This window comes from Priestia aryabhattai, assembly GCF_023715685.1.
GTDB classification, from domain to species: Bacteria; Bacillota; Bacilli; order Bacillales; family Bacillaceae_H; genus Priestia; species Priestia aryabhattai_B.
Map to the genome: position 1 here is coordinate 972,057 of NZ_JAMBOQ010000002.1, position 55,232 is coordinate 1,027,288.

A 55,232-nucleotide genomic window follows, 5' to 3' on the forward strand; every position below is an offset into this window, starting at 1 on the left:
GAGCGCTTCTTGGTGATACGTAAATTTCATTGATAAGCTGATGTAAATTACATGTAAGGAGATTACCATACTCATGAGAAAACTCATACGATCTTTTTTCAAGGATGTCCATTCGTTTTTGCCATTGATTTGCGGAGATACCTTGAATTTCGAATAGCTTTTGCAGCTTCCAGGCATGTATACGACTTGCTATAATAACCAGCCTCAATTCATTTTCATGCTGATAGGACTTTCGCTTGTAAAATAACGTATCATATACAGAGTGACTGACCATTTCTTTTTGGAAGTCTATGTACTGTACTTTACCGGAGAAGATTTTATAACGTAAATCTTTAATACTGCATAATAAATTTTCATAGGTGGTTTTAATAGCTATACCATCATTCCCTTTTAAATATAGGTCCCACATTCCAGCAGCTTCGTACTCATTGATATGCCAGGATGAAACAGCAGAAAATTCATGAATTTTTCTTATATAGGTTCTAGAGGTGCGGTTATGACGTTCGCCTTTTTCTCTCAACTCTTCTATGTTCCACATCGAAGAGCATCCTTCAAGAGGATCCAAAAATGCACCAGGTTTTGCGAAAAAAAGCGCATTGTTTTCCAATAAACCTTGAAAATCAGACAGCGACATAAATCGCCACACCGTCGGATTATTGTGCACCTTATAGCGTTCATCATAATCGTCATAGCTGGATTCGAATCTTTTGGCATATTCGTACGCTTTCTCTCTATAAGCTAAATCCATTGGTTTTCCTCCTCTGAATGCATATTCATACTTAAATTATAGCACTTAATTGTTGTAATTTTCAAAATCATCCACCTGTATTAAAAGAGTTTTATTATCATAAAAGAAGATAGGCCGCAACATCTGCGGCCTGTCTTCTTATTTAATGAAATGAATGTTTTGCTTAACACTTTCACTTTCTGGCTGGCTTAATTCCAATAAATAAATTTCCTCCGCTCGAAAATCAGTATTCTGCATCTCTTGTTTTAAGGTACGAATAAAGGCGGCTGAACTTTTCCCGTAGGCTTCAAAATAATGAAACGTGTGTACAACAAATAGAATGGATGCTCCACTGTAATCTTTTTTGCTCTTTTTTTGGATGTTTTCTAGTACTTTTTCTATATACTCTTCTACAGAACCTTCCGTCTGGATACGGGGTAGAGCAAGATTTCCTGAATTGACCCTCTGTGCATCTTCAAATTCCAGTTTCCCATCTTTGTAAGAAGTAATTTCAATTCGTTTTTCAGTACCATCCGGCTGAAGAATCAATCCGTCGTATCCTTGACTTCCAATAATAAGCTTCAATTTTGAATTCCTTGGACAATAAGAAGATTGGCTGAAACAATAAAGCGGATAAAACTCTTCAAAAAACTTTTTGAAACGCCCTTTTTTAAGTCTGGCTAATTTTATATACTCTCTGTTTTGATGAATCATTTGCTGCGTATGTTCAAAATACTGCTTCATTTCTTCTTGCGTTCTGTACACATCAAGGTCTTTAAATAATTCATCCATCTTTTCACCTTCAATCCTGCCAACTAAAAAAGTCTTTTTACTTAGTAGATACATATTCATGAATGTGTGTGACAATTTTCTTTTTTTAGAGATATAGCCTTTTTTAAAACAAAACAAGCACACTTTTCTTTTTTTTGCATATTCTGTTATTCGTGCGTTCAATCATGAGCGTACGTTTCAGCCTTTAGTTGTAAAAGATAAACCGTAAAGTTACAGCTGATGGCGGATGATATGCGTCTGATTATTTCATAAACTATAACAAACAGGAAACTTAACAATAATTGAGGTGTTGAAAATGTTTGATAATGATTACGTAGTTAAAACAATTCATGATTTACATGTAAAGCGTACAGAAAGTAAATTAAAAATCTTCTTAACTTATTATTTTTGCCATAAAAGATAAGACGTGTTTATAGACGGTAATATATAGTCAGTTATTACTTGAAATTTTTCATACGAAGAAAACAGGTTGAGACAATTCACAAAGAGTTTGATAGAAGTAAAAAGGAACAGTGGTTAATCCGCTGTTCCCTTTTACTATACTTGCAATTCCCAAATAAGTTCAGCAAGAATTTCAATGCTTCTATCGATATCTGGTAAAGAGGCATAGGCGTAAGAAAGCCGAAGATAACTGCCGGTTTCTTGCGCATAGATACTTCCAGAATTAAGCAATATTCCTTTTTTTAAAGCACGAGAGTATAAAGATTTCATTGAAATAGAAGGTTGGATATGCACCCATATAAAAAAGCCTCCTTCAGGGTTCGTCCATGTTGCTAAATCTCCTACGTATGTTTTTAAAGCATTCAGCATAACTTTTCTTCTTGTTCGCAATTCGGTTCGTACAGTTTCCATATGCTGTTGATATAAGCCATTTTCAAACCATTCTGCTGCCACTCTTTGAGATAATGAGCTAGATCCATAATCTGTTTGCATTTTAATATCTGCCAAACGCTCAATGACTGGTTCTGGGCCGACTATCCATCCGATACGTAACCCCGGGCTTAATGTTTTAGAAAGACTACTAACATATAACACGTGTCCATTTTTATCTAAAGCCTTTAATGGCAAAGGAGGTCGTTCATTTAGCCATAATTCGCGGTATAAATCATCTTCAATAATAGGAAGCTGATGTTCCTCACACTCTTTCAACAAATCGTGACGCCTTTTTTGAGACATTAATGTTCCCGTCGGGTTATGGAAACATGGATTTGTATATAAAATAGCTTGCCCTTCTTGAGGGTCGGCACGTTTTAAAGCTGTTACTTTTATTCCTTCCTCATCCATAGAAAGACCTTTGAGTTTCATTCCGGCTGATTGAAATACATGTAAGGAGTATAGATAAGAAGGTTTTTCTAACAAAACCGAAGAGTTCTTTTGCAACAGTCCAATCGAAATAAGCTGAAGAGCTTGAAGAGCGCCGGAAACAATTAAAATAGAATCTGGAGAAGCTTCAATTCCCATCGTTTTCATGTATATACTTAACTCTTTCCGCAAAGGAAAATACCCCTTTGGTTCTTCGTATCCGAGAACCTCCATATTTTCTGCTACTTTTTTCACGGCATATTTCATTTTGTTTTTAGGAAATATGTCAGGTGAAAGCTCTCCTTTGCTTAATTGAATAAGGTTGGAATTAAATTCGGATTCATTAATATCTTGTACCATTGCTTGACTCGGACGATGCATACCTGATTTCACATGAACATTCCAATCGGGCGGATTCGTAGCCAAAAGTGTCCACGTATTATTTATAACAATTGTTCCCCTTCCCATCTTACCTTCAATTAAACCGTCCGCTGTTAATTCCTCTAATGCCGTGATGACCGTACTTCGATTAACGTCGAACATAGCTGCAAGCTTTCGCTGACTAGGAATTTTACTTCCAATCGGCCATTCTCCACGGGCGATTTTCCCCTTCATAAAATCAATAATTTGCTTGTATTTTGGATAACTTGAACTGTTCTCTTGATTCATACGTTTACTCCTATTTTTAAAGTGGTTGGGTTAATTGCTTTTAAACTGGTTGAAGACATTTTATCAAATGTTTATTAACATGGGAACAACGATAGAAACTGGTTGGGTTCAAAATAAAAAATGGAGATGAATAGGCATGAAATTAACGTTTAGTCTTGTGTTCTTACATATACTGATGATTAGCTTATGGGCTTCTGCATTTCCAGTTATTCAAATAGGACTGGAATCGTTTTCTCCTCAGCACCTCGCTTTTGTTCGGTTAAGTATTGCTTCTGTAGTGCTATTAGTTATTGCAATAGCCACACGCATGCGCTTGCCTGATATAAAAGATATTCCACTTCTTTTAGTGCTCGGTTTTTTAGGTTTCACAGTATATCACACGGCATTAAACATTGGAGAAAAAACAGTGAGTGCGGGTATTGCGAGTTTACTTGTCTCGACTACTCCTATTTTTTCCTCTTTTTTAGCTATTTTCTTTTTTCATGAGGAGTTCGGAAAAAGAAAATGGGTTGGATCGGCAGTAAGCTTTGCAGGTGTAGCGCTTTTAACCTTCAGCAAAGAGAATTTTGTACACTCAGTTAATGGAATCTTACTGATTCTACTAGCTGCTCTTGCAGAAAGCATCTATATAGTATGTCAAAAAAATTTATTAAAAAAGTATGGTTTCCTTTCTTTTGTGACGTACAGTATTTGGGGAGCTACAATTTCTATGCTTGTTTTCTTACCAGGGTTAGAAACAGAACTTGCACATATCTCTGTCAGATCAGCGATAAGCGTGATATATTTAGGATTATTTCCAACCGTTATTCCCTATATGGTACTCGCCTATCTGACATCGCGTATAGGTTCTGCTGAAGCTGCCATTTCTCTTTACTTAACTCCCGCGCTGTCATTTTTCTTAGCGTGGCTACTTTTAAAAGATATTCCGAGTGTAGTGTCCATTGTTGGAAGCATCATTACATTATGCGGCGTGTTGCTTACACATAGTAAAATACGAGTACCGGTAAAAAAGACAAGGTGTACAATACAAAAATAATTTACGTTTTTAAGAAATTCTCTTAGTTGCTATGGTTTTTATTTATATATTTTATTTAGAACATACTTTAATTTCTTCTTTTTGCAGTTTAATTAATGTAAAAAAGCTCCTTTCTTTAAATCTCAAACCAAGATTTAAAGAAAGGAGCTTTTTTATGTAGTTTCTAATTCTGCTTTTATTTTTCCAGCCACTGCTTGAGTCAGTCGCTGAAGATCATAAATATCTTCTCCTGAAAGTACTACATGTCCGTTTAAAACATGATTATGTTTATATAATCGATATGTCACTTCAATACTTTTTATCGCGCGTTCTACTTCATCATTCACCATAATGCTTTCGTAGTGATAGGATAGTGTTTCAATTCGAATCTGCGTATTTTTCATATTTATTCACCCTCCATGAGCTGTTCACTAAAAATATGACTGCTACAGGCGAACTATACATAGAACCTTTCTTGTTAACACCTATTTTGTTATTTGTAGTACCAACCTTTTTTATCTAAAAACTGCTTAACTTTTACAAAATCAAGTCCAGCTGCTGTGAGTTCAGCTGATGGATTACCTATTGCATGTACATTTAATTCACTGTTAATTCCTTCATTTTTTAAGAAAGCACGGAACTCCGCTTCCATGTCTTTACTTAACCCACCTGTTTTAATTGTAACTGAGATAGGTTCCACGTCCTTCATTTGCACAAATCCACCTGGAACAGCCCATGCTGCATACGTATAGCCGTATACGCTAAATACCGTATCTTTTTTTATTGTTCTAAAATTCTCTGTTAGATTCGCATACTTGTAGACCCCAATATCCTTTTTTGCTTTTACTTGGAAATAATATTTATCGCCCAGTGAAGTAACTTTTGGCAATGATTCTTCTTTAAGATTACTTACACCCTTAAGCAATTCCATAATTTTAGCTAATGTTTTTTCATCAGCTTTTCCAGTTGACGTTAATCCATACTTTTCTTGAAAGGCTTTAACAGCTCCAACTGTTTCATCCCCATATTGACCATAGGTTCCTTGTTGAGAAAGTTCAAATCCTAATTTAGTTAAATTTTGCTGCAGTTCTTTTACGACTAGGCCGATATCACCTTGCTGTAATTGTGCTGATGGCTTATTATTTTCCACCACCGTAACACCTGTATTAATACTATTAAAGAAATCCGGATCCATTTCATTGATATCAACATTGCCTTTAATCCCGTTTATTTTTCCTTGATCTGTATATTGGAACATAGCCCATCTATTCCAGATTGCTGTATCACCTGGGTTAGCAAATCCTTTAGAACGGTTACTTCCACTGTAACGGGCTACCCATAACGGATATTTTGCTACAGCGCTTGTAAAATTGGATTTAATAAAACTATATCCCGTGTAAAGAATAGGTGTGATGCTTGTTTTCTTTTCAATATACCCCATCCACCTAACTGCAAAGGCTGTGACCTGCGCTTTTGTTTTCCCTTTATTTTCTTCCAAATCTAAGCAATGAGGCAAATCAACCTTCCTGCTGCCCAATTTATTTAAAAAGAAATTAACTTCTGCAATAGGATCATTATCAGCATGAGCAAAGTGATAAAAGCCTACACGTAAACCTACATTTTTTGCTCCTATATAATTATTGTATGATTTTTTATCTAAGAAGGTTGTGCCTTCTGTTAATTTAATATACGCGCCTTTTACACCATCCGACGCCACTTTTGCCCAATCAATTGTTCCATTGTGATGAGAAACATCAATGACCTTAATATTTTGATTATTACGGTTTTGCATTGCTATCACTCCTTCATACAAACTATGAATAAAAAAAGAAAGGGCAACTGATACAGGCCTAGTAAATAGATTTTAGGCTTTATAAAAACCTTACAATAAGAAGGGGTTTTGGCAGCATTCCCTTATTAAAAGAAATGAATTTGTGGAATTTTATAAAGTTAGGAGAGCTATATTCGTTTATACTAATAAGATAAATCTTATATTTCACATGCTTATGATGTGTATTAAATCATAAGTGTTTGATGTTTAATGACCTTAAAAAGACTAGTTATTTTATACTGGTATGCAATGATTAATTACTAATTTGTGGTCATTTATGTGGTCAGTGGTCAATTTTTATTGGCCACTTTCTTTTATACAACTAGCACCTGTATTATAGATTTTGTTAGCATGTGCAGCAATTAAATAAATACATAAGCTATAATTATTTTTGTCAATCAACTAATACTTTTCTTACGTATATTTTAAATATTTCCTTTCTCATAAAAAGAAAAGCCCCTTATAAATATAAGAAGCTTCTCTTTTATTGTTTTTTCTTATTCATTATGCATGGCTACGATTGCCAGGACGTATTCTTCTCATAATAAAACTTACAATTAACACTAAAATAATGGAACCGATAATAGCAGGTATAATAGCAAATCCACCAATGTCCGGTCCCCAGTCTCCAAGGGTTATTCCGCCTAACCACGCTCCAATAAAACCCGCAATAATATTTCCAATAATACCTCCTGGAATATTACGCCTTGTAATTAAACCTGCTAACCAACCAATAATGCCTCCAACAACTAGCATCCATATGAATGACATAAATTATAACCTCCTTTTTAAAATTACATCCCTTATTTTCCCCAAAAAAAGAGCTAAGTTATTCGCGAAGATTCTGTCTCTCATAGTTTCTACCTACGTTAACTTCTCGTGGATTGAATCAAGAAGAGTTTGTTGCATTTTTATAATTAAATGTCAAAAACCTAAGAATTTCATAAAATATTATAAATTTTGAATTCCTTTATTTGGAGATGGTGTTATGGCACGATCAATTGACATATCAATCCACAAACATCAATTAAGACTTTTTGATGGTAATAGGTTGATGAAAGTTTACTCTATTGGTGTTGGCAAAATGTTAACTCCAACACCTTCAGGAACATATATAATTATTAATAAAGCATACAATCTGGGAGGCTTTATCGGAGCTTTTTGGATGGGTTTATCGAAGCCTCATTACGGAATACATGGAACAAGCAATCCAGCTTCTATTGGTAAGAACGTGTCACATGGCTGCACTAGAATGCATAATCATGATGTTATAAAATTATCACCGATGGTTCCTATTGGAACACATGTCTCTATCCATAAATGAGGTTCTAAATCAGAAGTGTAACGATAATATAGATAAATGTTTATGTAACAAATATTTTGTAAAAGAATTAGACGTAGAAACAAAGAAAGCCCCCACTCAAATGAGTGGAGGGCTCGCCTTTTCTGATGTCAAACAGAAAAGGATTTGCTAAGGGGATTGTTTGTTATCTGGGAGGATAACAAATGTAAATCTACTTGACAATACGGTCAAGAGAGTAAGAATAAGGTAGTAAGTTAACGGCAACTATAAGCTACCATTAATTAAAAGTTTACTCCTCTAAAATACACATGTCCACAATGTTGCTTCAGATGTTCTTCTCCATACCACAATTCGTACATCCCTAATAATAATTTAATACATATTAAATGTATAATTTGGTAATAACTAGAACAAATGCTATAAGGAGAATTTCATGTTGATTTTTGTATATATTTTTTTCATAACCCTTAACTTTGTTTCCTATTTTGTTCCCAAAAGATTATACAAAATCGAACTTTACTCTACCACCCTTTTTGGTATTATTGCAGATCTTATACTTGATTTACATTACAAGCTGTATGTTTATTTTGATGGAGGATTCCAATGGATGGGTTTGTTAGGAGAATTCTTGTGCTTTATACCAATAAGCATATTATTTTTGAATTATTATCCGTTATATAAACCACATAAGAATCAAATATTTTACAAACTTAGTTGGTCAGTAATCTCAACCTTGTTAGAATGGTTAATATTAAAAACTGATTTTTTTATGAAGACGGATGGAAACTTTGGTATTCAGCGGTAGCCTATCCAATTATATTTTTAATTCTTGTTATTAACCTGAAATTTGTTAAGGAACTCCTTAAGCAAGCCTCCTGTTGAGCTCTACCAAGAAATCATTAACAAACAAGAATTTTATAAAAATAGAAATGGAGAAATGTCATGCGTCTAATTGGATTGTTTTTATGGATCTTTGCGGCTTGGCGTTGGAGTGATTGGAAAAACTGGAGGAAGTATCATTCCACAATTCTATATATGATCATGTTTGCTTTATTGTATGAAGTTCTTACATACAATTATTCATTATGGATATTTAAAGCTACTCTTATACCGACCCATACTTTAAATAGCCTTTTGGTAACCTTCATAACTTTTCCTTGTTTGGTACTCTTATTTCTTTCGAATTTTCCCGAAGATGTTACTACTAAAAAAATTCTACATATCATTTTTTGGATTATTTTATATTCAATAGTTGAGTATTTTTATCATGCTGTTGGTCTATTCAAATATAGCCACGGCTGGAATTTTGGATGTTCCATTTTATTTAATTGTATTATGTTTCCTATGTTGCTACTGCATCATAAAAAACCTTTGTTAGCCTATTTCTTGTCCATTCCAATAGCTATTTTTTATTTAATCATCTTTAACGTACCTATTAGTAGTATGAAATAATAACAAATAAAAAAGCCTCTCTCATATGAGCGAGGTTTTATCTTTTTAGATATTCTTTTTCATCCCACAATTCGTACATTCGCGTAGAAACTTGCCACCACCTACGCTGCTTTTGAATTTAACACTGCCACAGTAATCACATCGGCCAGCGATTTTATCCGGTAAATCTTTGTATTCATAAATTTTGTTCAAATCAATATTCTCGTACTTATCTTCTAATTTTTCCATTATGGATCCCTCACATTCTTATTGCCTTATTTATATTGCCAAAAATACAGTTATGTAGACATTGGTATTAAAAAACAGATAAAAGAAGGTATTTCGTAAAAGAGCAGGAAATAGTAATTTTATATATTAAAGGCTGGAGGGATGGATATGCCATACGTCCGTGTAGATTACGCAAAAATAGTCAATGGAGTTAGCTCTCAAGGAAGTGTTATGCTATTAGCACACGAAGAAGAACTTGTGAAGGAAGCCAAAATGGAAGCGGCTAAAAAAGAGGGCACAGTAAGTGACAATGTTAAAATATTAGGTTTTAAAGAAATTTAATAAAAAAGCCCCTACTCCTAAGAGCAGGGGCTTTAATCAATAACCTTTAGATTTCAATACAGCTTGTAGTTTACTTATTTCTTAGTAAACCTCACATATTTCGGTGCAGCTGTGAGGTATGTGCCACTAATTAACTGGTACATATAAGCGGTATTTACTTTGGTTTTATTAACGACTGTGAATACATTGCCTTTTTTAGTTTTTCTTACTTTTGCATGCCAGTCAGGCTTGTTGTAGTACCACAAATCACCCACTAGTACCTTTACTGTGCCAATAGCTTCTGATTTTGCTGGTGACTGAACAGTTGTTGGTGTTTTTTGGGGGACTGATTTACTTAGTAAATTAAGAAATTTAGCGACACCAATTGCATGTGCCTGCCCTACCGCTTTTAAAAATTGTTCATTTTTTAAATATTGAGAGTCTCAGATGAATCGATATATAAATTTTCTGTTAATACAGCAGGTGCATTTGTATTACGTAAAACCGAGTAATTAGCCCCTCTGGTCATATTCCCATTCAAAAATAAAGAAGAAACCTACTGAAAAGCCAAAGAATATAAATATTCTTTGGCTTTTTAATGGGACTAACTTAATATTATTAGTCTACATTTTATAAAGAATATTCCTGACTTTTAACTAGTTAAAAGTATTTTACCCTTAATTTCATTATTAAGAGCTTTTTTTACATCTGAAAGATGGTACTGAACTTGGGTTTTTGTTAATGTTAACTGTTTCTCATGAACAAATTGTATAAGCTGATAAAATGTTTCGTGCCATTTACGTATAGAGACTTTTCGATTCCAATGACGTAAATGAAATATATTTGTATTTATTTTATTGTTATTCATAATTTCTGCCCAATTGACAGGTATTCCTGACAAAAGACCTATAGTCAAAAATATTCCATTTGGACTGACACAGTAGGCTAAGTTTGTACCAGATGATCCACCAATAGAGTCAATTGCTGCTTTAGCTCCACGACCATTCGTCAACTCCATAACCGTACAGTAGAGTGGAGTCATCTCTGTATTAATTACACATGAAGCACCAAGTTGAGTTAATTCCTTTGTGTAGGTATTATTTCGCGTTACTGCAATCAAACGAAACCCTAAAATACGGGATAATTGAGCAAAAATACGACCAATAGAAGAACCGCAGGCATTTACAATTAGGTCATCTCCTGGTTTTAACGCTAATTACTTCCGTACAAATCACCCATGCTGTGATAGGGTTGATATAAAGCTGTGCTGCTATGTAATCTTCTAGATAATCTGGAACTATAATGGCTAGTTCAGCTGACGTTTTGACAAACTCCTGCCATGTACCTTCACCTCGTAATGGTAATACTCGTTTGCCAAGAAACCATTTAGAAACAGATGGACCTACCTCCTCTACGGTACCAACTCCTTCATATCCTGGAATGGCAGGTAAAGAAATTCGATTTGAATAGGCCCCTCTAATAGGAATTAAATCAGATGGATTGATTGGTCGAGTTTTCATTCGCACTAGCACTTCACCAACCCCAGGATCTTTCACTTGTGTATTTTCTATTTATAGAACTTGTTGAGGTTCTCCGAATTCATAAAACTTAATGCTTGTTGCTTTCAAGATACATAGCCTCCTTTAGTTTGTTCACTTATATAGTTATATTGTACATCCTCTTCATTTCCAGTTCGCATAACAACTATTACGGATAGCTTGAAAAGAATTTCGGTTGGGGTTTTAATTCGTATGATTCGGGTGTATATCTCGTATTTTATTAAACTATAAACAAAAATATATAATTCATTTCGAGTACAAATTATATTTAATTAACAAGCTAACTTATTTTGCACCAAAACCAATATTCATATCTAAAACAAAAAAACAATGACTGTATTTAATAAAGGGGTTTAGATCTCTGAGGAAGCTTATATATCTTTACTTCTATTTATCTTTCAACCAGACCCATGACAAATGGAGTAAGATCACTCAACTTTTCTTTATCGCTAAGAATTTTCAAAAAAACATTGGAGACATGTTCAGGTATAGGTGTTTGACTATCTACAGTTGCCGTCAAAAAATAATATAAAAAATCAAAATGATTTTCTCTTCTCATTGCATCAACTAAATAATAAGCATAAAGATTATTATTTAATAGCTTTCTCCTTAAAACTATTCCAAAATCATACAACTCGTTAACAGTTGTATCCACAAGCTCTTCCTCCTTCTAAGCTTTATACGGATAAAAATTGAATTTCACATAAGATTACTTGTATAAGATCATAAACATAATTGATGCATCTACTATATATATTGAAAAAGGTTTATAACAGCAATAGACGACCTATTCATTCGGATTAGAATCGTGAGGTCGCCTACATTATTTTCATATTCATTTTTTTATCCTTTCAGTTTGCTTTATCAATAGATTTATTCTTCTATATTTTAATTTTCTAACTGCCTTGGACTCTCATCATGACATTGATTAAATAAATAAGTAAGGTACGAATGCAGTTCAAATCGGTCCTTCTGAATAAAATCAGACCATATTTGTTTGTTTTCTTCCATCATTCCTCCTTCTTTTTTATTTCATTTCTTTATCTTTACGGTTTCCTAGCCAGTAACCTTTTACACGTACAAAGTGACCATTTGTAAAAAAAATAGAGAAAACACTTTACTAAATTGAAATCAAACAAAGGAAATCAATAAATATCTTCAATACCGGATAAGCGAATAAAAAAATATTTTGTTTTTCATTTTTTAAAGACAGTGTCTGTTCATGAAGATTAAAATTATAAACACGACCTTTAAACGTTTGTAGTGACCCATTTTCATAATAATTAACCGTAACTGAACCATTTTTGATTAGTTTTTTCAAAAACATAGATTAATCCTCCTTTTAACAAATGAATTGCAATTAGCAAAAATCTAAAAACATAGATCTTGGATTGCTGGATTAACTATTTGATACTCTGTTTCTAACTCATGTAAGGTTAATTTATAAAGCTGTTTGTCTCCTTTTTTATAGATTCCTAAATGGATTAAAGAATCTATAATCGAGTTTTTTTACGTTGTATATCAGAGTAGATTTGTTCACTCATTATTCCACCGTCTAATTTCAGAATGGTCTTTCGTATGATTGTCGAACTATTCTAATTCATTATAAAGCCCGCCAGTTACAAGAAAATGAAAATGAAGTAAAACTGATGTAATAAATAAGTAAATTTGATTAGATAAGTGTCTGTATGTGTCCTATCTATTTACTTTAAAGTCAACGCTTACCGCCTCGCCTCATAATAAAAAATATTCCTATAAATTTCACTTTTAAGCAGTTCTTTTTCACAATTCTTGCATTCTTCTCTCAAGCGATTTGATTCTAAAACACAAAAGACTGTATTCATTATCCACTGTAATAACTCTCTATAAAAACTAAGATTAGGTATATTATGGTATCATTTTTTGATTAATGAAATACTTTCTACAAAACTTCCTTTAAACTTACATAAAATCGCAAAGTAAGACTAAATAATCTCGCAGTAGGTTATGAGTACATTATCATGGAGTATGTACTCTTTTTTTTTATATGTTGGGTATTAACCTAGTCGCTTATATTTTCCATGAAATGGCCGAGAGATCTAAAGATGTCCAAACATCTGAAGTAAAACGTAATGAGAAGCAATGGCAGCGTGAAAGATTGTATAGCTCAGACTCTAAAAAGAAGTAAACAAAGATAAGTTTTGCATTAAAAGACTCGCCGATTGGCTCGTTTTCAATAAATGCTGTAATAAAAAATCTTCTTTGTATTAAAAATATTCTTTAGGGGAAATTAAGAAAAAAAGAAGGTGAAGTATATGCCTGATATTTTGCAAGCCTTGAAAAATGTCGTTCAGTCTTTTATTAAAGATGAGAATAAAACGCCTCTTCATATTGGGGAGGCTATGGGGTGCTGGATATTTTTAGCGTTAGCTGGTGAGACACAAGTACAGACTGAAGCAGGAATTAACAGTACAACGGATCCTGAGTTGAGAAAAGTCCTTCAAGAAGCCGTCAACATGTTCAAATCACAGAAAGAGCGAATTATTACCTTTATGCGGTCAGAAGGAATTCCATCACCACCTCTTAGTGAATCCAAACCAATCTCTGACCCGAATAGTGTTCCATTAGGGGTTAAGCTCACAGATAACGAGCTTGCAAACAGCCTTAAGAAAAAAGTCTCCATGGCGATTACAAACTGTTCGGAAGCAGCATCGCAATCCCTTCGCAGCGATGTTAGCCTGATGTGGGCTGAATTTTTGCAAGAACACATAACCTTTTTAATAACCTTTAAATCATTGATGCGAAAACGGGGATGGCTGAAGGTGCCACCGCCGTATCATCCTGCAGGTCTACCCCAAGCAGAAAAGTGAGGTGAGAAATGTGCCAAATGTCGGAAAAGCTCTTACAAATATTATTCAATCATTTATTGACGAGGAACCCAAATCACCCTTACATGTGGGAGAAGTCATGTCCTGTTGGTCCTATCTTTCCGAATTAGCTGACGAACAAGTTCATTCCGAAGCAGGGATTAACAGTACAACGGACCCTGAATTACGAAAAGCTTTCCATGAAGCAGTTGAGATGTTCAAATCACAGAAAGAGCGAATTATTGCTTTTATGCAGTCAGAAGGAGTTCCTACTCCCCCTTTAAGTGAGTCCAAGCCACAGTCTAATCCAAATGATATTCCATTAGGTGTGAAGTTAACGGATGATGAACTTGCAAACAGCCTTAATATTAAAATGGTTATCTTAATTACCTACTGTGCAAATGCAATCATTCAATCCACACGCAATGACGTTACTTTGATATGGATTGAATATTTGCAGGAATATATGACGTTTGGAGCAACCCTAAAAGAACTCGTGAAAAGACGGGGATGGCTTAAAGTTCCTCCATACTACTATGCGCCAGGAACGCCGATAAAATGATTGTTGAAAAATAAATGGAGGAGGATTTATATACAAAAAAGTAAACCTACTGGAGTAGGGGATGATCAGATGGACATGGAATATGTCCTCTTTTTTTATGCTTTGAATTATCCCAATCACTTATCTATTTTATAAATTGGACGAGAGATAAAAAGATGCCTCATTGACAAAATAGAAAGTATAAGAGTCAGGGGCAATTTATCTGCTGTAAAAATTGGAATAACAAGTTAGATGGGAGAAGTTATTATGAAAATTAAAACATTTTACACATGGGACGACGAACTTTGGCAGAACGTGAGCCCCTTTTATTTGAAGGCATTTGGTGAGAAAGGGGCTAAAACAGTTAGGATCATCAAAAATATGTTTGCACAAGGAATTGCCGAGCTCCATGTGGGATACAAAGATTCAGTAGCAGTTGTTATGTCTATCACAGGAAAGCTTGTATCTGATCAGATGTTAATCATTGATTATTTGGCCGTATCGGAAAAAGAGCGAGGACATGGACTTGGCAAACACTTTGTTGATTACTTGCGACAGAAAGCAGTTGCTGAGGGATATCAGAAATTAATTATTGAGGCTGAGTCAGAGGAAACACTAGATAATAGAAGGCGTATTAGCTTCTGGCAATCCTGTGGCTTCCTTCTTACAGAATATGTTCATCACTACATATGGGTGCCGGAAACCTACTGTGCCATGTACCTTCCCCTCATTGCTGATTCAAGAAAGACAACTGGGGAAGAGCTGTTTGTGTATATCAATACCTTTCACCGGCTGTCGTTTCGTGGAGGTGGGAAGGAAGAAGGTTAGGGATTTATTCTACTTGCTTTTAAAGTTTTAAAGCCTTCTTCAGCACCTAGAATAATTAAATAAATAGATATTCATTAATGAGTGAAGTTGTGATTTCTTAAATACTATGTAGGTAACGCAGCAAGGTCACCTGTCTACGCAAAGTAATACAGTCCAATGTTCAAGGTTGTGTACAAGGTTACTGATGTAATAATTTTTAGACTTCTAGGGGTGGACTATTGGCCTTTATTCTTTATGAGATGGACAATATCCAAAGGTATCTCAACAGCTAAAGTAGAACGTAATGAGGATCAGTGGAAGTATGACAAATTATATGATCCAGATCCTACAGAGAAGTAAATAAAGACAAATAAAAAAGAGAAGTTTTTTTCTTCTCTTTTTACTATATAATTCTCTATACTTAGATACTCTTTTTTATACCACATTCTCTAAATTCAAGTAGGAAAGCGTCACCTTTCATAGAAATTTTGAAGTAAGCTAGAAATTAGACTTTCTCTCCAAAATTCCAGTGAGTGGTCGGTGTATTCTATAATAAATCATAGCCTAACCTTAACTTCAGTACCGTCCTCAGCTTTGATATCTACTAAAACGATTTCCTTATAATTTTTCAGTTCCTTGACGATAGGCTTTAGCATTTTTTTGTCTATTAGTGGAAAGGTAAAGTCCAGTTTTTTTCTTTCGAAGTATTCTTTTGTCCATTTGTTTGTATGTTGCTGAAAAAATTTTGAAGACAAAATGGAAATCGCAATGCTTAAAACAGCATATGGAATTGGGATGGTAAACCGAACGTCTTTTGCTTTCACTTTTACATGCATCATAAGCCAATCACTAATCAATGATGACTGAAACGGTATCCCCGTTTGCTGATTTAATATCAACAATTTGGCCATCTAATTCGTTTTCGATTGCTTCAATAATAAGGTTTATGTCTATATCTTTAACGTATTTTTCCGATTGAGGAATACTCGCTGCGATGCTGTGTCCAGCCATTAATACTAACTTAACAAGTTTTATTGGCAAATTAACCGTTACATTATCATTTTCAGTTGATACCACACGAATTTTTAAAGTTTTATCTAAATATGTAGTCGGTTTCTCAAAAAGCTTATTACTTGTTTCTTCTTTTTCTTTTAATAATTGAATCAGTTCTGCTCCCTTAACTGCATCAATTTTCCCTTCTTGAACCATTGTTAACACTCTTGTAATTTCCTCTTTCATGGTAACTTCCTCCCTATTTCTCTTTTAAGAGCTTAATGGCTTCTTCTGGTGTAATTTCACCATCTTCTAACATAGTGACAACTTTCTTTTCGTCTACTTCATTTTTCTTCCTCTGCACATATCCAAGGGATGAGATAATGTCTGTTAGCTTGCCTCGAACTGTTGGATACGAAATCCCCAGTTCCTTTTCAACTTCTTTGATATTCCCTCTGCATGTTAAAAATACTTCTACAAAATGAAGCTGATCCTTTAATAAAGATGCCAGCTTAGATAATTCAAACTCATTTTCAATCGTCGTGTGACAATGGGTGCACTGCAATTTTGTAATTTTCAATGTTCCACTGCAGACAGGACAATTTGTGATTACTTTATAAGCCATAATGAAATCCCCTTCTTTTAGTTAACTCAATTACATAACGAAAAATCAATAATTTAAATAATAAATTTAAATTTTATATATAAAAAAATAAATAATATTAATTTAATGTTTGATATTATTAATCATCTACTCAAAATAGAGGTTTAAAAAATTAGATGTTATAAATCAAATGACAAAAATTTCTGATAATAAAAACCATCTATAATAATAGATGGTTTGTTTGCTTATTTAGTGTTATATCCTTTAACTTTATAGCCGTAGATTTTGGCTAATTCTTGGAAGCTCTTAGGTGAGTTTGTAATTGCAACAGGAGTTCCCACCTCGACTTTATCATAAAGTTTTTCGATTGAAGCATTATGCATTCTTACGCACCCTTGACTCACATATTTACCGATGCTTGACTCATTTGCGTTACCATGAATCGCGTATGTATCACCTTTTGTTCCATTCGCATTCAATCCTAGCCATCTTTTACCTAGTGGATTACGAGGATCTCCACCTGGAATATGTCCAGTATAGTATGGTCTGTTCTTAATTTTATTTACAATTTTAAAATGCCCTACAGGCGTTTTCTCCCAACTTTTCCCCGTGGCGACTGGTTCAATCATCTCAACGTACCCGTTATGGTAGTAGATAAGTTTGTTGTAGTGCTTGTTAATAATAATGAAATCATCATTTTTAGTTGCGGTTGCTTCAACTGTAGCTCCTAAGCTCCCGAACAAGGTTACAAAAGCAATTGCAAATACCATTAAAGAATTTACTAAGAACTTTTTCATTGACCTATATTCCCCTTTTTTCCTGTTTATTATATACATAGCACTAATCATATTGGTTATATAACCGATATGATTAATATAAGTAATATATACCATTATAACCAACATAAGGCTTATGTTCAATATTTATTATAATGGGTATACTATTCAAAAGGAGGGATTTATTTTGGTAGTTGATAAAAGTAAAAATAAACAAGTCCTTGTTACATTTCCACTTGAACAGCTAGAAGAAATAGAAGATTATTGGCATGAAAAAAGATACAGTAACCGGAATGAAGCGATAAGAGCATTAATTAAAGAAGGGTTAAAACACAGAAATAAAACAGAAGAATCAAGATGATTATTCAATCGATTAGAATATACTTGTAAAAAATTAGTCAAATTAAAAATAGGAAGCCAGCACGTGGACTAGAAAAACACCTAGTAGTTAGGTGCTTTTTCTAATTTATTCAATCTCTGAGGTAGAGGACAAAATATTTTATAAAATAAAGAGAGGATTGCGCATACATACTCTCACACAATTATAGGGCACATCTAAATTATAAATTGCATGCCTCCAAGACGAAAATGTATTAGAAATATGGATAAGTTGTGCTATAGTAGCGCTGGAAGTAATACGTGAATTATCTGATGTATTCAACGTAGCAAAGAGCCACTTGTTTTATACAAGTGGCTTCTTATATGGGCTATGCTTTAAATAATATGCACTAATCATTTAACCCTTTTCCATTGAGAATGTTTTCCATGCATTTTTCAATCCTTGATACTCGAGTCTTAGATTGTTTAGCTGTAGAAAAATAAAGGATATATGCTCTTTGCCTTCCTGGAGTCAATGCTTCAAAAGCTGTTTTCAGAGCAGGGATTTCATCAAACTTATGTTGAAGTTCTTCAGGGATAATTAATTCTTCAGGCCTTTTAACTTTCACTTTCAAACCGGCTTTTTCCACTTCAATGGCCTCATAAATATAAGCTTTCAAGATGGCTTCCTTTTCAATTATTTCTTGCACATTGGTAAACCGAATCTGACGCGCCCCTTGTACATTCTCCGTTTGTTGGATTAAAACGCCATGAGAATCCTGTAACAAAGCACCTTTAGGAAATAAAAGCGCACAATATTCTTTAAATCCATGTATTAAAACAATGTTCTTTTTCTCGAACGTATAACAAGGATTCATCCACTTAAATTCTTCGGTCAACTCACAGTCAAGAACGACGTTTCTCAACGTCTCATATTCTTCTTTCCACTTTTTAGCTTTACTTAAAAATTCATCAACCTTAGGATTCATTCTGCTATTTGCCATCAAAGAACACTCCTGTTCAATTTTTCAATCAGTTGCTCTAACATCTGTGCAGTCAATCATCAAACCATTTGACTGTGATAATATTCTCCAAATTTATGAAATGCCCTTCTTCAATCGACTTGATAGTTATCAAAATTATAAACATTTCAATTTTGTTTGAGTATTACACAAAGCGAACATCAATTAGTTTACTTACTCTCATTTTGTTTTTTAATTCAAATACTTCATCAATAAAGAAGAATAACCCTCCCAGGGAATCAACAAACTGGATGAACCACGTTTCTGTTATACATTAACTTTGTTTGTAGTATGTAAGGCTTCAATCAGTGTAAGGTAAGCTCCTTTTTTAGATTTTATAAATTCACTAGTAGGTAAAAAGTTATTTTACATTGTACACATCTACAAATTTTCACTGAAAAGTTAAAAAATAAGTTCTATAAAGAAAACTGTATAAGATATCTATATATTAACGTTGACGTTAACGTTAAATATGGATATAATTTATTCGTGCAATAAATGGAATCATATATATTGTTTTGTATGAAAATAAGAAGTAAATAAAATGATCGAGGCTTTTCGCTCCTTCTATACTTATTTTTATACTTCTCTTTTAAGGTGAGAGAAGCTTGTAATCCACAAATTACATAAGGAGTTTTTAAGTATGAATGAAGAAAAATTGAAGGCACAAAGTCAGTCAAGTAAACAGCCTCTTGTCGTTTGGGTCATATTTTTTGCAACAATAATTTCCTTCATGGGATTAGGTCTTGTTGACCCAATTTTACCCGCTATTGCAAGTCAGCTTCATGCTACTCCTAGCCAAGTTTCGTTATTATTTTCAAGTTACAATCTAATAACAGGTGTAGCTATGCTAATAACAGGTGTAGTTTCTAGTCGAATAGGAATTAAATGGACGTTATTAACAGGTATCTTATTCACTATTGTTTTCTCTGCACTTGCTGGATCGTCTAATGGAATATGGCAAATTGTAAGTTTCCGGGGTGGTTGGGGGCTTGGTAATTCATTATTTATTGCTACAGCGTTATCTGCTATCGTTGGCCTATCTCTAGGAGGTACAGCCAAGGCTATTATTTTATATGAAGCTGCAATTGGATTAGGTATTTCAGTAGGCCCATTACTTGGCGGCGAATTAGGTTCTATTTCATGGCGTGGACCTTTTTATGGTGTTAGTGTCTTGATGATTGTAGCATTTTTAGCACTTCTACTGAAAATGCCACAAGTAGCAAAGCCAAAAGTTAAAAGCTCTGTATTAGATCCTATTAGAGCATTGAAGTTTCCTGGTTTATTTAGGCTGGGACTTACAGCTTTCCTTTATAACATTGGTTTCTTTACATTAATGGCGTATTCTCCATTTGTTATGAATTTGGACGAACACGGACTAGGTTATGTTTTCCTTGGATGGGGACTTTGTTTGGCCATCACTTCTGTGTTTGTCGCTCCAAAACTACAAGTAAGATTTGGAACGATTAAATCTATGTGTACAATGCTCATTTTATTTGCATTAACTTTACTAGCTATGGGGATCTGGACAGATTCTCCAACAGTCGTCATTATTGCGGTTATTGTTGCTGGTCTTTTCTTAGGTACAAATAATACTTTAATTACAACAGCTGTTATGGAGGTTGCCCCCGTAGAACGAGCAACAGCTTCCGCTGCATATAGTTTTGTTCGTTTTATTGGAGGAGCAATCGGTCCATGGCTAGCTAATAAGCTAGCTGAGACCTATTCTCCACATGTTCCATTTATAACAGGAGCTATTTTCGTTCTTTTAGCTATGCTTGTTGTTGCATTTGGGCGCAAACATCTGTTGCACGTTGATAAAATTACTCATTAAGAAAACTTAACAGGACCAATGAATATAATTCTTCAAATTTAAATGACATCTAAAAATAAATGCTCTTTCTACTAACATTTAAAGGGAAAAGTCCACCTTGAAAGGAGAACTTTATATGTACAAAAAAATTCTAGTAGCATTTGATGGTTCAAAGCCTTCTGTTCATGCTCTAAAACATGGAGCTGATTTAGCTAAAATAGTGGATTCAGAACTGGTAACAGTATTGCATATTAATCAAGATCTTCCTTTACAAGAACCGGTTCTTAATATTGATTTAGAAAAATTAATCGATGAGGAAGACCAGAAACTGCTATCTCCAGCAGTTCAATTTCTTTCTAAATCAAACGTTGGGTATGAAGTTCATACTTTTCATGGAGATCCTTCAAATATAATTACTTCCTATGCAGAAAGAGAATATTACGATGTAATTATAAGAGGTAATACGGGAAAAGGAGTGATAAAGGAGGCTTTATTGGGAAGTGTAAGTCACAAGGTTGCACATTCTGCTGACTGTCCAGTTATCATTGTAAAATAATCTTTCATAAGAACGTAAACGATTTTCTTCGGATTGTACTTTAATAAATAGAAGATAGAATGATTGATTTAACCTTTCCTAATAGAAATAAGCTGAACTATCATGCATTGGCGTTTCTTTCTATCAGAAAAGGGTGACTCAACTAATTTACATGGGGAATGAGAGTGAATGGATAAAGATCTCGTTAAACTAATAAGAAAAAGTTTTAACATGAATCAACGTGATTTTGCTAAAGCAGTTAATTGCAGTTTTTCACTAATTGCTTTAGTTGAAGTCGGAAAAAGAAGAGTAACGAAGGATCTTGAGAATAAAATTAAAGTTGCCTTTAATCTTGATGATCCAATACTAACTACCTCTGCAGATGATTTTTTTGAAAAAACCAGTTAATTTCTACAATTAATATGAGAAATTTGTTTTTTATTAAAAATCCTTTTAATTGAAAAGCCTTTGCCTATAATGGCAAAGGCTTCTTTTTTACGAGTTTCTTCTATTACATTTGTTGACGACAAATAGTATTATATATAAATTTATCAAGACAAGAAGATTTTTGACCTAAAAAAGCCCCTCCCCTGGTTTTATTATTTACTTGTACAGGTGGCAAATATGATGTAATCATTTACTCAAAAGAATAGATAAAAACTATAAAATTGAAGATTTTTTGATGTTAATAAAAAAACGCCCAAATATTAGGCATTTTTTTCTAACGTTACAATATGTGTTTCGTTATCTATTAGCTTAAAATACTGGTTTGGATATGTCCCAACATAAGTAGGTAAATTCCCTTTTTCCTTCTTCCCTTCCCTATCTGCATAAACATTGTAACCAGCTCCATCAACAGTCCCAAATCCGTAATACTCTTGCCCTTTTCTAATATTCAAGCCTTCAACCAAACCATCTATGATACAAACAATTTTTATAAATTCAATTTCTGTTTTTTTTACACTCATACTTCCACTCTCCCACTTCTTTTAAAGGTATTTCATTTCTAAACCCTTAAAAAGTTTTATACAAATAAAAAAGGACATGTCTTTTATGTCCTGGTGCTTAGTACTGTCCCCGCCTACGCCAAATACGATGACAGCCACTCATGCTATCCAACCTATTATCATTATAAACGAAAGCGTTTTCTAAGTAAATGATTTAATTGAATATTCAGATTATATTACTTATTTAACCTTATTATACGAATCCTTTCGTTGAAAAAAGATACCCTTATCGAGTATCTTCTATGATCCTGCATATTTAGATTGATATTCCTTTACGATTTTATCCGTTACATCTTCAAAAGGTTCCTTAATCCGCCCTTTTTCCATCCATTCGGTTCTTTGTACTCGAAATGGTGTCTCTCTTTCGAATAGATAATCAATCGCGGTCGTAAACCGTTCATCTGTTTTTCTTAGCATCAAATATCCCCTCCCATCTGATAAATGAAAGTCAATTAAACCTATTTCATCCTCTATATTTATTCCTGCTACATTTATGTTTCCAATTTCTAAAATATAAAACATGTCTACCCCTCCTATTTACTTTTTTATCAGTGTAGACATTTTATTAACAAGAGAACCTTTCTTTTGACAATCTAACAAGACCTTTTTTATCTCTTTATTCTTCCAGATAGTAGTATCACTAACATTTCGGAAATTTTATATACTAAGCGCATTTCGATATAAATATAGCCAAATATCTGTACGTCAAGGAATTTGGCCTATATTATAGATTAACTTTTATTTAATGGTTTTAGATATATGGAATGTGACTTTAGGAAACATATGATTATTTCAACTTTATAACTTTTTTAAGTTAGTTTTACAAACCTAAAATTCAAAACATATTGTTGCTTTATGTTTATAGCGAATTATTTTTGTACTTGAATCACTTAGTTTCTAAAAATTATTGCTAGATCGACTGCATAATTCGTGCGAGTTCTCTTTCTAAAGCAACGGGCTCGTTTGAGTAATTATAAATTCCTAAAAACTTTTCTATAGCCTGTGGATGGGTACTGATTAGCTTGTTGACAGCATTCTGTTGTTCAGATATGCGTTCATTCTTCGAAATTTGGCATCCCATGTGAAACCGAACCATAAACTCGTCTTCTATTGCTTTTTGATATTCTTCAGATATTTGATTTGATTGATCGGATTGTCCCTTATATTTTGAGAGAATGTTGGATAATATACGTGCTCCACATATAGCATCATGGATACCTTGTGCCATGCCAGGATCTTTAAAACAAACTGCATCTCCAACCAACGCCCATCCTTTTCCCATTCCTTTATACCAGTAATTATCATATCCGATAATGCCTTTAACGGATTCTACTAATTCTGCATTTTTCAAACGCGCCCCTATTGTTGTACTCGGAAAGTTATCTGTTAAGAAATTGCGCAGACAGCTTTCCGGATTTAATTTCAACTGTTCTATCAACTCCTTATTTTCTAATGGGAAAATGCCGACAATAACATATAAATTATCATTCGTCGGAAAGAGAATGGCTGTGTTATCTTTTATCTTGTATACTTCAAATTTAGGGACATTATCATGGCGAAATTTAGAGAAGTACCCGAAATAGATGCCGACTTTTGCCGGAATGCTTATTTTGAGTTCACTTTTTACCAGCTTGCGAATAATTGAGGATCGGCCGTCTGCCCCGACTACGAGACGAGCTAAAAATTCTTGTTTCTCGTTGTTACCATCTAAACCTTTCACGCCTATTACTGTTTCGTCATCATGGATGACATCCGTCACACGAAACCCTTCTAAAACGGTTACATTCATTTGAGATTTGGCTTGTTCAAGTAGGATATGATCGAGATAAGTTCTTCTAATACAGTAACAACTGTCCTCTCCGTCAACCTCAGGGATGAGTCCTTCTATCACGGTATCCTCAAATTGAAATTTAATATCTCGTACCGGTGGTGCTTTTGTTTCCAATAACTTGTCCATGACACCGATTTCTCGAAGAAGAGCGACAGTATTATTGAAAAAGGTATGGGTTGATAATGTGTCCCTTGGAAAGGTCGATTGGTCCACTAACAACACGTGGAAACCTGACTTAGCAAGACAAATAGCCAAGGTAGAGCCGGCACATCCAGCACCGGTAATGAGGACATCATACGTCTTATTCATCGTGTCACTCCATTTCTAAGTACAATTATTAACTTGCGTATCTATTAGAAGAGTTCTAAAGCTAATGCTCCTACGAGTTAAAGCACTGAGGTAATTTGGTAAGGGTACGCTACATACATAAAGTATGGAAGTTAAAACAAATTAAGTACAGAAAATTCCCACCTGCTAAACAATTAAAAAGAATTTGTGGTAAAAATCGAATGATATTTTAGATATTAAATGGTGTCCATAAATCTATACTAACTCCAGTACAGAAGTAAATTATTCTATATAAAAAAGTAAATGAATAAACTCTGTTATAAAAATTATAGTTTTATCTTTTACTCTTACTGACGACAAATACGAACTTTTTCTATTTACTTAACGTTATAGAGTTTCCATATATTTTTCTCTTTATGATCTATATACGTGCTCCATTGTTCTCTTTGACTAATATAATCCTCAAACGTAGCGTTTCTAACTACAATATAACCACCACATTCATCTGCGGTCTGTTTGGCAATGGACTGTTTGTCAAAGGGAAATGCGACCAATTCATCATTTATAAATTCGTAACTGGATATCTCTTTCCTTTTTACGTTTCTACATGATTCATTTACATAATATAGCTTACCTAACTTTATAAAATAGTATGGATATTCTTTGTTAGGCAATTTACTTCCCTCCATTTCTACACCCTTCAATTGCTTTATAAGTAAATATTAGCCTATTATTCTGACTTAAAAACCTAAAATCCTTCTAAAAAAGCCACTCTTTTAGAGTAGCTTCAATTACGCAAATGTTAATGTGTTACGCTACCGAAATAGATACCAATTAGGTAATGGAGTCGGAATTCTTTAGATATTATGTAGCTACTAGAGTAAGGTTGCCTGTCCACTCAAAAAATGACACATAAACCTTACTGCAGTAGGTAAGGTTTATGTGGTGATGCAGGATGCGCTCGTTTTTTATATGTTAGAGGTTGGCCTAGTCGCTTATATTTTTTATGAAACGGACGAGAAATTAGAAGGTGTCCTTATATATAAGTGAAAAACTCTAATTAGGAAAAAAATAACAAGGTTAATGAGTTTTAGTGAGGAGTAAAGTCAACTAAACAATTTAAAAGGAGGGAATTATTAATGGAAATTCTATGGATGCTAATTGTAGGTGGAATTATTGGGTGGCTCGCCGGTTTAATTACAGGATGCGACGTTCCTGAAGGTATTAATGGTAATATTATCGCTGGCTTTATTGGTTCTTGGTTAGGCGGCCTTATCTTGGGAAGTTTGGGGCCAGTCATTGGTGGTTTTGCAATCATCCCAGCAATTATTGGATCAATCATTTTAGTATTAATTGTAAGCTTTCTTTTAAGAAAAATGGGTCAAAAAAAGAATCATGGTCATCATGTATAAAAATTGAAAAAACTTAAATTGGAGTGACTAAAAATGAGAGAAGAAAATAATTCTATGCTACATGATTTTATTGAGGATAACCAATTTGAACTAGATTCTTACCTTACTTATTTGTTCGATCAAATTAATAATGATAGCGAAATTTTGTCAGAAGCTTAATGAGATTACAGATATTTTATTATAAAGAAAAAGACAAAAAAATAATAAATCAGAATATAGTATAAGCGACCTTAGTAACTTTGTTTACAGTATATAGGGTCGCTTATTATTATGGACAATATTTAAAAATAAAGTGCAGATATGCTTCTTTACTGCGGTAGGTAAGGAGTAAATGGTCCTGGAATATGCGCTTTTTTTTATAGGTTGGGGATTGGCCTAGTCGCTTTTGTACTCCAAAATATCACCTGGCTGACAATCTAAAGTCTTACATATCGCTTCTAATGTTGAAAAACGAACTGCTTTTGCTTTCCCATTTTTCAGAATAGAAAGATTCGCCATAGTAATTCCAACCCTCTCCGAAAGCTCCGTTACGCTCATTTTTCGTTTTGCTAACATCACATCAATATTAATAATAATTGTCATATCCTGGACCTCAGACCGTCAAATCATTTTCTAATTTTATGTTAATCGCTTCTTGTAGAAGCCGTTGGAGGATAGCAGCAAAAACGGCGATAACCAACGAAGTAAAAATGATGATGAGTCCCATTAATCCAATAGGAGGGTCAACTTTCTTCGCTATAAAATGAAAGAGTGGCAAACCTAATACATACAAACCACTGATTGTAATCGCACAGTACTTTATGTTCTTTAATGACTTTACAGATAATTCCGAGAACGCTGTGTTCTCGTCAATGTACCGTAAAAGATTGAAAGCCTGATAGAGAGCAAAGTAAAAAGGCACAGCCGCCCCATACATCACGATGAAAACGAGATATTTCATTGGGGCAATATTTGGATACAATTTTGCTGCGAAATTCGCCATATGGGGTACTAAAAATATACATAAAGCAAGAACTGGTAGTCCTATAATAAAAACAGCTATTTTTAAAAACAATGTTGTGACTTCTCTCAAAATAAACACCTCACATTTTTATTTCATTTTTCTCTAGGAAATTTTTAATTGGTTTTTGAAGAACACTTACAAAAGTTGCAACAGTACTTGTCATTAAAATACCCATTAGACTTAGTGATATTGGACCTGCTGCATCGTCACCTGTAACTTTAGCAAGCACCATTAAGCTTACTATCCCTAACATAATGAAGAAAATGACTGCAAAAATACATTTCTTTATAACCTTCAAAGATTTAAGGGATAACTCAGAGAAAGCATTGTTCCTTTCAATATAGGTTAATAGTTTAAATACTTGATACAACACAACAGAAAACGTAATACAGATTCCGTATGCACATACTAAAAAGGGGATTAGGAAGTAAGCCATATCTGTATGTACTCTTGCATCTCTAACGGCTATCTCAGGCAACCAATAGATACACAAAGCAAGCACTGCAATTCCAATTAGAAAAATAATTACCTTTAAGAAAGTGGTTGAACCTAGTTTAACGTTCATTTAAAACACCTCACTTATTTAATAACAACATGATTTTAGCACGTTATTTATCGTTTTACAATAAATTTATGTTGCTATTTATTATATTGTTATTGTTATTAGAATATCCTTTTAATTTCGACAAAAATAAAAAGCATTTCTCATTACAAAGAAATGCTCTTACTTTAAAATGTTAAATTTACAACTTGTTCAACACAACTTCCAAATAGTTTAATAAAGTAAATCAACAACGAAAGATAACAGAACCTACTTAAAATAAATAATATCCTTCATCGTAAATTGTTTATCGGCAACCCAAAATCTTTGAGCTGGTATAGCCTTCACTTTATCCCATGAATTGTAGGCAAACAAAAGTTATAGAAAGTACGAAGGATAGTTAAAGCGTATTGAGCATACATAAATTCATTGTATATGAATGAGGATGATCATAATGATTAACTTACGAAGAACTCATAGAATACTGCGTCCAGAACTATGGTCAAGAACAGATTAATGATCTTCAAACTTCTGTTTTAAAGAATAGAAATGGTAAAGACGATCGTGACTTGACTATTGAGTTTGTTGACCAATTATCTATTTTGTGCAAAGAGTTAGCGCCAATGATTGTTATCTTTTTTGCTCCTCCCTATTATCCAGCTGTTAGCTCGTGTCACAATCTTTTTATTCAAGACGTAGTTTATAATATGGAGAAATATGCTTATGACAACCATAATGTTACTTTTAAGAAACAGAACTATTTTGGGGGAATTTCTGATCTTAGCTACGTAGGCTTACAATATCCAGCAGAATCCATGAAACCACTTACTACTAATATGCCATTATGGAACAACGGTTACTCCGTACCACTTGATGAATTAGAAAGATTTAACGTGCCAGTTCTAAATGTGGGTCCTGTAGGAAGGGATGCTCATCAATGGACAGAACGTTTGGATATAGATTATGCGTTTGAAACGCTATTAGATATGCTTCCTGTATGTATTCATAAATTATTAAATCCGGTATTAGAGCGAAAATAATTTATGTGAAGCTACACGCCCTATTTATTCAATAAAATGTTAGTCGATATGAGATATAGGAATGTTTATAAAGAGTGGTTCCCCTATAAATGGAGAATTGTTCTTTAATAGATTACCTACTGAATTCTTACTTAACATAATAGATCTCATCATCAGAAGTAAAAAAAGAAAGCTACCCCATCGTTGCAGGACGAATAGCTTTTAGGGAATTTGTATGCTTCAATTCATAAAAAAGTCTGAATAATTGTACAACAAATTTATAAATAAGGCAATATAAAACAACCTTGAGCATATATATAAAAGGTGCGCTTTTTATACACCTTTTCATTAATCACCCATCTGAAGAACATTGCTACATCAGGGATGTATAAAAAGCTGCATACTCCGGAAAAGAGTCCTTGGTGGAATCCTACTGCCCCAAGGGTTCTTTTTTGAGTTGTGTTCCGGAAAGAGTGATTATGTTAACTAACTTTGCATACTATATACAATTTAAAAATAGAAAAACCACTGTGCCTAATCAGTTTTTTCTATCTTGAGTACAATACTCAAAGTACTAGATACTATTCAACTCTTTCCTTATGAAATACAAACAGACAAACCATTTAATGATTTGCCTGTTTGAAGAATAACAGTCCCAGTTACTACTTTTTCCTCTAAATTAAGAGATAACCGAAAAACTACAACTGTTTTACTGCATATAAAATCTTATATTAGCTTTTAGCTTTGACTCTTACGAGACCAAACAACTACAGGAATAAGCACTAGTGAAAGAATGGCTCCAGAAAGTGATAATACTGCATAACTAGAATGAGCGACTACCATTCCTGATACCCCCCCACCAGCTGCTCCTGACAGTGCAAATAAGACATCGACTGATCCTTGTGTTTTTGCACGTACAGATGGATGTGTTGAATCTATAATGAGAGCCGTTCCACTTATTAAACCAAAGTTCCAGCCCAAACCTAGTAGTACTAACGCCAGGATAAGTAGTGGCATTGAGCCTACCGGTGCAAAGGCTGCTACCAATCCAGAAGCTAAGAGCGTAGCACCAGAAGCAACGGCCATAGTAGTACGGCCAAGCTTATCTACCAGTATACCTGTCAATGGTGAAGGAAGGTACATAGCTGCTATATGGAAACCTATAACTACCCCTACCTCTTGCAAGCCATGACCATGATGTCCCATATGAATGGGTGTCATGGTCATAATGGCTGCCATGACAAATTGAGTCAAAATCATAATTACAGCTCCTACCACAACACCTTTTTTGTTGATATTAGCACTCTTTAAATTTGTCTCTGTCTCTGTAGTATTCACATTTTTCTGAGCACTCGCAATAGCTGTAGACACAACCAAAGGATCTGGACGAAGAAAAAATAAGATCAATAATCCGGCAATTATGAAAGCAGCTCCTGACAAGATGAAAGGGCCAGCCAAAGTTGGAACACCGATTGAATCCGCAAATTCTCCCATTGTATTGACCAAGTTAGGAGCAACTACAGCACCCAAGGTAGTGGAAACCATGGCCATACTTGCGGCAGTTGCCCTTTGTTTATCTGTTGCAAGATCCGTCCCTGCATATCGCGCTTGTAGATTAGACGCCGTACCAGCTCCATAAATAAGAAGGGAAAGGAATAAAAGTGCAATGTTGTTGGTTAAAGCTGCAATGATAACACCGATAGCGCCTATCCCTCCTGCAAGGAACCCTCCTGCAAGTCCTGCTCTACGTCCAAAACGTTGTGAAGATCGGCCTATAAGTAGGGCAGCTCCTGCAGAACCTAAAGTAAATAGAGCCGTTGGAATCCCTGCTGCATTTTCCGTCCCTAGCATGTCTTGTGCAAGAAGTGCCCCTACTGTTACACCGGCTCCAAGTCCTGCTCCCCCAAAGATTTGTGAAAACATCAAAATTCTTAATGTTTTATTATAAAGTTTTGCTTGTCTTTCTGGTGAATCAATATATTCTTGCAACCATATAGGCTGCTGTGTTGATACATTTGTATCTTTTGCTGTCATTGTCATGAACTCTACCTCCTAATAAAATATTTTGTAGCTTTTCATATTTGTTTTGTCATCCTTAGAATATTTAATTTTTCATTCCACATATTTAGGATTTTCGGTATATTTACAATTCACTATATTCGTCATTGGAAGAAGCTCATAATTAAATTTCTGATAATTATGAGCTCCTTCTATTTCTTATTTTTAAATATGAACACAACAATATTGGTCGGTGTTCATATTAAAATGTGTAGGATTCTCCATCTTCAGGTATTAAAATACTATTTGAGAATCCTTTTCCTTTACTAAAGTTTTTTAGTTCTTCTCTGGATAGTGTCCAATGGTTAACAGCTTCCATATGAACAGAAATAATCTTAGCATTAGGAGCCGCCTTGTGTACTTCATAGATGTCTTCTTTTCCCATAATGAGAGAACCATATTCTATAAATTGATTATCTCCGCCATTGACGACAATAATATCTGGTTCATGAGTATCTAATTCTTCCTGTACACCTTCATACCAGACTGTATCACCAGCTACGTACAATGTTTTTTCACTTGGATGTTTAAAGACGACACCACATACTTCCCCCATAAGCTTTAATAGTTCTTCTCCTCTTCCATGCTCGCCTCTTGTTTTAACTAATTGTATGCCTTCAAAGACAGTGTCCTTTGATAGTACCTCTACATTTTGGAAACCGACATTTTGGACTTCCTTTGCCTCTTCTTCATTTTGAACGAACATTTTAGTATCTTTTGGCAATAGTCTTTGTGCTGCCTCGTCAAAATGGTCTAAATGAAGATGAGTGAGAATAACTGCATCAATTCTACTAATAATATCATCAACTGGGATTGGTAAACTCACTACAGGATTGTTTTGATCTTGCTTAACCGAATCAGTGAAAGGGGGGTACGTACCTTTCTCTGCTAACATAGGATCTATTAAAAACTTTTTGCCAGCATATTCGACTACGATTGTGGCATTTCGGATTTGTTTAATATTCATCTTGATTGCTCCTTTTCTTTAATCTACATATAGCTTATACTATGTCCAGTGCATGATTACATAGATAAAATCAAGTCTTTTACCCGTTTAACTTGATTTTTGAAAGGATTTGAAGAAATGTTAGATCATACGGACATGAGCATCTTGCGTGAGCTGTCTAAAAATAGTCGAATCACAATGAAAGAATTGGGTGAGAAAGTCCATTTAACTGGACAAGCAGCTGCAGCTAGAGTAGCTAAACTTGAGGATAATGGAATAATTGAACGTTATACAATTGAGGTTGATCAACCTCAATTAGGGTGTTTAATACATGCCTGGATTAATATCTATACAAAAAGCACCCATCATCAGCCTTATCTCTCCTTTATCGAAACTCAGGAGAATTATGTATTAAATAACTATAAAATTAGTGGAGATGGTTGTTATCTTCTTGAATGTAGATTTCCATCTAATGAAGTATTAGATCAATTTTTGACGGACTTAAACAAGCACGTTAACTATAAATTATCGATTGTGATTAATAAACTGTAATAAATAGTATTAGAAAACGTCTTATATCTCTATATAAAGTCTTTTTAGTACCGAGAAAGTACACTATGTTAACTTTGTATATTATATTCATCTTAAAAAGAGAAAAAACTACTGGGACTAGCCAGTAGTTGAAGAAGACATCTTATAAAGCCTATCTAATACAAGGTAATAACGTGAACCCCACCCTCTCTTTTTAACATAAAGAAAAGGAGAAAATGGCTATACGTGTCGATAACTTTGTTATATCATTTTGTCAAATTCAATTTTTTACACCCACATGTTCAATTATTCGCTTCATTGCCTGAATCTGTCCCATATGAGTTGCTTCATGCATCAGTGTAACACCCGCAAGCTCTCCAAAGGTTTTACATCCCAGAAATGGCTTTTCTAAGGTATTGTTTAACTGTTCAGCAGGAATTTGCTGAATACGAGCCCATTGGTCTTTTAGCTGTATCATATTGCGTCATACCCATGCTACTTTATTATTAGAAGCTAGTGTAAGTCTAAAAGAAGTTCAAGAACGTCTAGGACACTCTAGTATTAAAATGACTGGAGATATTTATGCGCACGTAACAAATAAAATGAAAAATAATGCTTCTAAGAAATTCAGTGAATACATGCAAGGAAATAGCTAAGCGGCAATTGGTTGCTTCCCAGCTGTTTATCAACTTTCTAACAAATGTGGTCAAAATGTGGTTAATATTTTAAAAATCATCTAAAAAACGTTGTTATTTCAAGATTCTTATTAGTATGTACTCCATACTAATAATATGAAGGTACACTGTATAAAAAGTGGAGGAATATGATGTCTTTAATAAAAGAAGCACGTAGATATGCAGAACACGCTCATAGCGGCCAAATGCGTAAGTTGTCCGATAAACCTTATATTGTTCACCCTGTTAACGTAGGTAATATTTTAGAAAAAGCGGGTTTTAGTGAAGAAGTAATTGCAGCAGCTTATCTGCATGATGCTGTAGAAGATACAAGTGTAACACTTGAAGAAATTGTACAGAAGTTTGGTTTAGAGGTAGCGGGGATTGTTGAAGCTCATACGGAAGACAAATCAAAAAGCTGGGAAGAACGTAAACAGCATACAATTCAAATCGTTAAAACTGGTTCTCTTGAAGTGAAATCCTTAATTGTAGCGGATAAATTAGACAATTTACGGTCTTTAAAAGAAAGCTACGATCAGCAAGGAGATACGATTTGGAATAGCTTTAAAAGAGGATTCGAAAAGCAGAAATGGTACTACCAATCCATCAGTACATACGCTAAAAAAGGGTTAGAATCAAGCCAAATTCCAAGCTTTTTTTATACGTACGAACAAGAAGTAAATGATTTTTTTAGAAGTTAATATTTCTCTAAAGAAATTAGAAAACACTGAAAATAACTATTGCGAACGCACGGCATACGTATTAAAATATAGTAGAGTCGATACACAATAAGGGCTCTACATAACCGGGACTGTAGTTCAGTGGGAGAATACTTGTCTGGCAGACAAGGGGTCGTGGGTTCGAATCCCATCAGTTCCATAAAACTAGTCGTATCGAGAGTTTAAGACATTTTTAATACTCTATAGTGCGAAATGGTCGCGCTACTATTTACCCTAACCTCTTCATGATGTTCATGAGGAGGTTTTTTATTTTCTTTTAAAATTTGCTGTACTAGACTTTATCGATGACCAGACATTCAAGAAGATTTTACAGAGTGCAATTACTCGTTACATAGATATACTCAATCAATTCCTTAAATTTTGCAGCGTTTCATAGGGTTTTTATTAGCTTGGGTTTTAGATTGTAAAGTAGATGACCTATATGAATACGAAGAAGAAATAAATTGAGGTGAATTAAATGGACTTCATGTGTAAATTGGAATTTATTTTAGCGGAGAAAGAAATTAAATATGAAGATTTCGCTAAAATAGTAGGTGTCAGTCCTGCTGGATTGAGTTCTCTTATTAATAACAAAAGCTTACCCTCGTTTGAAAGTGCTTATCAAATTAGCGAAGCATTGGAAATGGATATTAAAGAAATTCGGATTAAGCCTGAGCAGTAGATAATTTATATGCAAAACAAATAAGCCCCCACTCAAATGAGCAGGGGTCTTACCTTTTCTGTCATCAAACAGAAAAGGATTTGCTAAGGGGATCGTTTGCTATCAGGGGAGATAACAAAGGGTCTCGACAACATTACATTGTCAAACAGTAAAGTCATGATAGCTCTACACAACTACCATTAACTAAGATTTTACTCCACCAAAATACATATGTCCAAAATGTTGCTTCAGATGTTCTTCTTCATACCACAATTCGTACATTCACGTAAAAATGGAGATTTGTATATCATATACATCTTCATTTATTACAATATATGAATTAAAATAAACATTCCAATAAACAATAAAGAAAGCTCATTGCTAACGTTACATCTAAAATAGGATATATAATAAAGTAAAGAGTCTATTGGAGGGTGAATAGTGATGATACAACAAGATAAAAGACCAAACTTTAAGATTTCAGGCATTCTTCGGTTTATCTTAAATACAGCATTGATTTTACTAGCTGTTACTTTATCCGTTTTGCTTGCTAAAGAAATCTTTCATTTTATTCATTTTTCTATTTTCAACCGAGGGGTTGAGACTCACTACAAAGTTCTTGAAAGTATCTTAGTTTTCTTTTTGTACTTTGAATTTATTGCAATGATCGTAAAATATTTTCAGGAGAATTATCACTTCCCTCTACGCTACTTTCTTTATATTGGCATTACAGCATTGATCCGTCTGGTTATTGTGGAGCACGATAACCCGGTTACTACACTTTTGCATACTTGCGCTATTCTTGTATTAACTATCAGTTACGCTATTATAAAGTTTTCGTCGAAACAAAAGGAGAAACTATAAGCGCCCCTCTTAACTCAAGCTATTAGGAATTTAAATTCCCCGTCAGTTTCAAAGGAAACGTTTGCTAAGTTAATGTATTTTAGGGAAGATGACAAAGCCTTTATTAATATAACGAACGAATATGACGCAAACGGAAAAAATATACGTACAAAGAAACCTGATACTCCTAAGTGAGTACAGGTTTTTCTAATTAGATATTCTTCTTCACCCCACAATTCGCATATTCGCGTAGAAAATTCCCTCCACCTCCCCGGCGACAGTTGCGATTTTCTCAGGTAGATCGTTGTATTCATAAACTTTTGTTAAACAGATATTTGTGTATTTGTCTTCTTGATTTTCCATTGGTGATACTTCATATACTTATCTATAATACCATTACAGATAAGTAAAAAAGCCTCCACTCCGAAGAGCAGGGACTTTAATTAATAACCTTTAGAGTTCAATACAGCTTATGGTTTACTTATTTCTTAGTAAACCTCACATATTTCGGTGCAGCTGTGATGTATGTGCCACTAATTAACTGGTACATATAAGCGGTATTTACTTTGGTTTTATTAACGACTGTGAATACATCGCCTTTTTTAGTTTTCCCTACTTTTGCATGCCAGTCAGGCTTGTTGTAGTACCACAAATCATCCACTAGTACCTTTACTGTGCCAATAGCTTCTGATTTTGCTGGTGTCTGAACAGTTGTTGGCGTTTTTGAAGGAGCTGATTTACTTGGTAACCCCAGAAACTTTGCAACTCCAATTGCATGTGCCTGCCCCACTGCTTTTAAAAATTGTTCATTTTTTAAATATTGAGAGTCAGATGAATCGATATATAAATTTTCTGTTAATACGGCAGGGGCATTTGTATTACGTAACACCGAATAATTAGCCTCTCTTGCCATATCTCCACCATGCGCTTTGATACTCCCAAAACTACGCATCGCACTTAAGATTGCATTATTTAAGTAGTTTTGAAGAGAAATAGATGCTTTACTAGCTTTAGTTGTATGAACATAACTTTCATATCCACTTCCTCCACCAGCATTAATATGCACACTAACAAAAACATCTGCATTCCAAGCATTTGCCATTCTGGCACGCTCAGTTAACGATGGGTATGTGTCACCCGTACGGCTTGTCTTTTGTATAAATCCTGTGTAGTTAGAAGAGAGGAAATCCATGGCATATTCAACAATTTTGTGTGTGAGTTGTTTTTCTTGCAGTCCATTCCCTACTGCTCCTGCATCTTGTCCTCCATGCCCTTTATCCCAAAAAATACGTTTTATCATTGTTTTTCTGCCTCCTTATATTAACTAAACTATGAAATCCTATTAAATATGCAACTGATAATTGCCCATTTAATAGGATTTTGGATTTTACATAAAAAGGAACTTCTAAAAACTAGTTACAATTCATTGCAAAAGTTTTATACTGTAAATTATTCCCATAGGTAAAATTAACCAATACAGAGGAGTTGCAGTGAAGAAAAAAATGTTAATTGGCACATTAACTTTCGGCATATTATTAGCTGGATGCGGAAAGAAGGAAGTTGATAGAAAAGTAGATAAAGCTAATGACAAGTTTGTGTCTAGTATTCAAAAAACACAAGAACAATCAGAAGCACAGACGCAAGCTCAGGCTGAAGAAGCAGCTAAACAAAATGCTAACCAGGACAGTCAATACCATTTACTACAGATTCTTCAAACTTAAACTTTGAGTATATTACTGTAATAACACATTATGAAATATTTGCTTATAAGTATCAAGAAATTTAAAGAGAGGAACGAGTAATCTATGTCACCAGAAGTAGCAGCCGCAATATGGTCTGGTGGGTTTACTGTTTTAGGAATTATAGTAACTCTTATAACAACGAGTATCATTAACAGTAAAGCACAGAAAAATCAATATGAATTCCAAGAGAGAACATTTAACGAAGAACGTAAACATCAGAAAGAACTAGCAATTATTCAACATGCTATGGATAAAAGAACAGAGATTGTTTTAGAGTTTAGGAGGACATCTACATTTACATTGGTTAAATCCATCTATTACACACTCCATCCATTTGCCTTAGCAGCAAGTAATAATTTATATAAGTAGCGATCAATGGATACTCGCTAATGATTTTACATCTGATAACTGTTCGTTCATTTGATCAACGGTGGAACGAATACTTGTGTTGTAGGAAGCTTTTACGTTTACAGGGTTTGTTGTAAACTTTTCTTTTTCTAAAACTAAGTATGTTACATAGTAGTTTGCATTTGAATTAAATTTATCGGCTGAAATTCGAACCCACAACGCACCATTAGTATTTCCGCCGTCACTATTATTTCGGAACTCCCAGTTCTTTGTATCGTCTACATTATTTTGTATAATACTAAGAATTTTTGAGACTTTATTCGTTAAAGTACTATCTTCCAAATACTTGCTATTGATACGATACTTGCCTAAACCGTCAGCTTTGGGAATAATTTTCTCTCTTACTACAACACCACTATCTAAAGAGGCTTGTGTTTGTCCATTTACATTCAATGCACCCTCAACCTTATCAGTAATATCAATGACTTGAGGCGAAGAAAGTTGATAAAAAAGGCGATAACATGTATAATCAGCCGTCTTATTTGTTTTTACATAATCAAGTGTTTTGAGTTGGCGTATCTTTTCCATCGATGACAGAAACCCATGCCGTAGGCTTATTAGACCCATCAACTGTTTTTACTTTCCAACCATTAAAATAAGCTTTAATCTCATCAGATGTTGGTGTGTATGAGTCAGCCCAACCTGTTAAAGTGTCTGGTACTGTTAATATTATATCTGCTTTTCCTGCAGTCCCTGTGATATTTCCAAACCAAGCGGCTGCATTATTTAAGTCTAAATCACCACTGGTAGTTAATTTCTTTAACAAGGCCCTAAATGATTTGTTACTTGATAAATAGAAGTATTAGTTGATGTGGTAATAGGGCCAAAAGCATCTGCTACTTTTATAACTTTGTATCCCACAAAATCAACATGCCATGCCCAAGGGTTAGTTCCATCCAGTAAAACTTCTTCCCACTTCTTTAATACCTTCCAGTTCCCATCATTTTGATATAACACATCATTTAAATTATTTAACCCTCGAAGAATTGTTTCAGCATATAAGTATGATGGGTTACGTGGTTTAAATGGTTTTGCTACTGACTCTAGAGCTAACATTGGTTGAGCAAAGGAAAACATTCCACTTGCACTATTTCTGTTAGTGGCTCTAACCGAAAGATATACCGTGCTAGCGGTAGTTGTAATTTCCGGCTACTGTTTTAAGGTGAAGATTGTCTCATTGTGCTACGATTTTATCTTGCTTCAACTGATTTTCAGATAAATCCATAACGGTTACATCGGCTCCCGCGGCTGCTAAAATAGGTCCTTGCTGGCCGCCTCCAGATGCTAAACACAGAATTTTTAATCCTTTTATTGACTTTGGAAGCCAGTTTTTCGGCACGTGTTTGTGAGTGGTAACGGTAATTTCCCATTTGCCGTTTTTACTTTCCTTAATGGTTTTTTCGTCTACCGGTCGTGTATAAATGGATTGTTCCATCACTTTATAATCCCATGCTTTTTTATTATGTTTTAAAACATCCATACTAGTACTCCTTCTTCTATAATCATTTATTTCTTTCTTCTTTCAAAGTCATAAAATGAAAAACTCTTATCTTTTTTTCACAATAATCAATAATTTCATAACAGGTTGTGAGAATATCACGACTAGACAGTTCTATTTCATCAAATACAAACTTTGAAAGCTGCTTTTGCAGAACCTCTAACTTTTTACTGTCTTCTTCATCGAGCCATAGTCCTTCCGTGATACATACATCTGCTAATTTGTTAATCGACTGAGCCGTCCAGTTTAAGCCGGCTGAAGAAACGGTTTTTGTAAGTAAATCATTTTTTATCGCTAGAATAACTTGACACACGTGAGTATAGGCATCGACTTTCTTTTGGATAAATGTTTTGCGAAGTTCTTGTTTGTATTGCTCTTTCGACATCACTACAGCTACGACAGAGGTAATAAATGTTCCTGCCAGAGCGATAAGTGACCCAATTAAAATTCCTATCAGTTCTCCTGACAAAACGCTCACCTCTTTAGAAACGGTATTTCTATATGCTATGGGAATGAGGTAAGAGATATGAGGATAAACAATATGCAAAAACAGCCCTAACTTAGAAAAGTTAGGGCTGAAACACTTATAAAATGATGGTAACCAAATTAGATAATACGAATTGTAACAATTCCTTCAATCTGACCAATTTTTTCTTCTAGCTCAGGCACAATCTCGTCACTTACTTGATTGTCAATATCGATCATTGTATACGCGTATTCACCGCGGCTTCTGTTCACCATATCTGCAATGTTTAAATTGTAGTTTGAGAACACTTGCGTAATTTGTCCTACCATATTTGGCACATTGTGATGGAAAGCAGCTACGCGTTTTTTCCCAGTGTAAGGAAGAGACGTATTCGGGAAGTTCACTGAGTTTTTAACATTTCCTGTTTCTAAGAAATTCTTTACTTGACGTGCTGCCATTACCGCACAGTTCTCTTCTGATTCTTGAGTTGATGCCCCTAAATGAGGAATTGGCACAACATTTTTCATGTTCAAGACATTTTGATTTGGGAAATCTGTAATGTATCGACCAACTTTTCCACTTTCAAGAGCAGCTTTCATATCTTCTTCATTTACAAGCTCACCGCGTGAGAAGTTTAAAATATGAACATCTGGTTTCATGATGCTGAACGTTTCTTTATTGAAAACACCTTTTGTATCATCCGTTAATGGAACGTGAACAGTAATATAGTCAGATGCTGCAAATAGTTCTTCTAGAGACATTGCACGCTGTACATTGCGAGACAAATTCCAAGCTGTATTAACAGAAATGAATGGATCAAAACCAATTACATCCATATCTAAATCAAGCGCGTCGTTTGCTACAAGAGCACCAATTGCACCTAAACCAATAACGCCTAATGTTTTACCTTTGATTTCTTTTCCAACAAACTGTTTTTTACCTGCTTCAACTAACTTAGGAATTTGATCACCTTGGCCATCTAAGCCTTTTGTCCATTCAACTCCAGCAAATAAGTTACGAGAAGAAGCCATAATCGTAGTTAAAACCATTTCTTTTACTGCGTTTGCATTAGCTCCTGGCGTATTAAATACAACGATACCTTGCTCCGTGCAAGCGTCCACCGGAATATTATTAACCCCTGCTCCAGCTCGTGCAATAGCCTTTAAATTTTGGTCAAATGCCATGCTATGCATGTTAAAGCTACGCACGACAATAGCATCTGGATTTGCGCTGTCGTTGTCAATTTGATAACCTTCTTGATTAAAAACATTTAGACCTTTTTGTGCAATGTTGTTTAACGTTTTGATTGTTTGTACTTTCTCTAATGTTAATGTGCTCATTTTGTACTCTCCTCTGATTATCATCGTAGTTTTACATGTTTTTACCCTTGGATAAAGGAACTTCATTTTTAAATTTTTTTAAAAGTCTGGTTTTTTAACCTACATGTTTGGTAACTTCTATATCCTCTCCCCCTAAACAGAAAGAGGTAAGAGATATGTATTAATCCCTTACCTCTGCCCAGGCGAACGGCTACGTCACTATATGCTTCCTCACGGTTATCCGCGTTTCGCCAGTCACATATAGTCTTTGAAATTAAGTATATTCTAGCAAACTCTTTCGGAACGTTCAACCTTTTTTTAAAAGTTTGCTTTTTTCAGTCTAATTTTAAATCCCTGTAAGAGACCTCCTAATATATTGACAAATACCCCAATACATGTTAAACAAGAAGAGTGATTAGCACTCTCTTAACTCAAGTGCTAATTATCTTATAAGCCCTATATGGAAAGGAGAACTTCTTATGTCAAAAAAAGAATTTAAAGCCGAATCAAAGCGATTATTGGAGATGATGATTAACTCCATCTATTCTCAAAAAGAAGTATTTTTGAGAGAACTTCTATCAAATTCGAGCGATGCAATCGATAAAATTTATTACAAAGCCTTAACAGACGACTCCTTGCGTTTTAACAAAGAAAGCTACTACATAAAAGTAACACCAGATAAAACTAACCGTACCTTAACGATTGCGGATACTGGAATTGGTATGACTCAAGAAGAGCTTGAAAGCAGCTTAGGAACAATTGCCAGAAGCGGTTCTCTTGCTTTTAAAAATGAAAATGAAACAAAGGACGGGCACACGATTATTGGCCAATTCGGCGTTGGATTTTACGCAGCGTTTATGGTAGCAGATGTCGTAACCGTAATTAGTAAAGCATTAGGCAGCGATGAAGCCTATAAATGGGAATCTACTGGGGCTGATGGTTATACGATTGAACTCTGTGAAAAAGAAACGGTTGGAACTCAAATCATTTTAAAAATCAAAGAAAATACAGAAGATGAAACATATGATGAGTATCTAGAAGAATATCGTTTAAAAGCAATCATTAAAAAGTATTCAGACTTTATCCGCTACCCCATTAAAATGGACATAACGGAAAAACGCCCTAAAGAAGACGATGATAACGAGCTAGAAGATTATACAGAAGAACAAGTTATCAACAGCATGGTACCGATCTGGAAGAAAAATAAAAATGAATTGACTCCAGAAGACTATGAGCAGTTTTATTCAGAAAAGCGCTACGGGTTTGATAAACCGCTCACTCACCTTCACATTAATGTAGATGGGACAATTCGCTACAATGCCATTTTATTTATTCCAGAAAATATTCCGTTTGATTACTACTCAAAAGAATTTGAAAAAGGACTTGAGCTTTATTCAAACGGCGTATTAATTATGAATAAATGTGCAGATCTTCTTCCGGACTACTTTAGCTTCGTGAAAGGTATGGTAGATTCTGAAGATTTATCTCTTAATATTTCGCGTGAAATTTTGCAGCAAGATCGCCAGCTTCAGCTAATTGCCAAAAACATCGGCAAGAAAATTAAAAATGAATTAAAAAGCTTGCTTAAAAACGAACGTGAAAAGTACGAGAAGTTTTATGAATCATTTGGTCGCCAGCTGAAGTATGGTGTTTACAGTGACTTCGGAAGCAACAAAGATGTATTAAAAGACCTGCTTTTATTCTATTCTTCTACAGAGAAAAAGCTGGTGACATTAGACGAGTATGTATCGCGCATGCCTGAGGATCAAAAGTATATCTATTATGCATCAGGCGAATCATACGACCGAATTGAAAAGCTTCCTCAAGCAGAATTGGTTGCAGATAGAGGATACGAAATTCTATATTTTACAGAAGATATCGATGAATTTGCGATTAAAATGTTAATGACGTACGAAGAAAAAGAATTTAAATCTGTTTCAAGCAGTGACTTAGGGATTGAAGCAGAAGAAGAACAGCTCAATGAGTCTGAGGAAAAAGAGAATAAAGAGCTATTTGACTATATGAAAAAAGCTTTGGCAGGAAAAGTAGGAGATGTGCGCGCGTCTAAACGTTTAAAAACACATCCCGTTTGCTTATCAGCTGATGGTGAAGTAACGATTGAAATGGAGAAAATTTTAAGTGCTATGCCTGACAATCAGCATGTGAAAGCAGAAAAAGTGTTAGAAATTAACGTACATCATGATGTATTCGCTTCTTTAAAAGATGCACTTGAAAATGATAAAGCGAAATTAGACCTTTATACAAATCTATTATATAACCAAGCTCTTTTAATTGAAGGCTTATCCATTAACGATCCCGTTGAATTCACAAATGACATTTGTAAAATTATGATATAATAATCAGGCGCAGAAACATTCTGCGCCTGATTATATATACATATATTGCATAATAAAATTAGTTATATAGTAAGAAGCGATAAAAATGGGTGCCGGCAGTTCTTCTAGTACTCTTATTGAGTGCTTGCCTTCTTTGAAATGAAAAAGGTCTGATTTAAACTCTGCGACTTTTTCTCTTTTTTGATTAAAAATACACACTTCCTCTACAGTTTCATGGCTGTTTAACATGTAGACGTTATTTCCCCATCTGATTTCTTGTTCTCCTTCTTTTTTAATTATTCCTTTAACTAATAGATGACCCACTGTTTTTCCATTTTCTTTTATCACCCACTGGTGTTTTTTTACATGAAGAAGAAGCACCATTCTTCCTTCCCATTGAACTTGTAAATGTACCTTTAAGCCTTGAGGGGAAATGGGAAACCAAGAAAAATAATCCAAGGATGGAAGTCCATCACGAGTTAAAAAATCAATACTTTTAGTCCACATGTTTTTATGCATTCTCTTAAGTTGTCCAACGTTTTCTCCATTTTCATCTGTAACTGGCACATTCTTCCCTGCTGATTTAAAATAGGGAAGATAAAAAATATATTCTTGCATATAAGCCTCCAAAGATTCTGCACCTCATATTAACAGCGTGTACATGGTTTTGTGTCTATCTTTCATATATTTCGTTTGTTTCTTTTGATTTCTTCCTTTGTTTAAATTGACTTTGATTTTCTTTTAAATGCTTCAGTAAAGCAACAATCAAGAAACTAACAATCACAAGAAGAAGCCAAGAGCTAATTTTACTTATATGAACCATTGTCCACTGCTTCTGTTGATCTGGATACTGCCATGCTCCGAAAAATGTTGCGATATTTTCAGCGATCCAAATAAAAAAGCCAATCAGTACAAAAGACAGTGCTAAAGGCATGCGATATGTACGTTTGTTAACCGTGAAATACACAAAAGTTCGATAAAAAATAAGTAAAGTGAAAAGTTTTAAAAACCAGCGGAAGTCGTAAATGAAATGATGCGTGAAAAAGTTAAGGTAAATAGCCAGACTTAGTATACTGACAATCCACGTAGAAGGCCAGTTCGTAAGCTTTAATTCAAGCCTTCTCCACACTTGACACATGTAGCTGGCTACACTAGCATACATAAAGCCGCTGTACAGCGGAACTCCCCACACTTTAGTGAAAGCTTTTTCCGGGTAGCTCCATGAGCCCATATGAACTTTGTAGAGTTCTAATGCTAGTCCAATCACATGAAATACTGCGATGACTTTTACTTCATCAAGCGTTTCTCGTTTAAACATCACCATTAAAACTTGAGTTCCTAGACAGACTAATAAAATAAGGTCATATCTAAAAACAAACGGGACTTCAATTATTTTTGTCATTGCCAATGTAAGAAAAATGATAATAGGAAAAAAACAAGATTTTGCTTGTTCTAAACCAAAATAGATTAATTGCTTCATTGTAACATCCTATCTTTATAATATTCCTTTAGTATTTTTCACGGAAATGATCACCTGAAAATTATTGCAGATTTTTCAAATTTATTCAATAAGCATTCTCCGCTGTTTTTTGTAACTAAACTATCATACCCAGCGGAGATTAGTTTTCTCCGTTAACTTTTCAAAAAATCGGTGACTCTCTGTACATAGTGCTCTTTATCGTAAGATAAGTACAGATAACTGGTTAATTGTACAGGCTCCCCAAAGAAAAAACGTTCATACAGTGTTTCTCTTGTACCGAACGGACTCATAGTTAAATCCCACGCTAGTCGAAAAAGCTTAATTCGATCCTCTGCACCTCTCGATTTAGCTTGCAAATAGCGCGTAATATCTTCTTTAACAAATGAGCGGCACGTATTTTCTGTTGGTATTGCTATTAGTCCGCTTGCACCTAAAAGCTGGATAATCTCTGTAAAGGTAGGATATGTTTTTGAAAATAAATTTGCGGCAATACGAAGTGTAGTTTCATTCGGACGCATGTATCCCCATGGATCAATCTCCGCTTCTTCTTCTGCTTTCATCACGAGAGCTTTCATCGTTTCTAACGCAATAATAATCTCCGTTGCTTTTTCTCGCACATGCGGATAGTCCGTAATGTTAATGGTCTCAATCAGAGATTGTACAATCCCTAATACAAACTCTGTTTTGACAATTCGCCTTGAAGTTACTTGATGCAGAGCAAAGGCAGAGAAGGAACTAGAAGAAAGAAATGTATTTGATACATCTACATTTTCATAGAAAAACACGCGGTTCCACGGTATTAATACATGTTCAAAGACAACAATTGTATCCATTTCTTCAAATCTAGAACTTAATGGATAATCAAACGTCGAATCTTTTCCTGCAAATGATTCTCTACCAATAAATTTAATTCCTTTTGTATTACTTGGAATTGAAAAAGCAAATCCTTTTTCTTTTCCTTGAATGCCCGCTGAAGACAGTACGAGTAGCTCATCCGTCATTCCGCCCTGTGTAGCAAGCAGTTTCGCGCCTTGGATAACGATTCCCTCATTGTTTTTATCCAATATTTTTGCTGCTATCGGTTCTTCGTTTTGCTCGTAATAAAATTGAATTCGATTGACTTGAGGATCAATGAATGTATGGGTGAGCGATAAATCGTGCTCTCTCACATATTCATAATAAGAAATTATATTTTCAGGAAAGCAATTTTCTGTTCCTCTCAGGAGTTCTGCAGAGGATGCAAAAGCCATCAATACGGTATTCATATAATCTGGACTTCTCCCCATCATACCGTGGGTTAATTGTGCCCATTGCTGAGTCATCTCTCGTCTCTTTTTTAACTCTTCTTTTGTTTTAGGCTGTAAATAAGATGTACCGACAAATTCCTTAGAAGCCGGAGATCGATATGTCATGATATCTTTGATTTTTTTATCATGCTGAAGATCATAAAGCTTAGCTTGACTGTTAATGGCTCCTTCAAAAGCCGGATGTTCTGATATATTGCCTGTTACGAGCTTGCCATCAACCCATACATTTGCTTTTAATTGATTGATTCTCTCTACGTATTGCTTCCCGTTGATTGCTGACATACTCCCACTCCTAGACTTTCGATAAATATTTTTATCTATTGCATTTTCATCATATTACGATGTCTTTTCCATGTTTCCTTCATACAACACCGCTTTTAGCATAAAAAAAGAAAAGGTTACAGTAACCTTTTCTTTTTTTATATGGTTTATTTATATTGAATATCATTTCTCAGAGATTCAACTTTACTTAATGCTTGGTCAATATCATGCTCTTCAACATTAAAGTGAGCAAGTGCATCGTGAAGATGCTTAGCAATTGCATTAAAATGTTCGGGTTGAATATTCATATTTGTATGTGCTTTGGCCATCGACTTTCCTGAATATTGATTCGGTCCACCTAAGGCAAAGCTTATAAATTTGGCTTGATGTCGACGCTGTTTATCCATATCCGTATGCTCGAAAAAGTGACTGACCGTTTCATCTTTTAACACGAGCTCAGAATAAAAATAATCAACTACTTTTTCAATAGCTTCTTGTCCGCCCACTTTTTCATACAATGTTTGTTCCAAAACAATTCCTCCTTTTGTACCTTTCCCCATTATTACCCAATAAAAGTGTTCATATTCTTTAAAAGGCTTCTTTATGAAAATTCGTTATCGTCATATTTTATTCCTCTTCCTCATAAAGAATAAAAACATATAATTTAATGGGAGTGAATACAGTGCAAAGGAATTATAGACAGTGGACTCAATATCCATATCCCGGTGAAAAAAATCCGCCTAAAGGCTCTGCAACTCCTGGTTCTTGGCCAATGTTTTTTATGTCTAAAGAACAGAATGGTATATTTTTAGATCCTTTTCACCAATCAATTCATTGGCAAATAAAAAGTCCAGATGCTATCGACTGGCAAAAAGAATTAACCTTTGTAGAACAAACGTTAAAAGCACTTACACCTGAACAAATCCGAATTGCGCAATATTGGGGAACTGGGGAACTAAGCGCAAAGATTACAACCGCTATTTTCAGCTTATGTGAGAAGTACAAGATTGGATCTCCTCATACAGCTAGAATTTTAGGCTATTTCCATGCGGCTATAAATGATACGTTTATCATTACTTGGTATTTAAAATACCTTTGGGATGTTGCAAGGCCTAACCAGTATGAACAGAATTTATCTCCTATCTTATTAACGCCACGCTTTCCTTCTTACCCTTCCGCCCATGCCACCATCGCTGGGTGCTCAGAAAATTTATTGCGTCATTTTTTCCCAAAAGAAACAAAACCCTTAAGAAAATGGATGGAAGAGAGTGCGCAGTCTCGCTTATATGCAGGTGTGCACTTTAAAGTTGATAATGACGAGGGACTAAGATTAGGACGACAAATAGGAGACGTAATTGTAAAATTAGTGGAAGCTCAAAACGTACGCAGTGATTACGCCTAAAGATACCTTTTGGCGTAATCACCTTTTTACCACCACTCTATAACCTAATACACGTAAGTACAAGCAGGTACACCTTTTACTCCTACTCGGCATGAAAAAAGAGAGCCGGCAGCTTCTTCGTATTTTTCTTCTTCCTTGGCTGTTGTGATAAATAGTGTTTGTAAATCGTCTCCTCCAAATGTACAGCTGGTTACATTGGAAACAGGAAGGTGAATAGATTCTATAATTTCTCCTTTATTTGGATCTACGCAAATAACTTTCGAACCTCCCCAAAGCGCTACCCATAATCGGTCGTGCTCATCAATTGTCATTCCATCGGGAAACCCTTCCATATTTGAAAGGTCAATCACCACTTTTTCATCTTCGAGCCTTGTTGTTTCTTTAGAAAATGAATAAGACATAATTTTATTTTTCGGTGAATCAATCAGAAAGAATTTATCCCCTGTTCGATTCCAAGCTAGTCCATTTGACACGCTTAATCCTTCTTTAGCGCTCTTGATTACACCTTTTTCATCTACTACGTACAGCTGGGCTTTTCCTTCTTCATCTTCTTCACTCATCGTGCCAATCCAAAAGCGATTATATGGATCACATTTCCCGTCATTAAAACGCATGGTTTTTTCAAGAGTATCTAAATGGATATATTCTTCATGATCTTTCTTGTTTTTATCAACTAAAAGCAGCTGATTACGGCTGGAGACAATCAATTTTGAATGATTGGTTTTAGAAACGCTTGTAACGACTGAAGGAAGAGAAATATCTTCTAATGTTGTCGTTTTTGGATCGTACGTAAGAAGCTTTTTATCTAAGATGTCTACTAGCACTAATTTTTGATTTTCTTCATCCCATAGGGGTCCTTCAAGCAAACGGCCATTGTACTTTTTTTCAATTTTCGCTTCCATTTTTAAGCTCCTTTTTCGTTTTTATGTACAATCATTTTTTATAATGTCTTTCTCAAAAAAATATTTCTTTAAGCAAATAATAAATCAGGGATTTCTTTCCTTTTTTATAAATACCCGTTGTATCACCTTCTCTAAACACTAGGTTCCAAGAGAATCTTTTCATAAAAAAAAGCAGCACGCTGTGTAAAGCGTGCTGCTTTTTTTATTATAAAGTTACGTGTTCTTTTTCTAGCTCTTTAACACGTGCTGCAAATTCTTCTTCTGTTAAACCGTGTTCTTTTACATAACGGTTACGAGGGCTCACTCGGCATTCATGTGAACAAGCGCGTAAATATTTGTGTTCATTTTCTTCAGAAGCTAAGATTTTCTTATTGCATTCTGGGTTTGCACAGTTAACATAGCGTTCACAAGGCTCGCCGGTAAAGTGGTCTTTTCCGACAATCACATGCTCTTTTTGGTTAACTGGTACGCTGATGCGCTCATCAAATACATAGCACTGACCGTCCCATAGTTCACCTTGTACTTCCGGATCTTTTCCGTATGTTACAATACCTCCGTGAAGCTGGCTTACATCTTCGAAACCTTCTTCAAGAAGCCATCCGGAGAATTTTTCACAGCGAATACCGCCTGTGCAGTACGTTAAGATTTTTTTATCTTCAAACTGATCTTTGTTGTCGCGAATCCATTCAGGAAGCTCACGGAAGTTTCGAATATCCGGGCGAACAGCTCCTCGGAAATGACCTAAATCGTATTCATAATCGTTTCGTGCATCAATTACAACCGTATTCTCATCTTGCATTGCTTGATAAAATTCTTTTGGGCTTAAGTAGTTACCCGTTACGCGAAGAGGATTCACGTCTTCTTCTAATCGAAGAGTTACTAATTCTTTGCGGTGACGCACGTGCATTTTTTTGAACGCATGTCCATCTGCTTCGTCTATTTTAAATACAATACCATCAAAACGAGGATCATTTTTCATCGTTTCCATGTATTGATTTGTTTGCTCAATTGTTCCTGATACTGTTCCATTGATTCCTTCAGCCGCAATTAAAATGCGTCCTTTTAATTCAAGCTCTTTACAAAATGCCAAGTGCTGAGCTGTGAACTCTTCGGGATTTTCAATCGGAGTGTACAAATAATATAGTAGTACTTGATATGGTTTTCTTTCAGTCATGTTACTTCTTCCACCTATCTGTTTATATTTGCAAGATATAATGCATGTAGGTCGGTTATTGTGAACCGAATTGATGGTAACAATTCATTACTTAAAGGTACATTACGACAAAAACAACATCCTTTTTACTAGGATGCTTCTATCTAAAAAGTAGTATAGTGAATGATTGTTTCAAAAACATACAATATTTAAGCCTGTAATAGTATAACATACCAAAGCATTCACTTCTAGGATTTGTTCTTCAATAAAAATTTTATTGTAGCGATACGTTCTACACGAGCTTTCCCGTGCATACATGATGAGATATGAATCTTTCAGATTGGGGGCGAAAATGATGCCTTTTTATACAGTAAAAGACGATGCATCTTTATACTATGAACAACAAGGAGAAGGAACACCTATTATTTTCATTCATGGAGTTTGGATGAGCAGTCGTTTTTTTCACAACCAGCTTTCTTATTTTTCGAAGCAGTATCACGCTATTCTTTTGGATTTAAGAGGACATGGAAATTCAAGTCATACTTCATACGGCCACACGATTTCTACTTATGCTCGTGATGTGCATGAGTTTATAAGCACTCATCGATTAAAAGACGTCATATTAGTAGGCTGGTCGATGGGTGCTTTTGTTGTATGGGAATATTTGAAACAATTTGGTGAAGAAAATGTAAAAGGTATTGTCATCATAGATGAAATGGCTTCAGACTTTAGGTGGCCAGACTTTCCAATCGGTGCATTTGATTTACCTGCGCTTATTTCGCTTATGCAAGGTATTCAACTTGATCGAACAAGTACATTAGAAAATTTTATTCCACTTATGTTTAAAAGTGAATTAACTGAAGAAGATAAACATTGGATCATGAAAGAAGTGACAAAAATGCCTGAGTCGATAGCCAGTGCTATTTTGTTTGATCAATCCATTGTGGACTATCGGAATTTTCTCCCTTCTATTACAACTCCCACTTTACTGTGCTTTGGAAAAGAAGAAAAGCTCATTCCTGTAGCAGCTGGAAGACATATTCAAAAGCTGGTTTCAGGTTCTGTACTTGAAGTTTTTAAAAACAGCTGCCACTGTCCTTTTCTAGAAGAAAGCGATCGATTTAACAAAGTTGTGAGCGACTTTATCGAGCATATCTGATTTACAAACTTAAAGAAGGAGAGCCTTCCTTCTAAAGGATTAGGTTGACGGGGAGAAGCATATGTTAGAACTAAAAATCAGCAATATAAATAATAAGTAAAAACGCTCGAATTTTTTCGAGTGCTTTTTTACTTAATGTTCTCCGCACTAACTCCACTTAAGTCTCTTATAGTTTAAGGCAATAACTTATAAGAATATCTTTTGCTTCAAAACCAACTTTCATATATACTCGATTTGCTTGACTATTCGGCCTATCAACAGTTAGTTCAATTTCATTAATTTGCGGGAATAAAAACATCTCTGTTAAAACTTCTTTTAACAACATCGTACCTAGACCTTGATTCTGAGCGTCTCTTGAAATACCAATATACTCTGATGAAGCCTCTGCCATTTCAGTATCGACTTCAAAGTACGCATAGCCCTGCAATTCATTAGAAATATTTTTAAGTATCTTTAACCTATTTCCATCGTTAAGTCTTTTAATCATTGTTTTTGCATCGTAATAAGTATTTGGAAAGACTGTGTTATGCAATGTTTCCAATGCTTGAAAATCACTATGTTTAAATGGTTCACTTTTCATCTCATTAACTTTATCAAAATTTCGTTCTTTAATTTCTAAGATAAGGTGTTCACCATTCTTTTTTGCCTTTATTTCATTCATAAATGTTTATTGCTGCATATTTTCTTCATTGATAAAAAAATGAAATTCTTGAATCAAAGGATCTTCATTAACTAACTGTTTCCATAATTGAGATTGCAGATAAATAGAAGATGTTTTATTAAAAGGTCCCCACACTTCTGCTACCGTTTTTTCGATATCAAATCCAATGGCTGCTAATATTTCCCCTGTCCTATCTCTGGCGATTAGAAATTTGATATCCCCATTGTCACTAATAAAATCGGCTTTTAATGTCTGGTAAATTTTTTCTTCTTTTTTACCACAATAACCAATATGTGATGTTTTCTTTCTGTTTATTTATGATAGAAATCGAGATAATTCACCAAGGTTAGTTGCTTTTTCTATAATGGCCTCCATAACACTATCACCTCTTTAAATCCAATTTAGTGTCGTGTTCGTTCCTACTGCAAGATATTCCTGCATACTAACCTCTTCTGCCTCGCTAGTTTGAAATTATCATTCTACAATATATACATTTATCTCAACACAAAAAATCTTTTCTGTGTATGACTATATTTAAGGTAATAAAATCTCGCGTCCGTCATAGGCAAAGCTTACGTTTTCATCTAAAAGCATGTTAGCGTGCTGTGGGATATCAATATCATGTGATAAATGAGTGAACACCATGTTTTTTGCCTGTAGTTTCGCTTTGATTTCCATCGCTTCTGTAACATCATATACAGATCTTTTTTCTTGTTGAAGATATTCCTTCCAGAAAGATGTACCAAATATCAGTAAATCTAAATGATAAAAAGGCTGCCACTGTTCTTTTGTCACATTAAAAGAATCCGATACATACGCCCAGCGTTCGCCTTTTTTTTGATGAACCACAATGCCATAGGAATAACCATTAAATCCGTGATTTACTTTATGAAACGTAATGGTCGTTTCTCCGCTACCCCATTTTAACGCTCCTTTAAAGGTAAGCCCTTTTCTTTTTGCGAGATAAGGAAATCTTTCGGTTAACTCGCTGATGACTTCAGGCGCTCCTACGACTTCTGTATTTACATTGTTCCAGTAGCATAAGTCAGCTAAATCTCCTAAACCAGCAACATGATCATTGTGAGGGTGAGTAATAAAAACAGTAGAAGGGATTTTTTTGTTATTGTATAAATGAAATTGATGTTTAAAATCGGGTGATACATCAATCAAAAATATGTTACCGTCCATTGTAAATTGTGCACTAGGTCTTGTGCGCTGATTTAATGGATCTTTTTCCGTGCATACTTTACAGTTACATAATAATCGAGGTACCCCTTGGGCATCGCTCGTCCCGTAAAATAAAAGCTTGTTCATTACTCTGCTTCCTCCTTTTTGCTTCTAAAGGTCTATCTCTGTAATTGAAGACATGCCCTATGTTTTTCTGCATCTTTCTATTTTATCAACTATTTTTATTTGTCTTTTTAGCATAAACTGAGCTTTATGTAAAATAGCCAGTCTTTTTAACGACTGGCTTTACGGTAATCACTATAATAAACGTTTTTGTGCTTTTTCTATTGCTTTCTTTCTTCGTCTCTTTCAACTATATGTTTAAGAATAGATAATTTGTTTGTCCAAAATTGTTCGTAGTAAGAAAGCCAATCTTTTACTTCTTTTAAAGGCTCCGGCTGCAAATAATAAACTTTTTCTCTTCCTTTTTTTTGTCCATGAACTAAGTCTGCTTCTGAAAGTATATGAAGATGCTTGACAATAGCGGTACGACTTATTGAAAAATGAGACGTTATTTCCGAAATAGGCAATTCTTTTTCAGAAAGCAGCTCAAGTACTTTTCTTCGAGTAGGATCAGCAATCGCTTGAAAGATATCATGCTTAGCAGCTGATGAAGTCATTTAGCTTTCAACAGCCTTTCGAAGTTTTTCATTCACGAGACTAATCCATCCGTAGCTCATTCTATCTCGTACCACTGAACTCTTTTCGTTTGCTTTTTCAAGAAGTGTTTCCGCTTCTTTCCACCCGCCGTGAATAAGCGTAAATTCAGTTTGATTGCCCATTTCTTTTAAGATAAACGAAATGACCCATCCATCCGTATCCCAAGAGAAAGAAAGGTAGTTTGGTGCCTCTACCTCTAACACTTTACACGGGGAGGGTCCAAAAGGGGATTGCAAATGAAATTCATGTCCTACCTGAGGCTTAAAATCATTAGGCATGAACCATTGTTGAAGCCCTTCTACCGTTGCTACTTTATCCCAAACTTTTTGAATTGGCGCGTTAAACACGAGCGTCTGTTTTACATCTTCTAATACACTTTTATCATCCATCGTTATCTTCATTCTCCTTTTTCAAAAAATAACACTAAAAGGTTTCATATTAAAATCATATAACACCTTTTGGTTTCATGTCAATTCTTCTTTTAAAAAATGAAATGGGTCAATACATCTCCGTTCTTTGACAAAGAAATTTATTATGACTTTGGATAAAGGTTGTAAAGTATAGAATCTATAGTTCTTATTTCACAAAAGCGCATTTTGTTATATTTCAAATATATGTTTTAAACGATGCTTCGCCCGCTTTGTGCCAATGCATAATGAATGCCATGCTGCAATGTTTGAAAACAATCATATTTTGATAAATCAATATGGGTTTCCGATATAACTAAGCCTAAGTCAGCAGAAATTCCTACTAAAATTGTTTTCGTACCAATTAAAGACGCTGCTGCACCTAGTTTTTCAATAAGACTTGCCGTATATTCAGTAAGTTCTTTATCCAATCCGGTTAAATCCAGCACAAGATAATTAGCTTGATGTTTTGGGAGGTTATTTAATGTATTAACAATCAAATCTTCCGTTCTATCCTCATCGTATTTACCAATCAAAGGAACGACCACTATGCCTTCCAAAACCGGAATGATGGGGGAAGAAAGCTTTTTAATAAGATCTTTTAATTCTGCTGTTTTTTCTGCCACAATGTTTTGTAAATGTTCTATTTGCTGTGCTTCTTTCCTTCTCGCTAATTGATGAATGTTTTGAGTGATATCAATGTTTGAAGGGAAATATTCTACTATGGTGCATTCATGTCCTTCTATTTGATGTTGAATCAGCTTGTACCAAATATTCGTTCCAAAAAGTCCTGTAAAAATCCCTGCATAATGGGCAGGAAGGAAATTCCCTCCTTTTGTTTTCTTTTGCGCAACGTTAATTTTATGTTCCCAGCTATCTTTTAATTCAGCAGATAGGGTTTTATTTTCAGAATTCAAATGTTTGATAGTGGTTTTTCCCCATCCAGCTGAAGCGTATGTATTTGTAATTAATTGAGCCGCTTCAAAAACGGTTACGCCTTTCATATTTTGAAAGTACTCACCTACTACTAATCCTTGACGAAATCCAGTAGTTTCTAATACTACAGAAGCTGCATCTTCTCCAGATATTTCTTCAATTGTGTCAAACAACGTTTTCATCGCAGAAGAAATCCAAAACAGAATCGCATCTTCTCCTTCAAAGCTAAATTTTCCTTTTTCTAAATCCCAAGCAAAACTAAGACCACCTATATCAATATTCTTTCTCTCATCCATGATGGAATCTCCTTTTTATAAAGTTCTTATCTTCTTTATATTTTATCTTATGTTGAAGAAGCTGATAATAAAAATTGTTGTATATTTTCTATGGCTTGTCTAATTATTGCCCATGTTTTCAATTAATAAAAAATCAAGCTTAATGCCTATGGAATCTTGAATTCGCCAATCTTTCTTTTCTTTCAAGCAAACATGTATAATAAAAGAGGATAAAAGCAATTTGTAATATAACATCACATTACGTTATAATATAATTATATTCAAAAAAAACATTGAAGAAAGAGGGGAAAAGATGAAGTTAAATACTCATAGCTCTACACCTTTATATATGCAGTTAAAACAGGCCATTACGGAAGATATTAATAAAGGCATTTATACTCTGGGTGAAAAACTTCCAATTGAAACGGATTTGTGCAATATATACGGAGTTAGTAGGATTACGGTAAGAAAAGCGGTATTGGATTTGGTTGAAGAAGGGCTTCTGACACGTCAACAAGGAAAAGGAACCTTTGTTCAATATCCAAAAGCAAAAAGAGAGCTATTTGCCGTTAATGGGCACACAGAGTATATGTCGGAATTGGGAAAAGTGCCTCAGACTAAAATTTTGTCTTTTGGTATAAAACCTGCAAAAGCTCATGTGGCAAAA

The 55,232-nt window shown here is 34.6% G+C and carries 66 protein-coding genes, 1 tRNA gene, 5 pseudogenes and 1 riboswitch (2 of these 73 cut by a window edge); of the genes and pseudogenes, 26 read left to right on the top strand and 46 right to left on the bottom strand.

The features are described from left to right. The 3 genes from M3225_RS11910 to pdxR form a co-directional block, all read right to left on the bottom strand. Positions 1-748 carry the 5' portion of a DUF2971 domain-containing protein gene (locus M3225_RS11910; RefSeq protein WP_251393715.1) on the bottom strand. Its footprint begins 98 nt before the window's first position, so the window shows 748 of its 846 coding nt (coding positions 1-748); it begins with the start codon at positions 746-748; its stop codon lies off the left edge, out of view. Between the two features lie 138 nt (positions 749-886). Beyond that, positions 887-1,519 carry a hypothetical protein gene (locus M3225_RS11915; RefSeq protein WP_251393723.1) on the bottom strand — a complete coding sequence of 211 codons (633 nt, stop codon included), beginning with the start codon at positions 1,517-1,519 and terminating at the stop codon, positions 887-889. Between the two features lie 537 nt (positions 1,520-2,056). Further along, the gene (gene pdxR / locus M3225_RS11920) at positions 2,057-3,490 is read right to left on the bottom strand and encodes a MocR-like pyridoxine biosynthesis transcription factor PdxR (RefSeq protein WP_251393725.1); all 1,434 of its coding nucleotides are present in this window, start codon (positions 3,488-3,490) and stop codon (positions 2,057-2,059) included. Between the two features lie 136 nt (positions 3,491-3,626). Here pdxR and M3225_RS11925 point away from each other — a divergent pair, with 136 nt between their 5' ends. Further along, entirely contained in the window at positions 3,627-4,526 is a 900-nt protein-coding gene (locus M3225_RS11925) for a DMT family transporter (protein WP_251393727.1), read from the top strand. Positions 4,527-4,678: 152 nt separating this feature from the next. Here M3225_RS11925 and M3225_RS11930 read toward each other — a convergent pair whose 3' ends face one another. The 3 genes from M3225_RS11930 to M3225_RS11940 all read right to left on the bottom strand — a co-directional run bounded on the left by M3225_RS11930 (position 4,679) and on the right by M3225_RS11940 (position 7,107). Beyond that, positions 4,679-4,909, bottom strand: coding sequence for a hypothetical protein (locus M3225_RS11930; protein WP_251393742.1), 231 nt, complete (start codon positions 4,907-4,909; stop codon positions 4,679-4,681). An 89-nt stretch (positions 4,910-4,998) separates the two neighbouring features. Continuing rightward, positions 4,999-6,297 (bottom strand): GH25 family lysozyme, encoded by a 1,299-nt coding sequence (locus M3225_RS11935; RefSeq protein ID WP_251393763.1) that lies wholly within the window; start codon positions 6,295-6,297, stop codon positions 4,999-5,001. Positions 6,298-6,840: 543 nt separating this feature from the next. Next, positions 6,841-7,107 carry a GlsB/YeaQ/YmgE family stress response membrane protein gene (locus M3225_RS11940; protein WP_251393785.1) on the bottom strand — a complete coding sequence of 89 codons (267 nt, stop codon included), beginning with the start codon at positions 7,105-7,107 and terminating at the stop codon, positions 6,841-6,843. Positions 7,108-7,324: 217 nt separating this feature from the next. On the opposite strand from M3225_RS11940, the gene M3225_RS11945 reads away from it, so the two are divergent. Together M3225_RS11945 and M3225_RS29905 are read left to right on the top strand one after the other, a co-directional pair. Beyond that, positions 7,325-7,660, top strand: coding sequence for a L,D-transpeptidase (locus M3225_RS11945; protein WP_251393787.1), 336 nt, complete (start codon positions 7,325-7,327; stop codon positions 7,658-7,660). 921 nt (positions 7,661-8,581) lie between these two features. Next, on the top strand, positions 8,582-9,091 hold the full coding sequence (locus M3225_RS29905; protein ID WP_374109821.1) for a CBO0543 family protein: 510 nt from the start codon (positions 8,582-8,584) through the stop codon (positions 9,089-9,091). Positions 9,092-9,136: 45 nt separating this feature from the next. Here the strand turns inward: M3225_RS29905 and M3225_RS11950 are convergent, their stop codons facing one another. Beyond that, positions 9,137-9,319, bottom strand: coding sequence for a hypothetical protein (locus M3225_RS11950; protein WP_251393796.1), 183 nt, complete (start codon positions 9,317-9,319; stop codon positions 9,137-9,139). 147 nt (positions 9,320-9,466) lie between these two features. Between M3225_RS11950 and M3225_RS11955 the strand changes: the two genes are divergently transcribed. After that, a complete protein-coding gene (locus M3225_RS11955) occupies positions 9,467-9,640 on the top strand; it encodes a hypothetical protein (protein ID WP_251393798.1) in 174 nt (57 codons plus the stop codon). Between the two features lie 74 nt (positions 9,641-9,714). Here the strand turns inward: M3225_RS11955 and M3225_RS29910 are convergent, their stop codons facing one another. The 6 genes and pseudogenes from M3225_RS29910 to M3225_RS29565 form a co-directional block, all read right to left on the bottom strand. Next, on the bottom strand, positions 9,715-10,005 hold the full coding sequence (locus M3225_RS29910; RefSeq protein ID WP_374109826.1) for a DUF5776 domain-containing protein: 291 nt from the start codon (positions 10,003-10,005) through the stop codon (positions 9,715-9,717). A 266-nt stretch (positions 10,006-10,271) separates the two neighbouring features. Continuing rightward, positions 10,272-11,190: pseudogene (locus tag M3225_RS11960) on the bottom strand (zinc-dependent alcohol dehydrogenase family protein). Between the two features lie 379 nt (positions 11,191-11,569). Next, positions 11,570-11,833: a hypothetical protein gene (locus M3225_RS11965; protein WP_251393800.1), complete on the bottom strand. Its 264-nt coding sequence runs from the start codon at positions 11,831-11,833 to the stop codon at positions 11,570-11,572. 233 nt (positions 11,834-12,066) lie between these two features. Beyond that, positions 12,067-12,189: a hypothetical protein gene (locus M3225_RS29560; RefSeq protein WP_285885484.1), complete on the bottom strand. Its 123-nt coding sequence runs from the start codon at positions 12,187-12,189 to the stop codon at positions 12,067-12,069. Positions 12,190-12,323: 134 nt separating this feature from the next. Then, a pseudogene (locus tag M3225_RS11970) lies at positions 12,324-12,505 on the bottom strand (YolD-like family protein). Positions 12,506-12,549: 44 nt separating this feature from the next. Next, on the bottom strand, positions 12,550-12,678 hold the full coding sequence (locus tag M3225_RS29565) for a Fur-regulated basic protein FbpA (protein ID WP_374109827.1): 129 nt from the start codon (positions 12,676-12,678) through the stop codon (positions 12,550-12,552). A gap of 794 nt (positions 12,679-13,472) precedes the next feature. Here M3225_RS29565 and M3225_RS11980 point away from each other — a divergent pair. The 3 genes from M3225_RS11980 to M3225_RS11990 all read left to right on the top strand — a co-directional run bounded on the left by M3225_RS11980 (position 13,473) and on the right by M3225_RS11990 (position 15,393). Next, positions 13,473-14,027 carry a DUF3231 family protein gene (locus M3225_RS11980; protein WP_251393810.1) on the top strand — a complete coding sequence of 185 codons (555 nt, stop codon included), beginning with the start codon at positions 13,473-13,475 and terminating at the stop codon, positions 14,025-14,027. Between the two features lie 10 nt (positions 14,028-14,037). Beyond that, complete coding sequence (locus M3225_RS11985; RefSeq protein WP_251393812.1) at positions 14,038-14,586, top strand: DUF3231 family protein; 549 nt, start codon at positions 14,038-14,040, stop codon at positions 14,584-14,586. 231 nt (positions 14,587-14,817) lie between these two features. Continuing rightward, a complete protein-coding gene (locus M3225_RS11990; protein WP_251393815.1) occupies positions 14,818-15,393 on the top strand; it encodes a GNAT family N-acetyltransferase in 576 nt (191 codons plus the stop codon). 536 nt (positions 15,394-15,929) lie between these two features. Here M3225_RS11990 and M3225_RS11995 read toward each other — a convergent pair. From M3225_RS11995 to M3225_RS12010, 4 genes are all read right to left on the bottom strand, one after another. Next, positions 15,930-16,211, bottom strand: coding sequence for a hypothetical protein (locus M3225_RS11995; protein WP_251393818.1), 282 nt, complete (start codon positions 16,209-16,211; stop codon positions 15,930-15,932). Between the two features lie 10 nt (positions 16,212-16,221). Continuing rightward, positions 16,222-16,611: an SHOCT-like domain-containing protein gene (locus tag M3225_RS12000; RefSeq protein ID WP_251393820.1), complete on the bottom strand. Its 390-nt coding sequence runs from the start codon at positions 16,609-16,611 to the stop codon at positions 16,222-16,224. 13 nt (positions 16,612-16,624) lie between these two features. Next, the gene (locus M3225_RS12005) at positions 16,625-16,990 is read right to left on the bottom strand and encodes a DUF2089 domain-containing protein (protein ID WP_251393823.1); all 366 of its coding nucleotides are present in this window, start codon (positions 16,988-16,990) and stop codon (positions 16,625-16,627) included. A gap of 224 nt (positions 16,991-17,214) precedes the next feature. Continuing rightward, a complete protein-coding gene (locus M3225_RS12010) occupies positions 17,215-17,766 on the bottom strand; it encodes a L,D-transpeptidase (RefSeq protein ID WP_251393825.1) in 552 nt (183 codons plus the stop codon). 166 nt (positions 17,767-17,932) lie between these two features. Here M3225_RS12010 and M3225_RS12015 point away from each other — a divergent pair, with 166 nt between their 5' ends. Further along, on the top strand, positions 17,933-18,106 hold the full coding sequence (locus M3225_RS12015) for a ribbon-helix-helix domain-containing protein (RefSeq protein WP_251393827.1): 174 nt from the start codon (positions 17,933-17,935) through the stop codon (positions 18,104-18,106). 367 nt (positions 18,107-18,473) lie between these two features. Here M3225_RS12015 and M3225_RS12020 read toward each other — a convergent pair whose 3' ends face one another. Further along, positions 18,474-19,067, bottom strand: a complete 594-nt coding sequence (locus M3225_RS12020; protein WP_251393830.1) for a YdeI/OmpD-associated family protein — start codon at positions 19,065-19,067, stop codon at positions 18,474-18,476. Between the two features lie 661 nt (positions 19,068-19,728). On the opposite strand from M3225_RS12020, the gene M3225_RS12025 reads away from it, so the two are divergent. The 3 genes from M3225_RS12025 (at position 19,729) to M3225_RS12035 (ending at position 21,841) form a co-directional block, all read left to right on the top strand. Continuing rightward, positions 19,729-20,919 carry an MFS transporter gene (locus M3225_RS12025; RefSeq protein ID WP_251393832.1) on the top strand — a complete coding sequence of 397 codons (1,191 nt, stop codon included), beginning with the start codon at positions 19,729-19,731 and terminating at the stop codon, positions 20,917-20,919. Positions 20,920-21,034: 115 nt separating this feature from the next. Beyond that, positions 21,035-21,454: a universal stress protein gene (locus M3225_RS12030; RefSeq protein WP_251393834.1), complete on the top strand. Its 420-nt coding sequence runs from the start codon at positions 21,035-21,037 to the stop codon at positions 21,452-21,454. A 168-nt stretch (positions 21,455-21,622) separates the two neighbouring features. Then, positions 21,623-21,841 (top strand): helix-turn-helix domain-containing protein, encoded by a 219-nt coding sequence (locus tag M3225_RS12035; RefSeq protein WP_251393836.1) that lies wholly within the window; start codon positions 21,623-21,625, stop codon positions 21,839-21,841. A gap of 299 nt (positions 21,842-22,140) precedes the next feature. Here the strand turns inward: M3225_RS12035 and M3225_RS12040 are convergent, their stop codons facing one another. The 4 genes from M3225_RS12040 to M3225_RS12055 form a co-directional block, all read right to left on the bottom strand. Then, positions 22,141-22,401 (bottom strand): hypothetical protein, encoded by a 261-nt coding sequence (locus M3225_RS12040; RefSeq protein ID WP_251393838.1) that lies wholly within the window; start codon positions 22,399-22,401, stop codon positions 22,141-22,143. Between the two features lie 279 nt (positions 22,402-22,680). Then, complete coding sequence (locus tag M3225_RS12045; RefSeq protein ID WP_251393840.1) at positions 22,681-22,962, bottom strand: hypothetical protein; 282 nt, start codon at positions 22,960-22,962, stop codon at positions 22,681-22,683. Positions 22,963-23,350: 388 nt separating this feature from the next. Further along, positions 23,351-24,580 (bottom strand): NAD(P)/FAD-dependent oxidoreductase, encoded by a 1,230-nt coding sequence (locus tag M3225_RS12050; RefSeq protein ID WP_251393850.1) that lies wholly within the window; start codon positions 24,578-24,580, stop codon positions 23,351-23,353. Between the two features lie 356 nt (positions 24,581-24,936). After that, complete coding sequence (locus tag M3225_RS12055; RefSeq protein ID WP_251393858.1) at positions 24,937-25,233, bottom strand: hypothetical protein; 297 nt, start codon at positions 25,231-25,233, stop codon at positions 24,937-24,939. Positions 25,234-25,698: 465 nt separating this feature from the next. On the opposite strand from M3225_RS12055, the gene M3225_RS12060 reads away from it, so the two are divergent. Beyond that, the gene (locus M3225_RS12060; RefSeq protein WP_251393860.1) at positions 25,699-25,971 is read left to right on the top strand and encodes a GlsB/YeaQ/YmgE family stress response membrane protein; all 273 of its coding nucleotides are present in this window, start codon (positions 25,699-25,701) and stop codon (positions 25,969-25,971) included. A 33-nt stretch (positions 25,972-26,004) separates the two neighbouring features. Beyond that, positions 26,005-26,130, top strand: a complete 126-nt coding sequence (locus M3225_RS29570; RefSeq protein ID WP_285885486.1) for a hypothetical protein — start codon at positions 26,005-26,007, stop codon at positions 26,128-26,130. A gap of 216 nt (positions 26,131-26,346) precedes the next feature. On the opposite strand, the gene M3225_RS12065 is transcribed toward M3225_RS29570, so the two are convergent. The 3 genes from M3225_RS12065 to M3225_RS12075 are packed head-to-tail and all read right to left on the bottom strand — an operon-like array spanning position 26,347 to position 27,539. Further along, positions 26,347-26,553 carry a helix-turn-helix domain-containing protein gene (locus tag M3225_RS12065; protein ID WP_251393862.1) on the bottom strand — a complete coding sequence of 69 codons (207 nt, stop codon included), beginning with the start codon at positions 26,551-26,553 and terminating at the stop codon, positions 26,347-26,349. A 10-nt stretch (positions 26,554-26,563) separates the two neighbouring features. Further along, the gene (locus M3225_RS12070; protein ID WP_251393864.1) at positions 26,564-27,043 is read right to left on the bottom strand and encodes a DUF2975 domain-containing protein; all 480 of its coding nucleotides are present in this window, start codon (positions 27,041-27,043) and stop codon (positions 26,564-26,566) included. A gap of 10 nt (positions 27,044-27,053) precedes the next feature. Beyond that, the gene (locus M3225_RS12075; RefSeq protein ID WP_251393866.1) at positions 27,054-27,539 is read right to left on the bottom strand and encodes a DUF2975 domain-containing protein; all 486 of its coding nucleotides are present in this window, start codon (positions 27,537-27,539) and stop codon (positions 27,054-27,056) included. A 434-nt stretch (positions 27,540-27,973) separates the two neighbouring features. On the opposite strand from M3225_RS12075, the pseudogene M3225_RS12080 reads away from it, so the two are divergent. Continuing rightward, positions 27,974-28,555 (top strand): annotated as a pseudogene (locus M3225_RS12080) (M20/M25/M40 family metallo-hydrolase); the annotation flags it as partial. Positions 28,556-29,272: 717 nt separating this feature from the next. Here M3225_RS12080 and M3225_RS12085 read toward each other — a convergent pair. Beyond that, positions 29,273-30,574, bottom strand: coding sequence for an MFS transporter (locus tag M3225_RS12085; RefSeq protein ID WP_251393876.1), 1,302 nt, complete (start codon positions 30,572-30,574; stop codon positions 29,273-29,275). A 220-nt stretch (positions 30,575-30,794) separates the two neighbouring features. After that, positions 30,795-31,559, bottom strand: a complete 765-nt coding sequence (locus M3225_RS12090; protein WP_251393879.1) for an MBL fold metallo-hydrolase — start codon at positions 31,557-31,559, stop codon at positions 30,795-30,797. Between the two features lie 117 nt (positions 31,560-31,676). Between M3225_RS12090 and M3225_RS12095 the strand changes: the two genes are divergently transcribed. Next, a complete protein-coding gene (locus M3225_RS12095) occupies positions 31,677-32,090 on the top strand; it encodes an Lrp/AsnC family transcriptional regulator (RefSeq protein ID WP_251393887.1) in 414 nt (137 codons plus the stop codon). A 259-nt stretch (positions 32,091-32,349) separates the two neighbouring features. Here the strand turns inward: M3225_RS12095 and M3225_RS12100 are convergent. Beyond that, a pseudogene (locus M3225_RS12100) lies at positions 32,350-32,547 on the bottom strand (DinB family protein); the annotation flags it as partial. A 1-nt stretch (position 32,548) separates the two neighbouring features. Between M3225_RS12100 and M3225_RS12105 the strand changes: the two are divergent. From M3225_RS12105 to psiE, 5 genes are all read left to right on the top strand, one after another. Then, positions 32,549-32,725 carry a tyrosine-type recombinase/integrase gene (locus tag M3225_RS12105; protein ID WP_251393889.1) on the top strand — a complete coding sequence of 59 codons (177 nt, stop codon included), beginning with the start codon at positions 32,549-32,551 and terminating at the stop codon, positions 32,723-32,725. Between the two features lie 170 nt (positions 32,726-32,895). Beyond that, a complete protein-coding gene (locus M3225_RS12110) occupies positions 32,896-33,444 on the top strand; it encodes an HD domain-containing protein (RefSeq protein WP_251393891.1) in 549 nt (182 codons plus the stop codon). Positions 33,445-33,550: 106 nt separating this feature from the next. Continuing rightward, positions 33,551-33,622 (top strand) — tRNA-Ala (locus tag M3225_RS12115). Between the two features lie 327 nt (positions 33,623-33,949). Further along, a complete protein-coding gene (locus tag M3225_RS12120; RefSeq protein ID WP_251393893.1) occupies positions 33,950-34,144 on the top strand; it encodes a helix-turn-helix transcriptional regulator in 195 nt (64 codons plus the stop codon). A gap of 423 nt (positions 34,145-34,567) precedes the next feature. After that, positions 34,568-34,987 (top strand): phosphate-starvation-inducible protein PsiE, encoded by a 420-nt coding sequence (gene psiE, locus M3225_RS12125; RefSeq protein ID WP_251394398.1) that lies wholly within the window; start codon positions 34,568-34,570, stop codon positions 34,985-34,987. A gap of 460 nt (positions 34,988-35,447) precedes the next feature. Here the strand turns inward: psiE and M3225_RS12130 are convergent, their stop codons facing one another. Further along, positions 35,448-36,266, bottom strand: a complete 819-nt coding sequence (locus M3225_RS12130) for an N-acetylmuramoyl-L-alanine amidase (RefSeq protein WP_251393914.1) — start codon at positions 36,264-36,266, stop codon at positions 35,448-35,450. Positions 36,267-36,456: 190 nt separating this feature from the next. Here M3225_RS12130 and M3225_RS12135 point away from each other — a divergent pair, with 190 nt between their 5' ends. After that, positions 36,457-36,687, top strand: a complete 231-nt coding sequence (locus tag M3225_RS12135) for a hypothetical protein (protein ID WP_251393922.1) — start codon at positions 36,457-36,459, stop codon at positions 36,685-36,687. Positions 36,688-36,771: 84 nt separating this feature from the next. Beyond that, on the top strand, positions 36,772-37,077 hold the full coding sequence (locus M3225_RS12140) for a hypothetical protein (RefSeq protein WP_251393930.1): 306 nt from the start codon (positions 36,772-36,774) through the stop codon (positions 37,075-37,077). 3 nt (positions 37,078-37,080) lie between these two features. Here the strand turns inward: M3225_RS12140 and M3225_RS12145 are convergent, their stop codons facing one another. The 6 genes and pseudogenes from M3225_RS12145 to M3225_RS12170 all read right to left on the bottom strand — a co-directional run bounded on the left by M3225_RS12145 (position 37,081) and on the right by M3225_RS12170 (position 40,420). Then, a complete protein-coding gene (locus tag M3225_RS12145) occupies positions 37,081-37,644 on the bottom strand; it encodes a hypothetical protein (protein ID WP_251393932.1) in 564 nt (187 codons plus the stop codon). After that, positions 37,613-37,882 (bottom strand): hypothetical protein, encoded by a 270-nt coding sequence (locus M3225_RS12150; RefSeq protein ID WP_251393934.1) that lies wholly within the window; start codon positions 37,880-37,882, stop codon positions 37,613-37,615. The genes M3225_RS12145 and M3225_RS12150 overlap by 32 nt, the downstream gene beginning before the upstream one ends. Next, positions 37,876-38,193 carry a hypothetical protein gene (locus M3225_RS12155; RefSeq protein ID WP_251393936.1) on the bottom strand — a complete coding sequence of 106 codons (318 nt, stop codon included), beginning with the start codon at positions 38,191-38,193 and terminating at the stop codon, positions 37,876-37,878. The genes M3225_RS12150 and M3225_RS12155 overlap by 7 nt, the downstream gene beginning before the upstream one ends. Positions 38,194-38,293: 100 nt before the next feature. Further along, positions 38,294-38,596, bottom strand: a pseudogene (locus M3225_RS12160) (SAM-dependent methyltransferase); the annotation flags it as partial. A gap of 22 nt (positions 38,597-38,618) precedes the next feature. Further along, the gene (locus M3225_RS12165) at positions 38,619-39,083 is read right to left on the bottom strand and encodes a hypothetical protein (RefSeq protein WP_251393938.1); all 465 of its coding nucleotides are present in this window, start codon (positions 39,081-39,083) and stop codon (positions 38,619-38,621) included. Positions 39,084-39,220: 137 nt separating this feature from the next. After that, positions 39,221-40,420 carry a phosphoglycerate dehydrogenase gene (locus M3225_RS12170; protein WP_251393940.1) on the bottom strand — a complete coding sequence of 400 codons (1,200 nt, stop codon included), beginning with the start codon at positions 40,418-40,420 and terminating at the stop codon, positions 39,221-39,223. 169 nt (positions 40,421-40,589) lie between these two features. Continuing rightward, a riboswitch (ZMP/ZTP riboswitch) is annotated at positions 40,590-40,668 on the bottom strand. Positions 40,669-40,878: 210 nt separating this feature from the next. Between M3225_RS12170 and htpG the strand changes: the two genes are divergently transcribed. Then, entirely contained in the window at positions 40,879-42,756 is a 1,878-nt protein-coding gene (htpG, locus tag M3225_RS12175) for a molecular chaperone HtpG (protein WP_251393948.1), read from the top strand. Positions 42,757-42,786: 30 nt separating this feature from the next. Here htpG and M3225_RS12180 read toward each other — a convergent pair whose 3' ends face one another. The 4 genes from M3225_RS12180 to M3225_RS12195 form a co-directional block, all read right to left on the bottom strand. After that, the gene (locus M3225_RS12180) at positions 42,787-43,353 is read right to left on the bottom strand and encodes a tubby C-terminal domain-like protein (protein ID WP_251393950.1); all 567 of its coding nucleotides are present in this window, start codon (positions 43,351-43,353) and stop codon (positions 42,787-42,789) included. Positions 43,354-43,408: 55 nt separating this feature from the next. Then, positions 43,409-44,215 carry a DUF817 domain-containing protein gene (locus M3225_RS12185; RefSeq protein WP_251393952.1) on the bottom strand — a complete coding sequence of 269 codons (807 nt, stop codon included), beginning with the start codon at positions 44,213-44,215 and terminating at the stop codon, positions 43,409-43,411. Between the two features lie 152 nt (positions 44,216-44,367). Next, positions 44,368-45,804, bottom strand: a complete 1,437-nt coding sequence (gene hpaB / locus M3225_RS12190) for a 4-hydroxyphenylacetate 3-monooxygenase, oxygenase component (RefSeq protein ID WP_251393954.1) — start codon at positions 45,802-45,804, stop codon at positions 44,368-44,370. Between the two features lie 146 nt (positions 45,805-45,950). Beyond that, on the bottom strand, positions 45,951-46,313 hold the full coding sequence (locus M3225_RS12195; protein WP_251393962.1) for a group I truncated hemoglobin: 363 nt from the start codon (positions 46,311-46,313) through the stop codon (positions 45,951-45,953). A gap of 152 nt (positions 46,314-46,465) precedes the next feature. Here M3225_RS12195 and M3225_RS12200 point away from each other — a divergent pair, with 152 nt between their 5' ends. Next, positions 46,466-47,185: a vanadium-dependent haloperoxidase gene (locus tag M3225_RS12200; protein WP_251393964.1), complete on the top strand. Its 720-nt coding sequence runs from the start codon at positions 46,466-46,468 to the stop codon at positions 47,183-47,185. Between the two features lie 44 nt (positions 47,186-47,229). Here the strand turns inward: M3225_RS12200 and M3225_RS12205 are convergent, their stop codons facing one another. Both M3225_RS12205 and trhO read right to left on the bottom strand, forming a co-directional pair. Beyond that, the gene (locus tag M3225_RS12205; protein WP_251393966.1) at positions 47,230-48,087 is read right to left on the bottom strand and encodes an SMP-30/gluconolactonase/LRE family protein; all 858 of its coding nucleotides are present in this window, start codon (positions 48,085-48,087) and stop codon (positions 47,230-47,232) included. 205 nt (positions 48,088-48,292) lie between these two features. Then, positions 48,293-49,261, bottom strand: a complete 969-nt coding sequence (trhO, locus tag M3225_RS12210) for an oxygen-dependent tRNA uridine(34) hydroxylase TrhO (RefSeq protein WP_251393968.1) — start codon at positions 49,259-49,261, stop codon at positions 48,293-48,295. A 334-nt stretch (positions 49,262-49,595) separates the two neighbouring features. Between trhO and M3225_RS12215 the strand changes: the two genes are divergently transcribed. Further along, entirely contained in the window at positions 49,596-50,399 is an 804-nt protein-coding gene (locus tag M3225_RS12215; protein WP_251393970.1) for an alpha/beta fold hydrolase, read from the top strand. 166 nt (positions 50,400-50,565) lie between these two features. Here M3225_RS12215 and M3225_RS12220 read toward each other — a convergent pair whose 3' ends face one another. From M3225_RS12220 to M3225_RS12240, 5 genes are all read right to left on the bottom strand, one after another. Continuing rightward, on the bottom strand, positions 50,566-51,060 hold the full coding sequence (locus M3225_RS12220; protein WP_251393978.1) for a GNAT family N-acetyltransferase: 495 nt from the start codon (positions 51,058-51,060) through the stop codon (positions 50,566-50,568). A gap of 534 nt (positions 51,061-51,594) precedes the next feature. Beyond that, positions 51,595-52,374 carry an MBL fold metallo-hydrolase gene (locus M3225_RS12225; RefSeq protein WP_251393987.1) on the bottom strand — a complete coding sequence of 260 codons (780 nt, stop codon included), beginning with the start codon at positions 52,372-52,374 and terminating at the stop codon, positions 51,595-51,597. Between the two features lie 197 nt (positions 52,375-52,571). Next, positions 52,572-52,907: an ArsR/SmtB family transcription factor gene (locus M3225_RS12230; protein WP_251393997.1), complete on the bottom strand. Its 336-nt coding sequence runs from the start codon at positions 52,905-52,907 to the stop codon at positions 52,572-52,574. Next, complete coding sequence (locus M3225_RS12235; protein WP_251393999.1) at positions 52,908-53,336, bottom strand: SRPBCC family protein; 429 nt, start codon at positions 53,334-53,336, stop codon at positions 52,908-52,910. A 230-nt stretch (positions 53,337-53,566) separates the two neighbouring features. Further along, on the bottom strand, positions 53,567-54,586 hold the full coding sequence (locus M3225_RS12240) for an STAS domain-containing protein (protein WP_251394002.1): 1,020 nt from the start codon (positions 54,584-54,586) through the stop codon (positions 53,567-53,569). A gap of 292 nt (positions 54,587-54,878) precedes the next feature. Here M3225_RS12240 and M3225_RS12245 point away from each other — a divergent pair, with 292 nt between their 5' ends. After that, positions 54,879-55,232: the 5' end (the start) of a GntR family transcriptional regulator gene (locus M3225_RS12245; protein WP_251394004.1), read on the top strand. 378 nt of this gene lie beyond the right edge of the window; 354 of the gene's 732 nt are visible here — the first part of the coding sequence; the start codon lies at positions 54,879-54,881; the stop codon falls past the right edge of the window.

What these genes read in the sequence shown, in the direction of transcription:
- M3225_RS11915 (WP_251393723.1), bottom strand. Translation starts at nt 1,519, where the DNA reads ATGGATGAATTATTTAAAGACCTTGATGTGTACAGAACGCAAGAAGAA.
- pdxR (WP_251393725.1), bottom strand. Translation starts at nt 3,490, where the DNA reads ATGAATCAAGAGAACAGTTCAAGTTATCCAAAATACAAGCAAATTATT.
- M3225_RS11925 (WP_251393727.1), top strand. Translation starts at nt 3,627, where the DNA reads ATGAAATTAACGTTTAGTCTTGTGTTCTTACATATACTGATGATTAGC.
- M3225_RS11930 (WP_251393742.1), bottom strand. Translation starts at nt 4,909, where the DNA reads ATGAAAAATACGCAGATTCGAATTGAAACACTATCCTATCACTACGAA.
- M3225_RS11935 (WP_251393763.1), bottom strand. Translation starts at nt 6,297, where the DNA reads ATGCAAAACCGTAATAATCAAAATATTAAGGTCATTGATGTTTCTCAT.
- M3225_RS11940 (WP_251393785.1), bottom strand. Translation starts at nt 7,107, where the DNA reads ATGTCATTCATATGGATGCTAGTTGTTGGAGGCATTATTGGTTGGTTA.
- M3225_RS11945 (WP_251393787.1), top strand. Translation starts at nt 7,325, where the DNA reads ATGGCACGATCAATTGACATATCAATCCACAAACATCAATTAAGACTT.
- M3225_RS29905 (WP_374109821.1), top strand. Translation starts at nt 8,582, where the DNA reads ATGCGTCTAATTGGATTGTTTTTATGGATCTTTGCGGCTTGGCGTTGG.
- M3225_RS11950 (WP_251393796.1), bottom strand. Translation starts at nt 9,319, where the DNA reads ATGGAAAAATTAGAAGATAAGTACGAGAATATTGATTTGAACAAAATT.
- M3225_RS11955 (WP_251393798.1), top strand. Translation starts at nt 9,467, where the DNA reads ATGCCATACGTCCGTGTAGATTACGCAAAAATAGTCAATGGAGTTAGC.
- M3225_RS29560 (WP_285885484.1), bottom strand. Translation starts at nt 12,189, where the DNA reads ATGGAAGAAAACAAACAAATATGGTCTGATTTTATTCAGAAGGACCGA.
- M3225_RS11980 (WP_251393810.1), top strand. Translation starts at nt 13,473, where the DNA reads ATGCCTGATATTTTGCAAGCCTTGAAAAATGTCGTTCAGTCTTTTATT.
- M3225_RS11990 (WP_251393815.1), top strand. Translation starts at nt 14,818, where the DNA reads ATGGGAGAAGTTATTATGAAAATTAAAACATTTTACACATGGGACGAC.
- M3225_RS11995 (WP_251393818.1), bottom strand. Translation starts at nt 16,211, where the DNA reads ATGATGCATGTAAAAGTGAAAGCAAAAGACGTTCGGTTTACCATCCCA.
- M3225_RS12000 (WP_251393820.1), bottom strand. Translation starts at nt 16,611, where the DNA reads ATGAAAGAGGAAATTACAAGAGTGTTAACAATGGTTCAAGAAGGGAAA.
- M3225_RS12005 (WP_251393823.1), bottom strand. Translation starts at nt 16,990, where the DNA reads ATGGCTTATAAAGTAATCACAAATTGTCCTGTCTGCAGTGGAACATTG.
- M3225_RS12010 (WP_251393825.1), bottom strand. Translation starts at nt 17,766, where the DNA reads ATGAAAAAGTTCTTAGTAAATTCTTTAATGGTATTTGCAATTGCTTTT.
- M3225_RS12020 (WP_251393830.1), bottom strand. Translation starts at nt 19,067, where the DNA reads ATGGCAAATAGCAGAATGAATCCTAAGGTTGATGAATTTTTAAGTAAA.
- M3225_RS12025 (WP_251393832.1), top strand. Translation starts at nt 19,729, where the DNA reads ATGAATGAAGAAAAATTGAAGGCACAAAGTCAGTCAAGTAAACAGCCT.
- M3225_RS12030 (WP_251393834.1), top strand. Translation starts at nt 21,035, where the DNA reads ATGTACAAAAAAATTCTAGTAGCATTTGATGGTTCAAAGCCTTCTGTT.
- M3225_RS12035 (WP_251393836.1), top strand. Translation starts at nt 21,623, where the DNA reads ATGGATAAAGATCTCGTTAAACTAATAAGAAAAAGTTTTAACATGAAT.
- M3225_RS12040 (WP_251393838.1), bottom strand. Translation starts at nt 22,401, where the DNA reads ATGAGTGTAAAAAAAACAGAAATTGAATTTATAAAAATTGTTTGTATC.
- M3225_RS12045 (WP_251393840.1), bottom strand. Translation starts at nt 22,962, where the DNA reads ATGTTTTATATTTTAGAAATTGGAAACATAAATGTAGCAGGAATAAAT.
- M3225_RS12050 (WP_251393850.1), bottom strand. Translation starts at nt 24,580, where the DNA reads ATGAATAAGACGTATGATGTCCTCATTACCGGTGCTGGATGTGCCGGC.
- M3225_RS12060 (WP_251393860.1), top strand. Translation starts at nt 25,699, where the DNA reads ATGGAAATTCTATGGATGCTAATTGTAGGTGGAATTATTGGGTGGCTC.
- M3225_RS29570 (WP_285885486.1), top strand. Translation starts at nt 26,005, where the DNA reads ATGAGAGAAGAAAATAATTCTATGCTACATGATTTTATTGAGGATAAC.
- M3225_RS12065 (WP_251393862.1), bottom strand. Translation starts at nt 26,553, where the DNA reads ATGACAATTATTATTAATATTGATGTGATGTTAGCAAAACGAAAAATG.
- M3225_RS12075 (WP_251393866.1), bottom strand. Translation starts at nt 27,539, where the DNA reads ATGAACGTTAAACTAGGTTCAACCACTTTCTTAAAGGTAATTATTTTT.
- M3225_RS12085 (WP_251393876.1), bottom strand. Translation starts at nt 30,574, where the DNA reads ATGACAATGACAGCAAAAGATACAAATGTATCAACACAGCAGCCTATA.
- M3225_RS12090 (WP_251393879.1), bottom strand. Translation starts at nt 31,559, where the DNA reads ATGAATATTAAACAAATCCGAAATGCCACAATCGTAGTCGAATATGCT.
- M3225_RS12095 (WP_251393887.1), top strand. Translation starts at nt 31,677, where the DNA reads ATGTTAGATCATACGGACATGAGCATCTTGCGTGAGCTGTCTAAAAAT.
- M3225_RS12110 (WP_251393891.1), top strand. Translation starts at nt 32,896, where the DNA reads ATGTCTTTAATAAAAGAAGCACGTAGATATGCAGAACACGCTCATAGC.
- M3225_RS12120 (WP_251393893.1), top strand. Translation starts at nt 33,950, where the DNA reads ATGTGTAAATTGGAATTTATTTTAGCGGAGAAAGAAATTAAATATGAA.
- psiE (WP_251394398.1), top strand. Translation starts at nt 34,568, where the DNA reads ATGATACAACAAGATAAAAGACCAAACTTTAAGATTTCAGGCATTCTT.
- M3225_RS12130 (WP_251393914.1), bottom strand. Translation starts at nt 36,266, where the DNA reads ATGATAAAACGTATTTTTTGGGATAAAGGGCATGGAGGACAAGATGCA.
- M3225_RS12140 (WP_251393930.1), top strand. Translation starts at nt 36,772, where the DNA reads ATGTCACCAGAAGTAGCAGCCGCAATATGGTCTGGTGGGTTTACTGTT.
- M3225_RS12145 (WP_251393932.1), bottom strand. Translation starts at nt 37,644, where the DNA reads ATGGAAAAGATACGCCAACTCAAAACACTTGATTATGTAAAAACAAAT.
- M3225_RS12155 (WP_251393936.1), bottom strand. Translation starts at nt 38,193, where the DNA reads ATGTTTTCCTTTGCTCAACCAATGTTAGCTCTAGAGTCAGTAGCAAAA.
- M3225_RS12170 (WP_251393940.1), bottom strand. Translation starts at nt 40,420, where the DNA reads ATGAGCACATTAACATTAGAGAAAGTACAAACAATCAAAACGTTAAAC.
- htpG (WP_251393948.1), top strand. Translation starts at nt 40,879, where the DNA reads ATGTCAAAAAAAGAATTTAAAGCCGAATCAAAGCGATTATTGGAGATG.
- M3225_RS12180 (WP_251393950.1), bottom strand. Translation starts at nt 43,353, where the DNA reads ATGCAAGAATATATTTTTTATCTTCCCTATTTTAAATCAGCAGGGAAG.
- M3225_RS12185 (WP_251393952.1), bottom strand. Translation starts at nt 44,215, where the DNA reads ATGAAGCAATTAATCTATTTTGGTTTAGAACAAGCAAAATCTTGTTTT.
- hpaB (WP_251393954.1), bottom strand. Translation starts at nt 45,804, where the DNA reads ATGTCAGCAATCAACGGGAAGCAATACGTAGAGAGAATCAATCAATTA.
- M3225_RS12205 (WP_251393966.1), bottom strand. Translation starts at nt 48,087, where the DNA reads ATGGAAGCGAAAATTGAAAAAAAGTACAATGGCCGTTTGCTTGAAGGA.
- trhO (WP_251393968.1), bottom strand. Translation starts at nt 49,261, where the DNA reads ATGACTGAAAGAAAACCATATCAAGTACTACTATATTATTTGTACACT.
- M3225_RS12215 (WP_251393970.1), top strand. Translation starts at nt 49,596, where the DNA reads ATGCCTTTTTATACAGTAAAAGACGATGCATCTTTATACTATGAACAA.
- M3225_RS12220 (WP_251393978.1), bottom strand. Translation starts at nt 51,060, where the DNA reads ATGAATGAAATAAAGGCAAAAAAGAATGGTGAACACCTTATCTTAGAA.
- M3225_RS12225 (WP_251393987.1), bottom strand. Translation starts at nt 52,374, where the DNA reads ATGAACAAGCTTTTATTTTACGGGACGAGCGATGCCCAAGGGGTACCT.
- M3225_RS12230 (WP_251393997.1), bottom strand. Translation starts at nt 52,907, where the DNA reads ATGACTTCATCAGCTGCTAAGCATGATATCTTTCAAGCGATTGCTGAT.
- M3225_RS12235 (WP_251393999.1), bottom strand. Translation starts at nt 53,336, where the DNA reads ATGGATGATAAAAGTGTATTAGAAGATGTAAAACAGACGCTCGTGTTT.
- M3225_RS12240 (WP_251394002.1), bottom strand. Translation starts at nt 54,586, where the DNA reads ATGGATGAGAGAAAGAATATTGATATAGGTGGTCTTAGTTTTGCTTGG.